At 67.9% G+C, this 56424-nt stretch carries 56 protein-coding genes (2 of these 56 cut by a window edge); 30 read left to right on the forward strand and 26 right to left on the reverse strand.

Annotation, left to right across the window (positions count from 1 at the left end):
* Positions 1-194: the final stretch of a VOC family protein gene (locus tag ACIA1L_RS13020; protein ID WP_396072852.1), read on the forward strand. Its footprint begins 244 nt before the window's first position; only the last 194 of its 438 coding nucleotides appear in the window; its start codon lies beyond the left edge, outside the window; it ends in the stop codon at positions 192-194.
* Between the two features lie 92 nt (positions 195-286).
* Positions 287-1729 (forward strand): cellulose binding domain-containing protein, encoded by a 1443-nt coding sequence (locus tag ACIA1L_RS13025; RefSeq protein WP_396072853.1) that lies wholly within the window; start codon positions 287-289, stop codon positions 1727-1729.
* Between the two features lie 64 nt (positions 1730-1793).
* On the opposite strand, the gene ACIA1L_RS13030 is transcribed toward ACIA1L_RS13025, so the two are convergent.
* Positions 1794-2408, reverse strand: a complete 615-nt coding sequence (locus ACIA1L_RS13030; protein ID WP_396072854.1) for a TetR/AcrR family transcriptional regulator — start codon at positions 2406-2408, stop codon at positions 1794-1796.
* 85 nt (positions 2409-2493) lie between these two features.
* Here ACIA1L_RS13030 and ACIA1L_RS13035 point away from each other — a divergent pair, with 85 nt between their 5' ends.
* The 3 genes from ACIA1L_RS13035 (at position 2494) to ACIA1L_RS13045 (ending at position 6619) form a co-directional block, all read left to right on the forward strand.
* Positions 2494-4077 carry an MDR family MFS transporter gene (locus ACIA1L_RS13035; RefSeq protein ID WP_396072855.1) on the forward strand — a complete coding sequence of 528 codons (1584 nt, stop codon included), beginning with the start codon at positions 2494-2496 and terminating at the stop codon, positions 4075-4077.
* A gap of 190 nt (positions 4078-4267) precedes the next feature.
* Positions 4268-5869, forward strand: a complete 1602-nt coding sequence (locus ACIA1L_RS13040; RefSeq protein ID WP_396072856.1) for a diguanylate cyclase — start codon at positions 4268-4270, stop codon at positions 5867-5869.
* 81 nt (positions 5870-5950) lie between these two features.
* A complete protein-coding gene (locus tag ACIA1L_RS13045; RefSeq protein WP_396072857.1) occupies positions 5951-6619 on the forward strand; it encodes a GNAT family N-acetyltransferase in 669 nt (222 codons plus the stop codon).
* Here the strand turns inward: ACIA1L_RS13045 and ACIA1L_RS13050 are convergent.
* From ACIA1L_RS13050 to ACIA1L_RS13060, 3 genes are all read right to left on the reverse strand, one after another.
* Positions 6594-7811, reverse strand: a complete 1218-nt coding sequence (locus ACIA1L_RS13050; RefSeq protein WP_396072858.1) for an MAB_1171c family putative transporter — start codon at positions 7809-7811, stop codon at positions 6594-6596. The genes ACIA1L_RS13045 and ACIA1L_RS13050 overlap by 26 nt on opposite strands.
* A 224-nt stretch (positions 7812-8035) precedes the next feature.
* The gene (locus tag ACIA1L_RS13055) at positions 8036-8542 is read right to left on the reverse strand and encodes a hypothetical protein (protein WP_396072859.1); all 507 of its coding nucleotides are present in this window, start codon (positions 8540-8542) and stop codon (positions 8036-8038) included.
* Between the two features lie 56 nt (positions 8543-8598).
* Positions 8599-9063, reverse strand: coding sequence for an XRE family transcriptional regulator (locus ACIA1L_RS13060; protein ID WP_396072860.1), 465 nt, complete (start codon positions 9061-9063; stop codon positions 8599-8601).
* Positions 9064-9459: 396 nt separating this feature from the next.
* Between ACIA1L_RS13060 and ACIA1L_RS13065 the strand changes: the two genes are divergently transcribed.
* The 6 genes from ACIA1L_RS13065 (at position 9460) to ACIA1L_RS13090 (ending at position 17740) form a co-directional block, all read left to right on the forward strand.
* Entirely contained in the window at positions 9460-9669 is a 210-nt protein-coding gene (locus ACIA1L_RS13065) for a hypothetical protein (RefSeq protein ID WP_396072861.1), read from the forward strand.
* Positions 9666-10625 carry a 3-oxoacyl-ACP synthase III family protein gene (locus ACIA1L_RS13070; protein ID WP_396072862.1) on the forward strand — a complete coding sequence of 320 codons (960 nt, stop codon included), beginning with the start codon at positions 9666-9668 and terminating at the stop codon, positions 10623-10625. The genes ACIA1L_RS13065 and ACIA1L_RS13070 overlap by 4 nt, the downstream gene beginning before the upstream one ends.
* Positions 10622-11809 (forward strand): acetyl-CoA carboxylase biotin carboxylase subunit family protein, encoded by a 1188-nt coding sequence (locus tag ACIA1L_RS13075; protein WP_396072863.1) that lies wholly within the window; start codon positions 10622-10624, stop codon positions 11807-11809. The genes ACIA1L_RS13070 and ACIA1L_RS13075 overlap by 4 nt, the downstream gene beginning before the upstream one ends.
* Positions 11806-13725 (forward strand): phenylacetate--CoA ligase family protein, encoded by a 1920-nt coding sequence (locus ACIA1L_RS13080; RefSeq protein WP_396072864.1) that lies wholly within the window; start codon positions 11806-11808, stop codon positions 13723-13725. The genes ACIA1L_RS13075 and ACIA1L_RS13080 overlap by 4 nt, the downstream gene beginning before the upstream one ends.
* Positions 13722-14990, forward strand: coding sequence for an MFS transporter (locus ACIA1L_RS13085; RefSeq protein WP_396072865.1), 1269 nt, complete (start codon positions 13722-13724; stop codon positions 14988-14990). Before ACIA1L_RS13080 ends, ACIA1L_RS13085 begins: the two co-directional genes overlap by 4 nt.
* A gap of 164 nt (positions 14991-15154) precedes the next feature.
* The gene (locus ACIA1L_RS13090; protein WP_396072866.1) at positions 15155-17740 is read left to right on the forward strand and encodes a BTAD domain-containing putative transcriptional regulator; all 2586 of its coding nucleotides are present in this window, start codon (positions 15155-15157) and stop codon (positions 17738-17740) included.
* Between the two features lie 28 nt (positions 17741-17768).
* Here ACIA1L_RS13090 and ACIA1L_RS13095 read toward each other — a convergent pair whose 3' ends face one another.
* The 3 genes from ACIA1L_RS13095 to hemA all read right to left on the reverse strand — a co-directional run bounded on the left by ACIA1L_RS13095 (position 17769) and on the right by hemA (position 21197).
* On the reverse strand, positions 17769-18791 hold the full coding sequence (locus ACIA1L_RS13095; RefSeq protein ID WP_396072867.1) for an MDR family NADP-dependent oxidoreductase: 1023 nt from the start codon (positions 18789-18791) through the stop codon (positions 17769-17771).
* Positions 18792-19062: 271 nt separating this feature from the next.
* The gene (locus tag ACIA1L_RS13100; protein WP_396072868.1) at positions 19063-19923 is read right to left on the reverse strand and encodes a TauD/TfdA dioxygenase family protein; all 861 of its coding nucleotides are present in this window, start codon (positions 19921-19923) and stop codon (positions 19063-19065) included.
* Positions 19920-21197, reverse strand: a complete 1278-nt coding sequence (gene hemA, locus ACIA1L_RS13105; protein WP_396072869.1) for a 5-aminolevulinate synthase — start codon at positions 21195-21197, stop codon at positions 19920-19922. The genes ACIA1L_RS13100 and hemA overlap by 4 nt, the downstream gene beginning before the upstream one ends.
* A gap of 605 nt (positions 21198-21802) precedes the next feature.
* On the opposite strand from hemA, the gene ACIA1L_RS13110 reads away from it, so the two are divergent.
* On the forward strand, positions 21803-22630 hold the full coding sequence (locus ACIA1L_RS13110) for an SAM-dependent methyltransferase (protein ID WP_396073059.1): 828 nt from the start codon (positions 21803-21805) through the stop codon (positions 22628-22630).
* Positions 22631-22832: 202 nt separating this feature from the next.
* Here the strand turns inward: ACIA1L_RS13110 and ACIA1L_RS13115 are convergent, their stop codons facing one another.
* Positions 22833-23075, reverse strand: coding sequence for a hypothetical protein (locus tag ACIA1L_RS13115; RefSeq protein WP_396072870.1), 243 nt, complete (start codon positions 23073-23075; stop codon positions 22833-22835).
* A 240-nt stretch (positions 23076-23315) separates the two neighbouring features.
* Between ACIA1L_RS13115 and ACIA1L_RS13120 the strand changes: the two genes are divergently transcribed.
* Positions 23316-23552: a DUF397 domain-containing protein gene (locus ACIA1L_RS13120; protein ID WP_396072871.1), complete on the forward strand. Its 237-nt coding sequence runs from the start codon at positions 23316-23318 to the stop codon at positions 23550-23552.
* A gap of 38 nt (positions 23553-23590) precedes the next feature.
* On the opposite strand, the gene ACIA1L_RS13125 is transcribed toward ACIA1L_RS13120, so the two are convergent.
* Positions 23591-24481, reverse strand: coding sequence for a helix-turn-helix domain-containing protein (locus ACIA1L_RS13125; RefSeq protein WP_396072872.1), 891 nt, complete (start codon positions 24479-24481; stop codon positions 23591-23593).
* A 299-nt stretch (positions 24482-24780) separates the two neighbouring features.
* On the opposite strand from ACIA1L_RS13125, the gene ACIA1L_RS13130 reads away from it, so the two are divergent.
* Genes ACIA1L_RS13130 through ACIA1L_RS13140 form a run of 3 tightly spaced genes read left to right on the forward strand, consistent with a single transcriptional unit; the run spans position 24781 to position 26448 of the window.
* The gene (locus ACIA1L_RS13130; protein ID WP_396072873.1) at positions 24781-25113 is read left to right on the forward strand and encodes a hypothetical protein; all 333 of its coding nucleotides are present in this window, start codon (positions 24781-24783) and stop codon (positions 25111-25113) included.
* The gene (locus tag ACIA1L_RS13135; RefSeq protein WP_396072874.1) at positions 25110-25304 is read left to right on the forward strand and encodes a hypothetical protein; all 195 of its coding nucleotides are present in this window, start codon (positions 25110-25112) and stop codon (positions 25302-25304) included. Before ACIA1L_RS13130 ends, ACIA1L_RS13135 begins: the two co-directional genes overlap by 4 nt.
* A 46-nt stretch (positions 25305-25350) precedes the next feature.
* Complete coding sequence (locus ACIA1L_RS13140; protein WP_396072875.1) at positions 25351-26448, forward strand: FxsB family cyclophane-forming radical SAM/SPASM peptide maturase; 1098 nt, start codon at positions 25351-25353, stop codon at positions 26446-26448.
* On the opposite strand, the gene ACIA1L_RS13145 is transcribed toward ACIA1L_RS13140, so the two are convergent.
* From ACIA1L_RS13145 to ACIA1L_RS13175, 7 genes are all read right to left on the reverse strand, one after another.
* Positions 26426-27259 (reverse strand): phosphoribosylaminoimidazolesuccinocarboxamide synthase, encoded by an 834-nt coding sequence (locus ACIA1L_RS13145; protein WP_396073060.1) that lies wholly within the window; start codon positions 27257-27259, stop codon positions 26426-26428. The two genes, ACIA1L_RS13140 and ACIA1L_RS13145, sit on opposite strands and share 23 nt — an antisense overlap.
* Before the next feature lie 73 nt (positions 27260-27332).
* Entirely contained in the window at positions 27333-28577 is a 1245-nt protein-coding gene (locus tag ACIA1L_RS13150; RefSeq protein ID WP_396072876.1) for an MFS transporter, read from the reverse strand.
* A 145-nt stretch (positions 28578-28722) separates the two neighbouring features.
* Positions 28723-29715, reverse strand: a complete 993-nt coding sequence (locus ACIA1L_RS13155) for a methyl-accepting chemotaxis protein (RefSeq protein ID WP_396072877.1) — start codon at positions 29713-29715, stop codon at positions 28723-28725.
* 69 nt (positions 29716-29784) lie between these two features.
* Positions 29785-30339, reverse strand: a complete 555-nt coding sequence (locus tag ACIA1L_RS13160) for a DUF305 domain-containing protein (RefSeq protein ID WP_396073061.1) — start codon at positions 30337-30339, stop codon at positions 29785-29787.
* A gap of 35 nt (positions 30340-30374) precedes the next feature.
* Positions 30375-31157, reverse strand: a complete 783-nt coding sequence (locus ACIA1L_RS13165; protein WP_396072878.1) for a lytic polysaccharide monooxygenase — start codon at positions 31155-31157, stop codon at positions 30375-30377.
* A gap of 89 nt (positions 31158-31246) precedes the next feature.
* Positions 31247-32518 carry a sensor histidine kinase gene (locus tag ACIA1L_RS13170; protein WP_396072879.1) on the reverse strand — a complete coding sequence of 424 codons (1272 nt, stop codon included), beginning with the start codon at positions 32516-32518 and terminating at the stop codon, positions 31247-31249.
* On the reverse strand, positions 32515-33201 hold the full coding sequence (locus ACIA1L_RS13175) for a response regulator transcription factor (RefSeq protein WP_396072880.1): 687 nt from the start codon (positions 33199-33201) through the stop codon (positions 32515-32517). Before ACIA1L_RS13175 ends, ACIA1L_RS13170 begins: the two co-directional genes overlap by 4 nt.
* Before the next feature lie 36 nt (positions 33202-33237).
* On the opposite strand from ACIA1L_RS13175, the gene ACIA1L_RS13180 reads away from it, so the two are divergent.
* From ACIA1L_RS13180 to ACIA1L_RS13205, 6 genes are all read left to right on the forward strand, one after another.
* Positions 33238-33831, forward strand: coding sequence for a DNA mismatch repair protein MutL (locus ACIA1L_RS13180; protein ID WP_396072881.1), 594 nt, complete (start codon positions 33238-33240; stop codon positions 33829-33831).
* A gap of 1 nt (position 33832) precedes the next feature.
* Entirely contained in the window at positions 33833-34603 is a 771-nt protein-coding gene (locus tag ACIA1L_RS13185; protein ID WP_396072882.1) for a CPBP family intramembrane glutamic endopeptidase, read from the forward strand.
* 85 nt (positions 34604-34688) lie between these two features.
* On the forward strand, positions 34689-35333 hold the full coding sequence (locus tag ACIA1L_RS13190) for a hypothetical protein (protein WP_396072883.1): 645 nt from the start codon (positions 34689-34691) through the stop codon (positions 35331-35333).
* A 109-nt stretch (positions 35334-35442) separates the two neighbouring features.
* Positions 35443-37659 (forward strand): MMPL family transporter, encoded by a 2217-nt coding sequence (locus ACIA1L_RS13195; RefSeq protein ID WP_396072884.1) that lies wholly within the window; start codon positions 35443-35445, stop codon positions 37657-37659.
* A gap of 64 nt (positions 37660-37723) precedes the next feature.
* Positions 37724-38089 (forward strand): nucleotide pyrophosphohydrolase, encoded by a 366-nt coding sequence (locus ACIA1L_RS13200; protein ID WP_396072885.1) that lies wholly within the window; start codon positions 37724-37726, stop codon positions 38087-38089.
* A gap of 118 nt (positions 38090-38207) precedes the next feature.
* Complete coding sequence (locus tag ACIA1L_RS13205) at positions 38208-40103, forward strand: DNA/RNA helicase domain-containing protein (RefSeq protein WP_396072886.1); 1896 nt, start codon at positions 38208-38210, stop codon at positions 40101-40103.
* 47 nt (positions 40104-40150) lie between these two features.
* On the opposite strand, the gene ACIA1L_RS13210 is transcribed toward ACIA1L_RS13205, so the two are convergent.
* On the reverse strand, positions 40151-40777 hold the full coding sequence (locus tag ACIA1L_RS13210; protein ID WP_396072887.1) for a LuxR C-terminal-related transcriptional regulator: 627 nt from the start codon (positions 40775-40777) through the stop codon (positions 40151-40153).
* Positions 40778-41148: 371 nt separating this feature from the next.
* Here ACIA1L_RS13210 and ACIA1L_RS13215 point away from each other — a divergent pair, with 371 nt between their 5' ends.
* Genes ACIA1L_RS13215 through ACIA1L_RS13225 form a run of 3 tightly spaced genes read left to right on the forward strand, consistent with a single transcriptional unit; the run spans position 41149 to position 45210 of the window.
* Positions 41149-44622 (forward strand): BTAD domain-containing putative transcriptional regulator, encoded by a 3474-nt coding sequence (locus tag ACIA1L_RS13215; protein WP_396072888.1) that lies wholly within the window; start codon positions 41149-41151, stop codon positions 44620-44622.
* Complete coding sequence (locus tag ACIA1L_RS13220) at positions 44598-44732, forward strand: PAAR domain-containing protein (protein ID WP_396072889.1); 135 nt, start codon at positions 44598-44600, stop codon at positions 44730-44732. Before ACIA1L_RS13215 ends, ACIA1L_RS13220 begins: the two co-directional genes overlap by 25 nt.
* Before the next feature lie 22 nt (positions 44733-44754).
* Positions 44755-45210: a hypothetical protein gene (locus ACIA1L_RS13225; RefSeq protein WP_396072890.1), complete on the forward strand. Its 456-nt coding sequence runs from the start codon at positions 44755-44757 to the stop codon at positions 45208-45210.
* A 177-nt stretch (positions 45211-45387) separates the two neighbouring features.
* Here ACIA1L_RS13225 and ACIA1L_RS13230 read toward each other — a convergent pair whose 3' ends face one another.
* Together ACIA1L_RS13230 and ACIA1L_RS13235 are read right to left on the reverse strand one after the other, a co-directional pair.
* Positions 45388-45621, reverse strand: a complete 234-nt coding sequence (locus ACIA1L_RS13230) for a hypothetical protein (RefSeq protein ID WP_396072891.1) — start codon at positions 45619-45621, stop codon at positions 45388-45390.
* A gap of 57 nt (positions 45622-45678) precedes the next feature.
* Positions 45679-46005 carry a hypothetical protein gene (locus ACIA1L_RS13235; protein ID WP_396072892.1) on the reverse strand — a complete coding sequence of 109 codons (327 nt, stop codon included), beginning with the start codon at positions 46003-46005 and terminating at the stop codon, positions 45679-45681.
* Between the two features lie 297 nt (positions 46006-46302).
* On the opposite strand from ACIA1L_RS13235, the gene ACIA1L_RS13240 reads away from it, so the two are divergent.
* Positions 46303-47097, forward strand: a complete 795-nt coding sequence (locus ACIA1L_RS13240) for an ABC transporter permease (protein ID WP_396072893.1) — start codon at positions 46303-46305, stop codon at positions 47095-47097.
* 2 nt (positions 47098-47099) lie between these two features.
* The gene (locus tag ACIA1L_RS13245) at positions 47100-47810 is read left to right on the forward strand and encodes an ABC transporter ATP-binding protein (protein ID WP_396072894.1); all 711 of its coding nucleotides are present in this window, start codon (positions 47100-47102) and stop codon (positions 47808-47810) included.
* A gap of 57 nt (positions 47811-47867) precedes the next feature.
* Here the strand turns inward: ACIA1L_RS13245 and ACIA1L_RS13250 are convergent, their stop codons facing one another.
* The 7 genes from ACIA1L_RS13250 to ACIA1L_RS13280 form a co-directional block, all read right to left on the reverse strand.
* Positions 47868-48353 (reverse strand): hypothetical protein, encoded by a 486-nt coding sequence (locus ACIA1L_RS13250; RefSeq protein ID WP_396072895.1) that lies wholly within the window; start codon positions 48351-48353, stop codon positions 47868-47870.
* Positions 48354-48647: 294 nt separating this feature from the next.
* Positions 48648-49010: a DUF2511 domain-containing protein gene (locus tag ACIA1L_RS13255; protein ID WP_396072896.1), complete on the reverse strand. Its 363-nt coding sequence runs from the start codon at positions 49008-49010 to the stop codon at positions 48648-48650.
* Positions 49010-49891, reverse strand: coding sequence for an ABC transporter ATP-binding protein (locus ACIA1L_RS13260; protein WP_396072897.1), 882 nt, complete (start codon positions 49889-49891; stop codon positions 49010-49012). Before ACIA1L_RS13260 ends, ACIA1L_RS13255 begins: the two co-directional genes overlap by 1 nt.
* Before the next feature lie 52 nt (positions 49892-49943).
* Positions 49944-50735, reverse strand: a complete 792-nt coding sequence (locus ACIA1L_RS13265; protein ID WP_396072898.1) for a hypothetical protein — start codon at positions 50733-50735, stop codon at positions 49944-49946.
* Position 50736: 1 nt separating this feature from the next.
* Positions 50737-51282, reverse strand: coding sequence for a hypothetical protein (locus tag ACIA1L_RS13270; protein ID WP_396072899.1), 546 nt, complete (start codon positions 51280-51282; stop codon positions 50737-50739).
* Positions 51283-51314: 32 nt separating this feature from the next.
* Positions 51315-52208, reverse strand: a complete 894-nt coding sequence (locus ACIA1L_RS13275; RefSeq protein WP_396072900.1) for a hypothetical protein — start codon at positions 52206-52208, stop codon at positions 51315-51317.
* Complete coding sequence (locus ACIA1L_RS13280) at positions 52205-52759, reverse strand: RNA polymerase sigma factor (protein WP_396072901.1); 555 nt, start codon at positions 52757-52759, stop codon at positions 52205-52207. Before ACIA1L_RS13280 ends, ACIA1L_RS13275 begins: the two co-directional genes overlap by 4 nt.
* A gap of 241 nt (positions 52760-53000) precedes the next feature.
* On the opposite strand from ACIA1L_RS13280, the gene ACIA1L_RS13285 reads away from it, so the two are divergent.
* From ACIA1L_RS13285 to ACIA1L_RS13295, 3 genes are all read left to right on the forward strand, one after another.
* The gene (locus tag ACIA1L_RS13285) at positions 53001-53180 is read left to right on the forward strand and encodes a gallidermin/nisin family lantibiotic (protein ID WP_396072902.1); all 180 of its coding nucleotides are present in this window, start codon (positions 53001-53003) and stop codon (positions 53178-53180) included.
* Positions 53181-53265: 85 nt separating this feature from the next.
* Positions 53266-56400, forward strand: coding sequence for a lantibiotic dehydratase (locus ACIA1L_RS13290; protein WP_396072903.1), 3135 nt, complete (start codon positions 53266-53268; stop codon positions 56398-56400).
* A protein-coding gene (locus ACIA1L_RS13295; protein WP_396072904.1) for a lanthionine synthetase C family protein crosses the window boundary here: on the forward strand, positions 56397-56424 show its 5' portion. Its footprint extends 1370 nt past the window's final position; only the first 28 of its 1398 coding nucleotides appear in the window; the start codon lies at positions 56397-56399; its stop codon lies beyond the right edge, outside the window. The genes ACIA1L_RS13290 and ACIA1L_RS13295 overlap by 4 nt, the downstream gene beginning before the upstream one ends.

Below are 56424 nucleotides of genomic sequence, written 5' to 3' on the forward strand. Positions count from 1 at the left end.
TCAACCATGTGCCGGAGCCGAAGACGGTGAAGGACCGCATTCACCTCGACATCTGGATCGGCGAGGAGCAGCGGCCGCAGGTGCGCGACGAGTTGGTGGCCCGCGGCGCGAAGTTCCTTTACGAGGAGAAGCAGGGGCCGTTCTCGTGGTTCACCATGCAGGACCCGGAAGGCAACGAGTTCTGCATCAGCTGACTTACGGAACTCTTAAGGTAATTGGCAGTCGGCGTTAAGCCCGTCCGCAGCACGATCAACTCCGTTCGTAGCAACCGCGAATCGGAGTTTCCATGGCACGCAAACTGCTCCGCCTGTCCATCTACGCTTCCGCCACGGCGCTCGCCGTCGGCGGCGGCGTGGTCGCCGCGCTGGCGGCGACGAGCCCGAGCACCAAGGCGGCCGGCGGACTCATCGCCACCTTCGCCAAGGACTCCGACTGGGGCACCGGCTACCAGGCCAGATACGTCATCAGGAACACCGGCGGCAGCGCCGTCACGGGCTGGAAGGTGGCGTTCGGCCTGCCGGCCAGCGCGAAGCTCGGCAGCACCTGGGACGCCTCGGTGACCACCGCGGGCGGCACCTCGACGGCGGCGAACCGGGCGTACAACGCGACGATCCCGGCCGGGGCCACCGCCGAGTTCGGCTTCATCGTGGCCGGCAGCGGCGACCCGACCAGCTGCACGATCAACGGCGCGCCGTGTGGCGGCGGCTCAGCACCCACCGCGGTGCCAACGACAGCACCCACCACCACGCCACCCACGACCGCCCCACCGGCGACCAAGCCCCCGACCACGATCGCCCCGCCCACGACACCGCCGACGACCACCGCGCCGCCGTCGAACGGTGGCGGCGGTGACGTGCGCGTCGCCCCGTACGTGGACATGGGTTTGCTCTCGAATGGCAGCACGACCCTCGCCCAGCTGGCCGCGAGCGGCAACGTGAAGTCCTACTCGCTGGCGTTCGTGACCGGGGCGGGCTGCAAGGCCAGCTGGTTCGGGGCGTTCGACCCGCGCAGCGGCAAGTTCCGCGACCAGATCGACGCCCTGCGTGCCGGCGGCGGTGACGTCAGGGTGTCCTTCGGCGGCGCGACCGGTGTCGAGCTTGCTCAGGCCTGCACCGACGTCAAGCAGCTCCAGGCCGAATACCAGGCCGTCGTGTCGGCCTACGACCTGAAGTACATCGACCTGGACGTCGAGGGCGCTGCCTCGGCCGATGCCGCGTCGATCGCCCGTCGCTCGACCGCGCTGGCCGCATTGCAGCGGGCCAACCCCGGCCTCAAGATCTCGCTGACCCTGCCGGTGTTGCCCGAGGGCCTGACCAATGACGGCCTGAACGTGGTGCGGTCGGCGAAGAACGCCGGCGTCGACCTCGATCTGGTCAACATCATGGCGATGGACTACGGCCGGGCCGGTCAGGACTACGGCGACCTGGCGATCCAGGCTGTGAGGTCGACAAAGGACCAGGTGAAGTCGATCTACGGCATCGGCGACGCGGCCGCTTTCCGCAAGGTCGGCGTCACGCCCATGCTGGGGAAGAACGACGACAACGGCACCTTCGACCAGAGCGACGCGAAGGACCTGCTGGCCGCCGCCAACCGTGACAAGCTCGGTTTCGTCTCCTTCTGGGAGGTCAACCGGGACCGGAACGCCTGCTCCGGGGCGCTGTTCCAGTGCACGAACGTGCCGCAGACGCCGTTCGAGTTCAGCAAGATCTTTGCCGGGTTCCGCGGCTGAGCTCCGACCACTCCTCCACCAGCGCGGCGCCGGGAAGCACCCCTCCCGGCGCCGCGTCCTGCCGTCAGCTAGCGAATCCCTTTCCCGCTTCGGCGAGGGAGCGCTGCACCAGTTCGCGCAGGGGGACCTCGTCCGGCGCTGCCAGCCACAGGTGCAGGGCGACGCGCATGGACGTCATGAAGGTGGCCGCGATGAGGCGCTCGCGAAGTCCGGGCGTAACCGCATCGGCGCTGGTCCGCGCCGCGACCGCCGCGGCCAGCTCGCGTTCCAGGGCGGCGAAGGTGCTGGCCTGTTGGGCGGCCAACGCGGGTTGGGTGCGCAGCAACCTGGTCTGCGCCACCCACTGCGGGTCCAACTCGCCGAACTGTTCGTAGAACTGCCGCGCCGCACGGGTCAGGGCCGTCCACGGATCCTCGTCGGCGGGCCGCTCCCACACGATGCCGACCAGCGCGCGGAGCCGCTGGTGGTCACCGTGCAGCAGCGCCTCCTCCTTGTTGGCGAAGTAGTTGGAGAACGTCCGCCGCGAGACCCCGGCGGCGTCGGCCACCGCCTCGACCGTGATCCGGTCCGCACCGTGCGCGATCGCGAGTCGCACCGCAGCTTCGTGCAGCGCCTGCCGGGTGGCTGCCTTCTTGCGCGCCCGCAAACCAGGCTCGGGTACGCGAGCATCAGCCGTCATGTGACCCAGCGTACCTAGCTTCTCATTGGGCAAACTTGCACACTGGGCAAGAGAACCGTTGAGTCCCCTGGCTGGAGGCCGTGCGATGAGCGCACCCGTCACCCCGCGCGCCGGGCAGAGCGCCATGAGCCACCGCGAGATCCTCGAGGCCCTCAGCGGCCTGATGCTCGTGCTCTTCGTCGCGATGGCGAGTGCGACAGTCGTTTCCACCGCCCTGCCCACGATCATGGGGGCGTTGAACGGCAGCCAGACTCAATACACCTGGGTCGTCACCGCCACCCTGCTCACCGCGACCGCCACCACACCCATCTGGGGCAAGCTGGCCGACCTGTTCAGCAAGAAGATGCTGCTCCAGCTCGCCATCGTCGTGTTCGTCCTCGGCTCGATCGTGGCCGGTTTCTCGCAGAGCGCGGGCCAGCTCATCGCCGCCCGGGCGTTCCAGGGCATCGGCATGGGCGGCGTGCAGGCACTCGTGCAGGTCGCGATCGCCGCGATGATCCCGCCCCGCGAACGCGGCCGCTACAACGGCTATCTCGGCGGTGTCCTCGCCCTGGCCACGGTCGGTGGCCCGCTGCTCGGCGGGCTGATCGTCGACACGTCCTGGCTGGGCTGGCGCTGGTGCTTCTTCATCGGCGCCCCGATCGCCGTGGTCGCCCTGGTGGTGCTGCACCGCACCCTGCACCTGCCGGTGCTCCGCCGGGACAACGTGCGGATCGACTACGCCGGGGCGGCGCTCATCGCGGCCGGGGTCAGCATCCTGCTGATCTGGGTCTCGTTCGTCGACCACCAGTTCGGCTGGGTTTCCTGGCAGACCTTCGCCATGGTCGGCGCCAGCCTGGCCCTGCTCGCGGTTGCCGTCCGCGTCGAGGCCCGCGCCGCCGAGCCGGTCGTCCCGCTCAAGATCGTCACCCAGCGCACCACCGCGCTCGCCATCCTGGGCAGCCTCGCCGTCGGCATGGCGATCTATGGCGGCTCGGTCTTCCTCGGGCAGTACTTCCAGGTCGGCCGGGGTTACAGCCCCACCACGGCCGGGCTGCTGACCATTCCACTGATGGCCGGCATGCTGCTCGCGTCGATGATCACGGGCCGCCGGGTCACCCGCAGCGGACGGGTCCGGCCCTCCATCGTGGCGGGCACGGTCGTGCTGGTTGCGGGCTTCGCCATGCTGTCTTTCGTCGACCACCGCACCCCGCTGGCCTACCTCGGCATCGGCATGGCCCTGGTCGGCATCGGCGTGGGCATGTCGATGCAGAACCTGGTGCTCGCGGTGCAGAACACGGTCGCGTTGCGCGACATCGGCGCCGCCAGCTCCACGGTTGCCTTCTTCCGGTCATTGGGTGGCACGATCGGCGTCTCGGTGCTCGGCGCCGTACTCGCCCATCGGGTCACCGACTCGATCAAGGCCCAGCTGCCCACGACTGGCGGCACTACCAGCAGCCTCAATCTCGCGGAGCTGCCCGGCACGGTCCAGCACATCATCCGGGACGCGTACGGCGACGCCACCGGACACATCTTCTTGATCTCGGCAGGCGTGGCCGTGGTGGGCGTGGTCGCGGCGTTGTTCCTCAAGCCGATCACCCTGCGGTCGACGATCGACCTGGCCGCCGCCCGCACCGCAGCCGCCATCCCTGGCAAATCTCCATTAACTGCCGATAACGCCCCGAAGTAGCCGTCTCGGCCCGCACCGGACTGCGCTGACGTACAGGCTGTGCGACCTTGGGCGACAGCGAGATGGATCACGCGCGCGGGGCTGTGACGGCACGCTCACTCACCGCTAACCTTCGGAACCGGGCCGCTGTTGTCCTTCAGTGGGACCGGCGCCGGTCGATGGGACGTGGCGAGTGGAAGGGGTGGGACCGATGGAGACGCGTACGCGTGACGCGGAACAGCTCTCGGCTGCCCTCACCCTGCTCGAAGACCAGTACCTCTTCGACGCCGAGGCCACGTACGACGCCGCTGTCGAATACGAGGCGGAAGCCCGCATCCTCGGCAACGAACACCTCATCACCCGCGCCCACCTCGTCCAGGCCAACATGCTGATGCGCCTCGGCGACGTCGCGGTGGCCGCCCGCGCCATGTGGAAGATCCACCAGTGGGCCACCGACCACCACGACGCCCTCGTGCAGGCGCGCACCCATCTGGTGTGGGGAAACATCCACCGACACCTCGGCGACGCCGCCCAGTCCCTCGAACACTCCGTCCTCGCCGTCGAACTGATGGACGAGACCGCCACCCCGCACATGCAGGTGTGGCACCGGGCCAAGCTCGCCGACGCCCTCGGCGCCTCCGGCTCCATCGACGCCGCCCGGGTGCAGTACGCCAAGTCCGAGGACCTCGCCGTCGAGTTCGACCTGCCCCACCTGCACATGGGCATCCTCAACAACTACGCGTACACGGAGTGGGCTGCCGGTGAGAACGCCCGCGCCCAGGCCGTCGCCCAGCGGCTCCAACGCATCGCCACCGAACACGGCTTCGTCATCGACCCCTCCACCCTCGACACCATCGGCGCCATCGAGATCGACAACGGCCGGTACGCCGAAGCCGAGGAAACCCTGCGGGAAGCCGTCCGCCGCTACCACAGCGGCGGATACGAAGACGCCGACTCCCTCGCCGAGTACATGCTCACCCTCGCCCGCGCCCAGCGCTTCCTTGGCGCCACCGACCGCGCCCAGGCCAGCCTCGACTCGTCCCGCAAGCTCTGCATCGCGCGCAACCTCGGCGACGTCCTCGTCCGGGTGCACCAGGAGCAGGCCGAGCTGCACGCCGCCCGGGGCGAGTTCGCGGAGGCTTTCGGCGTACACAAGGAGTTCTTCGAAGCCCACACCGCGCTGCACTCCTCGCAACGGGAGGCCCAAGCCCGCACCCGGCAGGCGATGTTCGAAACCAGTGAGGCCCGGCAGGAGGCCGAGCTGTTCCGCGAACAGGCCCGCCGCGACTCGCTGACCGGCCTGCGCAACCGCCGCTACCTCGACGAGCAGCTCCCCGAACTGGTGCAGGCCGGCGGCGACCTCGCCGTGGCGATCGTCGACCTCGACCACTTCAAGCTGGTCAACGACCAGCTCTCGCACGACATCGGCGACCAGGTGCTCATCCAGGTCGCCAAGCTGCTCGAAACGGAACTCGCCGCGGTCTCGCCGGACGGCTTCGTCGCCCGAATGGGTGGCGAAGAATTCCTCATCGCGATGCCCGGCTTCGTCGCCGCCCGCGCCGCCGACCACCTCGACGCGATCCGACACACGATCGGCTCCTACGACTGGGCCAGCCTCACCCACGGCCTACCCATCACCGTCAGCATCGGCGTCGCCTGCCTCGACACCACGACACCGACGCAGGCGGCGCTTCTGTCCACAGCAGATCACAATCTGTACGTCGCCAAGCACGCCGGACGAGACCAGGTGGTGTCCGGGCAGGCCCGAGGTGGGCGAACCCGGTCCTACCGGGAGAGTGCGACCGCGGCCTGAGCGGTTCCTCGCCGGCTTTCGTCACCCGACCGCAGCCTCTACTACCGGCGCACTCCGCTGGTCACGCATTCACTGCGCACCATGGACGGCCGCATCTACCAATCCCACCTCCCGACCGGCCTGCCGGGACCGGCACCCGCGAGTCGCGAGCATGCGCGTCAGATCGATAAGATCGGCCAGCCACAAGCCGAGGAGGAACTCATGCAAGGCGTGTCGCTCCGTCCGTTGACTCTCAGCGACGCGGACCAATTGGTGCACCTACTCAGCACCAATCGGAAATTCCTGCACGGCTGGATGCCGGCCGGTGACGAGGGAGCGTCGGACGAGAAGGACCGGGCGTCCGTTCCCGCGATCGTGGCGGAGTGTGCAGCAGGCGGCAAGTGGTTCGGATTCATCGAACTGGACGGGAAACCCGTCGGCGCGCTGAGCATGCGGATCCAGCGTGACCTCACCCAGACCGCGGCCATCGGCTATTGGGTCGCGGAGCAGGTCAATGGTCAGGGGGTCGCGAGTGCGGCGGTCGAAAAGGCCGTCGAAATGGCCTTTGGCGATTTCGGCCTGCACAAGGTGGAGGCTTTCGCTCGGGAGGACAATGTCGGCTCCTGCCGGGTACTGGAGAAGAACGGTTTCCAGCGGGTAGGAGTGTCCCGGAGTCATCAGCACATCGGCGGACGATGGTGGGACATGGCCTGCTTCCAGCGACTCGCGCCCTGGCATGACGGAGTCAGCCGGACTCCGCCTGCCCACTGACTCCCGCCCCTGATGTGTAGGTCGCACCTGACCGGCGTGCCGGTCGGATACGCGAATACTCGCGACCAACGGCGGACAGCCAAGCGATGTCTTCGTCCAGGTCCGCGACAGTCAGTCGCTCCAATTTGCTCGACGTCGGCTCACCATCAACGACTGCACCCTCGGCCTTCGCGTGGATGGCGTCGGACAATTGCACCGCCGCCGCGACAGCTAGCTGTCGCTCAGTATGCTGCGCCTCACCTGTGGGCGTATCAAGGTAGGGCCGCAGTGCCCGCCAAGCATCCCGGATCTCAATGATTCGACGATTGAGCAAGAAGCGCACCTCGGTGGGCTGGAGGTAAGCGCTCCAACGGGTCTTGGTGAACAGCGACACCTGCGGATACGCCTGGCAGAGGTCCCGCCACAGGTCCCCGAGCACGTGGTAGGACCGTAGATCGCGGACCCACCGGGCGACCACCGCCACGTCGACACGAAGCGACGGCAGCAACAATCCGATCACGAGTCCCAGTTCGCCGAGTCGGTTCGAGATCCCGCTGTAGACTTCCCAGTCCATCGGGTCGAGCCCGAAAAAGACAGTCGGCACCGACACAATTCGGTTCACCGAAACCAGCAGATAGAATACGGCCCCTATCGCGGTAAGGCGCAGCGAACGCCGGAGCCATTTGTCGTCGGTCCGGCCGGAATAGGACCAGCAAACATGAATCAAGGCCACCAGGCCGGCACCGAAACTCACCTCATACGCGAGCAGATAGGCGATGACGGCAGGCCGGTGCATGTTGGTCACCAGATAGAAACTGCCGTCCGACTGCACCGCGGCGATTCGCCAAAGTACGGTCATGAGTACGCCGACCACCGCGGCGCAGTACAGGACAAGTCGAACCTTACGTCGCGTGTTGCCTTTTGCGCTGACCCAGTGGATGACGGCAATCAGCAAGCACGGGCCGAACACGCACGCGGCGAGGAGATGCATGATAAGCGTGGAGAGGCTGGGCAACTGAAACCAACGGTTAATGGCCTGGCTAACCTCTCGTACCGCCAGGGTCCAACCGATCGCCTCCGAGGCGAATCCGGCAAGCAAAGCTATCGCTGCCACATTGCGCCGGCGCCGCCCCACCGCACTTGGCAGCTTGTAAAGAGCCGCAGCGAGACAGAGAGCGGCCAGCAGCGGCCGTGTTGCTACCAAGAACTCCATCACTTCTCCGCGCCGACGACCGAACGATTCTAATTTGTTGCGCGGCAATCATACGACACGGCGGCATTCAAGCGATGAGGGCCATTGCCTGACATAAAGCCGCTCGACGAGTGCGGCGGTGGCTTCCATGCACGCTGTGGATTCCTCAGCTCACTGGTGGGATCTCCGCTGAGTGGATGTTCACCAAGATCCTGGCAAATCGCTGCAAATGCGCCGACACTCGATCAGTGCAGCGACCGTTTGATGCGATCAAGAGTGTCATCACAATCACCTGGTCCATCGTCGCTGGCCACAGCTCGGCGGATGCGGTTCTGGATGACTGTCGCCATGGTCTCCGCCTCGAGCTCCTGCACGTCGCTATATCCAGACCGTTGCAAGATGTCGCGCACGAGTGAAGGATCGAGGTCCGGAAAGAGGAGACGCGAGCTTTCCGTGGCGATGCCGACCACGCCTCGGTGGCCATAGATTATGTGGCCGAGTTCATGCGCGATGATGTGGTCTTGGTGGTGCTTGCTCGCCTCGGCTTCATAGATGACAAAGTCAGCGGCCGCAGTGGCAAGCCACATTCCGCAGGGTTCCGACGGCCGCAATGTCATCGGCAAGAGGTGCAACGCAATGCCCCGCCTGCGGCTCAGGGCGGTGGCAAACTCCTGGACGCTGCGGGTGTCGGATATGTCGAGCGATGAAAGCAACGATTCACAGCGGCGACGCAACCGGCCCAGCACAGGCATATCAGGACCGAATCCCAGAGCGAATGCGGCGAAGGCTGCTATTGCTGTACGGATCTTTACTCGGCATCGCCATCAGGCAGGTCTCCTCGGGCGGGCGAGGCGGCCCTCCCGGGTTTGCCTCGTTGCAGACGACTAATCTCCGTCATAATACGTGCCATCGACTTGCGGCCGTCGTCGTCGAGGTCGAGAGCGCGGAGAGCAATATCCCGAATGTCGGCATTTCGCAGCGCGATGGCCAAAGCCAATTGGGAGTCGACCCGCTCGGCGAGGTCATCGTCGAAGAAGTAGGCAGCCGGCACACGAAAGAACGCCGCGAGCGCTTCGAGGTGCCGTTTCGTCGGGTTGTCTCGCTGACCTGAGCGCAGCTGCCATACATAAGTCTTGGAGAACGTGCCCAGCTCGAGTTCGCTGCAGCCCCGCGCCACCTCGTCGTAGGTGTACTCCCGCCCGAGCGGCTGCACTGTGTGGAACAGCCTGTCGAGCTTCTGGGCCAGAGTTGGCCCTTGTTCGCCGGTCGTCATGATGTCGCCTCGCGTCCGCTGTCGTGAACTGAGCTGCCTTCTGTTTACACTAGTTGACGTTCGAGTGGCGCCGCGTCTACTGTGGCATCTCTCGATGATGTTAGCTGCGGTGACCAGGCGACGAACTTGGACATCTGGGCTAACGAGAAGGGTTCACTCCAGGTGCCCGGACCTAGTGGCCAGCGATGACGCGGCCGCCTGACCGGCGTAAGGACCGAGGGACCCTTAGTGACTTCTGTTTGGGGGGAATAGATGTCAGTCCACGCTGCTCTCGGAGCAAGCATGATGCCGTGCTCGATGTCCTCGAGCACCGCATCGACCAGATCGAACGCTACCGGCCGTACCGCAAGCATGTTCCGCTCGAGTTTCTCGCGGTCGCTCCGGGATACGCCGCGAATGAACGCCGCCAGACAGCGGTCTGGTGCAACAAAAGCTTTCCCGATCTCCGCCGGCGTCCCGGGGCCAGCTACGTTCAGCTGGTATTTCATCGGCTTCGACACCCACGACAACGAGGCGCTTTTCCGCCGGGCGGACGGCCAGAGGTCAAACGGCCCGGCCGACTCCCCTGTGGTGCACCTCGCCGCCATCGAGGTGAACCGTCGGTGATCGGCATAGTCGAGTTCGAGGTTCGGCTACCCCGGTCGCAGGTCACCGTGGATCAGCTGTCCACGGCGTCCGGCCTGGGGCTCGCGGACATTCGGACGGTGACGCGCTGCGATAGCTTCCCCGTCCTGTCGCCCGAGGAACCAGTGTGGGAAGCGGCGTGCGATGCAGCCGCCGCGGTGTTGGGTCGTGTCGCAGTGCCGCGTACGGCGATCGACTGTGTCATCTATGCCGGGTCCGGTGTGTGGGATCGGCCGTTCTGGTCTCCCGCGGCCAAGGTTGCGCACGAGCTCGGCATCGATGATGCGCACTGCTTCGAGGTCACGAACTTCTGCAACTCCGGGGCCGCTGCGATCCAACTCGCCTGTGACAAAGTCGAACTCGGTCGAGCCGCGTACGTACTGGTTCTTCTCGGTGACCAACTCAGCCGCATGGTGGATCACCACGATCCGGAGTCCAAAGCACTGTTCAATTTCGGCGACGCGGGCGCCGCCGTCCTGATCGGCGCCAATGGCTGCACATTCGCACACCTGCGCTCGACGATGCGGACCGACCCCAGCTGGGTTGACTACTACTTCGGTGAACCCGGCGACGGACATGTCTTAATCCGCCGGGGAACGCATCGGGCGGGACTCGCGGACGCATATGTGGAGAACTTCGTGGCGCTCACGGACCGGACTTTGCGGGCAGTGCACAGAGGCCGTGACGAGATCGCTTACCTACTCGTCAACCACGGTGACGAGAAGATCCACCGGCGTCTCATGCGCGCACTCGACTTGCCTGACCAGCGCAGTGTCTTCAACTACGACCGACTAGGACACATGGGCGGCGCGGACACCCTCATCGCACTTCAGGACCTCGTGACGACGCGCAAGCTCCGCACCGGCGATCTCATCCTGCTAGCTACGAGTGCGATGGGATTCAGCTGGGGCGTCACCGCATTGGAGTACCAGAGATGAAGATTCTTGTCATACACCAGGTTCCCTACCGCAAGATTCAGTACCACCTAGGAATCGACCACGACCGCCATGACGTCACCTACGTAGGGATGCCGGACCGGATGGCAGACCTACCGGCAGACCTGCCCTGTCGGCGAATCGTCCTCGACGCCGACCAGGACATGGTCGAAGGCATCATCGGCCGGACCTCGCCGTCGGACGGGTACCGCGAGGTCCTAGCGCTGTCCGAATTCGGCATCCTCGAGGCATGGCACGTGCGCCGGCACCTGGGGCTCGACGGCCCCACGTGGGAGCAGTTGCAACTGGTGCGCGACAAGGTCCGGATGAAGCAGGCACTCGCGGCGTCCGATGTGCGCTATCCCAGGTTCGTGCCGGCTCCGGCCAGCATCGCCGACATCCATTGGGACGGCCGAACCGTCATCAAGCCTCGGCAGGGCGCCTCCAGCGAAGGCGTGACGATCCACGACACTGCCGCCGCCGCGTTCACCGCTTACCGGAAGCTCGACGACCGTCTCGACTTTCAGCTCGAGGAGTACATCGAGGGCGAAATTCTGCACGCTGACGGGCTGGTGAGCGACAGCGAGCTCGTCAACGTCGTAGTGAGTCAGTACGTTGGCAGGCCGGTCGACTTCGTGACCGGCGAACCGCTCGGCTCGCACCAGATTCAATGCACGGATCAGCATCGTGAGTTCATCGTCGCGGTGCTAGAGGCGCTGCAGATCGACAATGGCTGCCTGCACCTGGAGTTCTTCGAAACCCCGGACGGCGAGCTAGTTTTCCTCGAGGTGGCTAACCGGATGGGCGGCGCCGGCGTCGTTGACGCGCATCTAAGGCACACGGGAGTCCACCTGCCCACCCACGAGATCGCGATCCGGCTCGGCCTGCCGCGTCCCGAACCGGAGCAGCCCACCGGCCGCTTCCACGGCTGGATGGCTTTTCCCGGCCATCACCTGGACCGCAACCAACATCTGTCGATCGCCGTGCCGCCACATCTGCCCGCGGCTGACTGGGTGGACTTCCTGCACATCAGACAGGGCACTGAGAAGATGCCGGCGCACGTCAGCTACCAGGAGTGGGAGGTTCCCGTCTTCGTAGAGGGCTCCCATTTCGCCTCCGACCGGCTGCGCGCCCATCTAAAGCAGTTCGCGCAGGACGTCGCCGTTCGCATGGTGAGGAAAGCATGAGGACCTATCCGACCGATCTTCTTCTCGCGGTCGAGCACGCCGAGCGCGAACTCACCGATCCCGCCTCCGCGCTTTCGCGGCTGTTCACCCACGCCGGGATGGCGGGCCTATCCGGCCTTCTCCGTTCCAGCACGTTCATGGGTGCCTTGGACCGGCTGTTCGACGGACTGAGCCAATTCCCGTGGCAGCCGCAGGTCGACACCAATGACGTGGTCTGTATCACGCCGGTCGGCTCCATCGTGCTGACTGACCGACGTGCTGGCAACACCCTTCGCGGCCTGCTACTCGCCTGGGCCGTAGGTGACGACGTCATCATCAGGAGCGACCGGGAGGCGTTCTGGCGCCGGCTGGTGGAACTTCTGCGCCGACCCGGTCTGCCACTACCCGCCGCTACCGTGATGGCAGCGGATACCCAGCCCATCCGGGGGGTGCCGATCGTCGTACCAGACGTGGCGCTCGTCATCGACGGCCCGGCGCCCGGCTGGGCCGACGACAATCTGCACGTCATCGCCCGCGGCGTCGACGACGGCTCCTCGATCCGGATCAGAATGAGCGGCGCCGGCCAGCCCGACCTCCTGGCCGAAGACTGCCGCGCCTCCTGGGTACAGCAGCTGTACCGCCGTGAATACTTGCACGGAACCACGCTCGCCGAGGCTCGCTGCGCTGATGCGGAGGGCACCGCCGGTCGGCTCGACGCCAAGCTGCGCTTCCTGATCGAACGTGCCCGCCGCTCACCGTTCTATCGGGACCTGCCGGCAATCAGCGGCCGGGCCGAGCTGCACAGACTGCCGATCCTGGACAAGGCGGCCCTGGACGCACACTCACTGCCCGCTAGTCGCGACCTCAGTAGTGGTGACATGCCGACCGGCGAAGTTCTGCGAAGCGGTGCCTCCAGCGGTCAGCCGCGTTACATCGTCTACTCGCGTACCGACTGGTCCAACATGGTGCGTGAGGCGATCCCCCTGTTCTACGCACTCGGCCTTTCTCCTGGGGACCGCCTTGTCAACACTCTGTTCGGCGGGGGCATGTACGGCGGGCTCACCACCACCATCTCCGAACTGACCCGGATGCCGGTGGAGTGCTACAGCACCGGACAAATCGTCTCGGTCGACGACCTCGTGATGCTCAGCCGTAGTTTCTCGGCCAACGCGATTCTGGGCCAACCGGCTCTGCTGCTTCCGCTATTGCGCGACGCCAAGGCGAAGTTTCCGTCTCTACAATTTGAGAAAGTTATCTACGGCGGTACGCCGATGACCGAGTCCGACAAGGCTTGGTTGCGCGAAGAACTCGGAGCTCGCATCATCGCCAGCATCCTGGCCGCCAACGACGGTGCCCAACTCGGCTACCAGTGCACCGAACTGGGCGGAACCCAGCACCATATTTGCGATGATTACAACCTCATCGAGGTGGTGGACGAAGTCGGTCGGCCCGTCAACGGGGGCGAGCCCGGCCACTTGCTGATCACCGCCATGCAGAAATTCGAAGGACCCCTGATTCGGTACCGGATCGGTGACCGTGGCAGGATTTTCCCGCATCAGTGCCCGTGCGGCGTCAATGGCGATGTCCTCGAATATCTCGGCCGCTCAGACGGCCTGATCAAAGTAAAGGGACGCACATTCTTGCACAGCGAGATTCTCACGGAACTCGACGTGTTCGGTGTTTCTCGGCTGCAGGTGGAAATTCGCACGAAGAACAACCGTGAGGTGGTTACCGCGCACGTCGAGTCAGCGACGGATCTGGATGAGCAGCAGCTGCGAGAACATCTGATGGAGAGGATTGCACCCCTGCGCGAAGAGCCATTCGCGGTAGGTATCGAGGTGTTCGAGTTCTTAGTACGCTGCCATCCGGAAGGCGCATTGATCCGCGACTCCGTCAGTGGGAAGATCAAGACTGTCATCGACGGCCGGCTATCGTGAACGCAATCTTCGCGGACCGCAAGGCCCGCACTATGCTCGCCGCGATTGCATTGTACAGCGTCGGTTTCGGACTGCACCTGCTCGCTCTCGGCCTGCTGATGTACCAATTCACCGGCAGCGCTAAAGCGTTCGCGATGATACTCACTATGCAGGCCGTGGTGGCCGTCTGCGTGCTGCCATTCTGCGGCCCCCTTGTCGATGCGCTCGAATCCCGTCGGGTCTACCTCGTCTGCAGCATCGCGCGGGCCGCAATCGTGGCCCTGATCGCCGGAATTTCCGTCCTGCCGCTCCCGCACCGAGTTCCGCTGATTATTGCGGCCGTACTGGCACTGACCGTGACTGACAACCTGCAGCGAACAGCCCAATTCAAGTTCACCGCGCATCACATTCACGGCGCCAGCCTGGTTCGGTTGAACGGGCTGATCGGCGTGGCCTTTCAGGCCGGCGCGCTAGCCGGGATGGCCCTGCTGGGCGTGATTCTCCTCGTTTCGTCTCCGAGCGTGGCGCTGCTCGTAGACGTTGCGGCGGCGCTGCTCTGTGCGCTCCTGGTCTCCAGGATCCGGGTGCGGAATTCTTCGGAGAACAGCAGCGTCCTGACCTCGGCGCTGTTGTGGTCTGTGCTTACCGGTGCAGGCCAGCAGTGGCTGCAGATGCTCCGCAACTTTCGCAGCGACGCGGTCGTCTTCGGAGCGATTGTTTTGTGCGCCGGCGACTTCCTCTTCGCGAACAGCCTCAGCACTCTGGTGGTCCCGCTCGTCGAGGAATTCTATCAACGCCAAACCTGGTACATCTCGGCGCTGGAGGCGACCTTCGGTGTGGGCATGATCGTTGCCTCGTTCCTTGTCTCGCACACAGTCCGCCAACGCCTGCTGCCGCTATGGATCGGGGCGCAGGCCGCGGCGGCTCTGGTGCTGTCCTACGCCGAACGACCGGCGGTGCAATTCTTCGCTTTCGCGATTGGTGGATTCGCGAACCTCAACAGTTTGACTTGGTTGCTTACGGCACTGCAAAAAAGGGCAGCGGATTCCGACAAGGCCAAGATGGCCACCCTTCGCATGCTCGCTATCGGCTTGGGCACGGCGGCCCTGATGCCAGTTGTCGGGCACGCATCCGAGACGTCCCTGCACCACGGATTTACCGCCATCGCGGTCATCATGGCAGTGTTCGCGCTGGGCAGCTTCTGGGTTGCCCTAGCCTTCCGCACCCCACCCGTGGACGCCGGCGTCGCCGATGCCGACGACCTGGACGACGCGACCGTGAAGTAGGTGCGGTTCAGGCAGGACCACCAGCTGTCCCCCTGACGTAGCGCCATCCGCTGGCACACGGTGCACGCCATGATCGCCGGCGCTCCGAAGACCATCATCGAATCCCTAAGAATTCAAGTCGATTGCCTGATCCGTATCGTAGAAAATAGGCCGCGGGGGTCTGTATGGAAATTCGTATCCTAGGACCTATCGAACTCATACACGATGGCGTCAAGATCGCACTGCCGCGACGTCAGCAACGCCTTCTGCTTGCGCTTTTGGCCTTGGAGGCCAATCGCCCAGTCGATCGAGAGCGCCTGGTCGCCTTGCTATGGGGAATTGACCGTCCGGCCCGCGCCATCCCGACACTCCAGACGCGAATGTCCGAGCTCCGCTCGATCCTGACGAGCACCGGGGCACCGGTCAGGCTGGAGACTCTCGGTCAGCAGTACCTTCTAAGGGTCGACGAGGGACGGGTCGACTCTCGCCGCTTCACCCGCCTACTGGAGGAGTCAAGGGCCGCCGATGCGGCCAGCAAGACTCGGGCGCTCTGTCGCGAGGCGTTGGGACTGTGGCGAGGTGGAGTTTTGGGTGGATTCGCGTCGGACGATCCCCATGCCGCTGTTTGCGAAACTTTAGAAGCCGATCGGCTGGCCATTCTCGAGCTGCTATTCGCAGCCGAACTGGAGCTTGGCAATCATGCCGAGATCGCCGACGAGGTGGTCGCCGTGGTCAACGAGCATCCGACCCAGGAACGATTCGTGGTGCACTTGCTGTTCGCGCTGCATCGTGCCGGCCGAAAGCCGGAGGCACTGACGAGGTACGACCGTTGGCGCCGATGGTTGGCCGACGAACTAGGCGTGGATCCGGGAGCCGAGGTCGAGGCTGCCTACCGGGCAGTTCTCGCCGACGAACCGCCAGCGCCGCCTGCCCTCGACCACCGGGTAGCAGGCCCGTTCGTGCCGTGGATGCTGCCACCTGCGGTCGCGGATTTCACCGGGCGGGAAGACGATGTCCGTGAGCTGCAAGAAGCGGTGCTTTCCGGCCGGCATGCCGTGACAGTGGTGTCAGGCGCCGCAGGTCTCGGCAAGACAACGCTTGCTGTTCAAGTCGCCCACCAGATCGCCGAGCAATTCCCGCACGGGGTCCTCTATGTAAATCTCCGCGATTCGAGCGGGGGCGAGCCGATGGGCCCGGAGGCCCTCCTGGACCAGTGTCTGCGCGCGCTTGGTGTCGACGGGGCAGTCATCCCCGAGTCCGTGAGCGAGGGGGCCGCACTGTTTCGGACTCTGGTGGCCGATCGTCAGATCCTTCTCGTCCTGGACAACGCCGTTTCCGACCAGCAGATCGGCCCAGTACTGCCCAGCGGGCGCGACAATCGGGTGATCGTCACGAGCCGGCGCTCTGTCGGCATGCCCTTCGGGGCACGCACCTTGATGCTCAGCGAACTTCACGACGACGATGCCCTTGACCTCCTCTCGCGCATCGTCGGCTCAGCACGCGTGGCAGCCGAGCCGGAGGCCGCCGTCGGCATCTATCGCCACTGCGGCAACTCGCCGCTGGCCGTACGGATTGCCGCTGCCAAGTTGGCGTCACGACCGCACTGGCCGCTGCGCAAGATGCTCGACGACCTCACCGATGAGCGGAGACGACTCGACGTACTGAGCCACGAACCCCTCGACGTGCGGGAAAGCCTCGAGCTCAGCTACAAGGACCTCGACAGCCCTGCCAAGGTGTTGTTGGAACGCCTCGGCGGCCTCGACATCCCGTACGTGACCGTATGGCTGGCGGCTGCACTGCTGGATACGACGATGGCCCAGGCCGAGCAGCGCCTCGAACGGCTCCTCGATGCGCAACTGCTTTCCCCGGACGGTTTCGCGGGTGACTGGCCCCGCTACCGGCTGCACGACCTCGTTCGGCTGTTCGCCAGAGAAAAGGGCGTGCACACAGACGACGCCGTCCGCCATGAGTACTTGACACGCGGTTTCGGCGCGTGCCTCCGGCTGGCCGATGACTGGTGGCTGGACATCGCCGGCGGTAAACATCACGGTATTCACAGTGCTGCCCCGCGCTGGCCGTCCCCACCCGAACCAGCTTTGGAGCTTGGTTTGGCCCCGATACCGAGCTTCGACTGCGAGCGGGCGGTCGTCTCGGCTCTCATTCGCCGGGCGGTCCGAGCGGGCCACACCGCTGCCGCCTGGGACATCGCATGCAAGGTGTTCGACCCATTCCTCTTCCTGCGCCTCGACCTTGAGGCGGAACGGATTCTGACGTTAGCCCAGGCCCGGACCAGGCAGGACGACGACGAACTCGGCACCGCAAATATCTTGCTGCACCAGGCGGTGCTGGAAATGAACCGGAGTAGGCCCGTTCAGGCCCTTACCGATTACGAGCATGCCTGGATCATCTTCGATCGGCTCGGTGATCCGACCGGTCGCGCACTCGCGGTCTTCGGCCGCAGCATCATCCATCGTCAGCAAGGGAGGCTGGACAGGGCGCGACGGGACTGTGTGGCAGCGATCAGGTGGTTCAGGACAGCAGGCGACTTTGCTGGTGAGGCGCGAGCGATCCACCACCTCGCCCACATCGCGCTGACTGGCGAAAATGGCTTTGTAGCGAACATTGCTTCCGCACCGCTGCCGGCCCCGTCCTGCTCAATGGGTATCTGGGCCGGGCCACGCGAGCCGAAACGGATCCTCGCCGAGGCCCAAGCAAAGCTGTGCTCCCGCGCGTTTTCGGTATCCACGACAGACACCTCGAGGCTGCATTAAGAGCCGACTCACCGTGACCCCGTCTTCACTATGCCGCATGGACGGTGTAGCGAGGTGTGAGACAAACGATGGCCTTGCCGGTGTTCGACCCCTGCAGCAGGCCGACGAGGGCCGCGGGCACCTCGCTGAAGCCCTCGGAAACTGTCACCCGGTCCACAACTTCCCCGCTGCGAAGAAGCGGTACTAGGAAGTCTTCCGCTTCTTCCCGCAATTCTGCGTAATCACGCACCGCGTACCCGCGAACGGACAACGCCTTGAAGTGGATGTCCTGGAAGTTCCGCGGTGGGGCCCAGGGGGCGCTCGCGTCGTACTGGGAGATACCGCCGACGATCGCGATGCGCGCATGCCGGGCGCTGGCCTCGATGGCAGCTTCCAGCTGTTCGCCGCCCACACCATCGAGCGTCGCGGACAAATTGCCGCCGACGTGCTCCGACAGGAAGTCACGCACTGACGTCGTTTTCCAGTTGACGGCGGCATCGGCGCCGAGAACGTCCACCGCAAGCGCGCACTTAGCATCCGTACCGGCCGTTCCCACGATTTTCGCCGCCCCGAGCCGCCGGGCGATCTGGGCGGCGGCAACGCCCACTCCGCCGGCGATGGACGTGAGGAAGACGATGTCGTCGTCGGCGACGGCAAGCACCTTGGTCAGACCGACGTACGCGGTGAGACCCGTGCCACCAAGGATCGACAGATACGATTGCAGCTCCACCCCCTCGTGCACCACTAGGCGGCGGACGCCCGGTTCGTCAGCGTCGAGAACGACGTGTGTCTGCAAGCCGCCCGTGTGAAATACGAGGGTGCCCTCGGGCAAACGGAGCGACCGCGACTGCTCGACTACCCCAATGGCCCGCCCCATCCCCAGCGGGGCATTCAACGGCCACCCCTCACTCATCAACTGGCGCATATAGGGATCAACCGAAAGCAGCAGATTTCGCACCAAAGCCTGACCCTCGCCCACGGGTGCCAGTTCCAGTTCGACGATTCTGAACTGGTCGGTGGTAGCGGTGCCGATCGGCCGTTGAGTCATATGGACGGCGTGTCCTGTGAGCATTTGCGTATTCGTTTCCTTTTACTCGTGCCGTCCGGCGCGTTCCGCACCGGCGGCCCCAGATCAGCATGACCGTGACCGCCGTCCTCCATGAGGTAGTCGGTGTCGATCTTCCGCAAAGGTGAGCAGTTTGTCATTACCGCGCCGAATAGGCGGCCAAAGCGACGGCGCCTTCCGGCGGCCGTCCATGATGGCGCCCCAGGTCGGAGCGAGCGCCATCATGGACGACCTCATGCCACTTGCGTACCGATGCGCGCCCAATCGGCTTATTGCTCTACGAAGCGGCGCGGATGCTCACCCGATGCATGATGCGCTCGGCCGTGTCAGGCAAAGTTGTTGCGGAGTGGAACGCGATCGACGTCTTCCACATCACGATGTCGCCCATCGTCCATCGGTGCCGATAGACGTTATCCGGCTCGTTGAGGTAGGCGTCGATCGCTCCGAACCACCGGTCGTTGTCGTTCGCGTCGAATTCCAACACACGTTCCGTGTAGCCTGCGGACCCGTAGGCGAACCGCTTGCCGGTGTCCGGGTCGCGGGGTGTGAGTGGGTGAACTGCTGGCGGGTACTCCGCATCCACCGCGGCTCGGAATTCGGGCAGTGAAAGGCCGACGTGCTCGGGACGGAACCGGAATCTCCTGCTGTGCCGGTGGTCCGCGTAAGCCGAGGCTCCTCGTTCCGAGAGGTCCGACGGCTGCGCCTCGAGGACCTCGATCGCGCTGGCGAACAGCGTGTCACCGTGCCCTTCAGGGACCAGCACACCCTGCAGGAGCGTGTAGGCCGGCGGGTCGGGTAGATAGCTCGAGTCCTGGTGCCAGAAATTGCCGACTCGGGAAACTCCCACAGGCTTACCGTCGCGCATGACGTTGGAGGAAATCATGAGTTCCGGGTAGGTGGCATGCCGGTACCGGCTGATGTTGAACGGCACCGGTTCTCCGATATGCCGGGCAAGCGCGATTTGCCGCTCTGGACTCATCGCTGCCTCACGGACAACCACGAGGTGCGTGGTCGCCAGCGATTCTCGCACCTGGTCGATGACGGCCGGATCGGTCAGGTCATCGGCCGTCAGGCCTCGAAACTCCGTGCCGAACCCGGGCCTGATCGCGGTCTTCTCGAATTCCTTGGTGGTAGTCACGGGTGCCTTTCTTCGCGGAGAGAGCTGTCCAGGCCGTCAACCGGGTGACTTCGAAGGACGCCATCCAGATGATTGACGAACAAGTAGATTTCATCGGCGGTTCGGTACGGCCCGGGAGCAAGCCGGAATCTTTCCGTTCCGACCGGTACGGAAGGTGCGTTGATCGGCTGCACATAGACGTTGTGAGCACTCCTCAACACCTGAGCCACGGCCTTCACTCGACGAGCCCCCGAGACCAGCACCGGGACAAAGTGCGAGTCGTGATCGAGAAATGGAATTTCCCGCTCCGACAGCAGGCCTTTCAGGAGCGCGACGTTGCGCGAGAGTGAATTACGAAGCTGGTCGCCTTCGCCTCCTTGGACGATCGACAAGGCAGTGTCGGTGCCGGCGACCACCGCAGGTGGCAGCGCGGTGGTGAAGATGAAGCCTGGCGCGGTGCTACGTACGAAGTCGATCACGTCGCGCGGGCCGGCAACGTAGCCACCGACCGTGCCCAGCGCCTTACCTGCCACTCCCTGCACAAAGGTCGCGCGAGTCTCGCCGAGCTCGGCGAGCAGGCCAGCACCACCGGGCCCCCGAATGCCGATGGCGTGCGTCTCGTCGATATAGGTCAGCGCACCGAACTCCTCGGCCAGGTCGCACATTGCGGACACCGGCCCCAGATCCGCGTCCATCGAGTAGATGGATTCGAGAACGATAAGCTTGGGGCGGGCCGGGTCCTGCGCAAGCAGCAGCGAACGAAGATGCTCGACATCGTTGTGCCGGAAGACATGGGTCTCCCCGGGATGCCGGCGGATCCCCTCGATCAGCGAGCGGTGATTCAGACGGTCGGAGTAGACGACAAGTTCCGGAATAGCCCGCCGCAGGACGCTGATGGTCTCGAAGTTGGCGACATACCCGCTGCTGAACAGCAACGCTGCCTCCTTCTCGTGCCATTCGGCGAAACGCTTCTCCAGCAGCGCGTGCGCAACGGCCGTGCCGGAGATGTTTCGCGATCCCCCCGCACCCACACCCTGGGCTCGAAGCTCTGCTGCAGTCCGATCGACCACTGCTGGGTGCTGGCCCAGGCCGAGGTAGTCGTTGCTGCACCACACGGCGATCGTCTGGTCTTCGCAGCGGGCATAGCCCGGCCAGTCAGTGATGTTGTCACTCGCGATGAAGGTGCGGTATTGGCCTGACGCCCGCAACCCGTCCAGTTTCTCGCTCAATCGCGAGCGGACGAGTTCCCCCGAATAGCTGGCGCTGCCAGGACTTGCCAAAGTCGATGTCTCCACCTTGCTCCTCCCAGACCTGAACGCGGTACGGCGCTCAGGTCACTCCCCGTGTCGCGGAAGCCGGCGATGACTGCTTCCGCGGTAGACCGAAACGGCGGGTTGCGCGCAACGTCGATCTGTCGCCGCTGTCCACGTCGAGTGGTCTTCGGCCACCGCCTCGGCTGACGCCAAGGGGGCCTACGCATCGCACGGGTCTCCACCTCGATGGGGCCCTCAGTTCTGCGTTGTCCCAGAGCCTAGGAAGTGCGACTTACCGGATCCTCACCATGGGCACACCGTCATGGCAGCGATGTCGCACGAACTCCGCATGGCCGGAGAAGCGACCCATGTACCCCGCACTCGGCGTGATGCACACCTTGGCCCTGACCCGACTGCGCGAAGTGATCGCAAGTGGAGGCCCGACGTCGCATCATCCACTCTCCCGCGCAGCGCCGGCCCAACCCTCCCGACTTTCGTTCGAGCGACAGGGCTGAATTCCCGCACTTCGTGGGGCTAGGCTGACCCCTGTGAATGTCGTCGGAGCGGACGAGTTCACCCCGGTCCATCGTGGCCGGGTCCGGATGGCGGATTCCGGCCAGGGGTGGCCTGATCAGGAGGCGGTCGACGTGACGCAGGGCAGCGAATCTTCGACACCCGCCGAGGTGGCGCCGCCGGGGGTCAACCCGAACGTGCCGCACTCGGCCCGCATCTACGACTACTGGCTGGGCGGCAAGGACAATTTCGCCGCCGACCGGGCTGTGGGCGAGGCCATGATGCAGGCCATTCCCGGCATGCGGTACATGGCCGGCGAGAACCGCAAGTTTGTCCACCGTGCCGCCCGCGACCTGGTCGCCAAAGAGGGCATCCGCCAGTTCCTCGACATCGGCACCGGCATCCCCACCCGGCCCAACCTGCACGAGATCGCCCAGCAGATCGCTCCCGAGACCCGCGTGGTCTATGTGGACAATGACCCCATCGTGCTGGTCCACGCCCGAGCGTTGATGATCAGCAGCGAAGAGGGCCGCTCGGAGTACATCTCGGCGGACATTCGCCAGCCCGAGGCGATCCTCGACGAGCCGGTCCTGCGGGACACGCTCGACCTGTCCCGGCCGGTCGGCCTCACCCTCATCGCCATCCTCATGCTGCTGTCGGATGAGGACGACCCGTGGTCGCTGGTCGCCCGCCTGCGCGACCAGATGCCTTCCGGCAGCGTCCTCGCCATCACCCACCCGACCGCCGACTTCAACCCGGCCGAGGTCAACCAGGCAGTCGCCGCCGCCACCGGCGCTGGCATGACCCTGGTGGCCCGCACCAAAGAGCAGGTCGCCCGGTTCTTCGGCGACTGGGAGCTGCTGGAGCCGGGCCTGGTCCCGGTTTCCGGCTGGCGGCCGGACGCCCCGGTCGATAACCCCGAGGCTGCGTACTACTGGGCCGGGGTGGCCCGCAAACCCTGACCTACCCGTGAATGAGCGGTGCGGCGCCCCGGCTTGAGCCGGGGCGCCGCTGCGTGTGGGGCCCCGGCCACACGCCAGCAGGGTCGGTGAGGAAGGTCCGGCCGACCGAGCGATCCAGCACGGGGGAACCGGACCGCCCGGCCGGGATCCCGGGCACCGCGAGCGTGCGCGGCGGTGGGTGCTCTGTGTTGCCTCAGGGGGCTCAGCGGTTCGCCGCAGAGCCTGGGTCGGTAGCTGGTGGCGGGGGATCGTCGCGGCGGGTGAGGGCGTAGCGGACCCCGCCGAAGCGGGCGGAGACCGTCGTGGCGCGGGTGGTGGCTGCGGCCATGCCGTCCGGGGCGGCGTCGTCTCGGTAGATGAGGGCTGGGTTGCCGCGCCGCGGGGTGTCGGCGTGGGCTGGATCGCCGGGGTCGATGGGTTCGGGGCCGATGTTGGGTACCGACATGACTTACCTCCGCTCGGACGCTCCCGCCAGAGAGCCTCGCGTCGAGGGCCGCTGCGGCCGTTCCGCGACTGACCCGTCAGATGTCACCCTCCGTGACCCAGATGTGTGTGGGGTACGTGCGTTATCATGCTCACAATCACGTGAGAACGCAAGGCCGGATGCACGTGCATATGCACCACTGGTAACCGGCCCGACACGCACCGCCGGTCCCGTACCGGTCTCACCGTTAGGGAGCTTTCGATGACGCGCATTTACAACGGGATGCCTGCCGGGCAGCTGCAGGGCGTGACCTGGCGGAAGAGTGGCCGGAGCAACCCCAGCGGCAACTGCGTGGAGTGCGCCACGCTGCCGGACGGGAGTGTGGCGATGCGGAACTCGCGGGACCCGCAGGGGCCGGCGCTCGTTTACACGGCTGCCGAGATCGAGGCGTTCCTGGGTGGCGTCCGGGACGGAGACTTCGACCACCTGGTCGGGTGACCCGAGATCATCACGCAGAGTAAGAGCAAGACCGGGCTTTAGGTCAGCCGGCCGATCTCCTGCAACAGCTTCGTCAGGATTTCCTGGGTGCGGTCCGGCGGGTCGGCGTCGATGCACACGCGTTCCATGGCGATCGCATAGTGGTCGACGTCGTCCCGCTTATCCAGGTAAATGGCGCTGGTCAGCTGCTCGACGTAGACCACGTCGGGCAGCTCCGGCTCCGGGAACCGCAAGATTGCGAACGGGCCGCCGGCTGCGGCATGGCCGCCCGCGTGGAACGGAATGATCTGCAGGCGCACGTTGGGGCGCTTCGCCGCCTCGAGCAGAGCCTCGATCTGCGCGCGCATGACGTCCTGGCCCCCGATCGGCCGGCGCAGCACCGCTTCGTCGATGACCGCCCACAGCTGCGGCGGGTCGACGCGGTCGAGGAGCTGCTGGCGTTGCCGGCGCAGCTCCACCCGACGGTCGATCTCGGCCGGGGTGGCTCCCGCGTGGCCCAGCATGATGACCGCGCGCGCGTATTCCGGCGTTTGCAGCAAACCAGGCACAAACTGGATTTCGTACGTCCGGATCAGCGAAGCAGCCGCCTCGAGGCCCAGATAGGACTGGAACCACGGCGGCATGATGTCGCCGAAGTGGTGCCACCAGCCGGGGTTGTTCGCCTGGCGGGCGAGTCGCAGCAATGCTTCGCGTTCGGCCGGATCCACCACGCCGTAGAGGCTGAGCAGGTCGGCGACGTCGCGTTCCTTGAAGCTGACCCGGCCGAGCTCCATCCGGCTGATCTTCGAACCGGAGGCGCGGATCTCGTAGCCGGCATCCTCCCGGGTGATTCCCCGGGTCTCGCGCAGCCGGCGAAGCTGGGCACCGAGCAGGATGCGCAGCACGGTGGGGCCGCTGTTCGGCGCCTCCTCCTGCGAACCCGTGCTCACCTGGCTCCTTGTCCGTGCACCTGGGGAATCTGCAAGTTGCAAAATCCTTCGCGTCTGCATCCTACGGCCGGCGTCAGTACGCGGGAAACCGCATCTTCGGCCCGCTCGACTCAGCCGTACGTTGCGAATGCACGTGCATCCGGCCTTGCGAACGCACTTGATCCCGAGCATGATATCTGACAGTCGGGTGCTTTGCGCTGACGCAGCGTACGGAAAGTTGTCCTTTTCGACGCTCAGAGCAGGGCCGCCCGGCGGATGCGCACCGAGTCATTGCCGGGCCCGCCCCCAGGAGGCTCTCGATGTCGACTCCGACCACCGCCCCGCCGCAGCGAGATCCGGCGGACGTGGCGCCTGCCGACAGCTACCACAAGGCTGACCCCGTCTGGGTCTACCGCGACGGCTGGCGGGCCGGCGTGATCGAGTCCGCCTCACCCCGTGCGGTCACCGTCACCTACCGCCACGGCACCCACTTCGGTACGGGCGTCGACACCTTCACCGCCCCCTACGTGACCCCCCGCGCCGACGAAGACCCGGCGCTCGACCACCGCGAGGAGAACGCCCTCGCCTACCGCCGCCCCCGTCCCGGCACCGACGGCGCCACCCTCCGCACTGGACAAGGCGTGGACCGGTGACCGGCGCCGTGACGCTCTCCGCCCTCATCGGCCTGTGCAGCCTGCTCGCCGGCGTCGCACTCGGCTGGTACCTGCGCCGGACCAACGACTGGTGCCCACACTGCGGCGAACAGCTCGGCTGCGACTCCTGTGGCGCCAAGGCCGCCTGGCCTCGGCACCGCGAGCCCGAGCCGGCCCTCGACAACGGCTGATTCCGCGCGGACGAGCTCACCGTCCGCAGTGCGGCAGACTTGACCGGTGCTAGCCTTCCGCGAATTCGTCCTGAAGGTGCACCAGCGCTGCAATCTCGCCTGCGACTACTGCTACGTCTACGAACTCGCCGACCAGAGCTGGCGGGACCGGCCCGCCGCCATGGGCCGGCACGTGTGGCAGGCCACCGCCCAACGCATCCGCGACCACGTCCAGCGGCACGGACTCGACCGGGTCGACGTGATCCTGCACGGCGGTGAACCCCTGCTGGCCGGGCGTTCCGCCCTGATCTCGCTGATCACCGACATCCGGGCCGCGGTTCCCCAAGCCCGATTCCGTACGCAGACAAACGGCGCCCTGCTCACCGCCGGAATGCTCGCAGCGCTGGCCGCCCAGCAGGTGCGCATCGGCGTCAGCCTGGACGGGCCGCCCAGTCAGCACGACCGACACCGGCGGCACCGCGACGGCCGGGGCAGCCACTTGCTCGCCGACCGGGCGCTGCGCCTGCTCGCGGGGCATCCGGCGTACGCGGGAATTCTGTGCACAATCGATCCCGCCAGCGATCCGGTCGACGTCTACGAGTCCCTGCTGACCTACCGTCCACCGATGATCGACCTGCTGCTGCCGCACGCCAACTGGGCCACTCCCCCGGCCGCGGGCCACGCGGAATGGCTGATCGCCGTGTTCGACCGCTGGTACGACGCCCCGCGCCGAGAGACCCGGGTCCGGCTGTTCGAGGAGTTGATCAACCTGGTGCTGGGTGGGGCGAGCCGCTCCGACCAGGTCGGCCTCAGCCCCGTTGCCGTGGCGGTGATCGAGTCCGACGGCGCGATCGAGCAGGTGGACTCGCTGAAATCGGCGTACCCGGGCGCGGCGGCCACCGGCCTCACCGTCTTCGACCACGACTTCGACGCGGCCGCAGCCCACCCGGGCGTCCTCGCGCGACAGTCCGGCCGCGCCGCCCTGGCCGAACTGTGCCAGTCCTGCCCGGTGCGCGACATCTGCGGCGGCGGGCACTACGCCCATCGGTGGCGGCCCGGCGGCGACTTCCGCAACCCGTCGGTCTACTGCGCCGAGCTACGCCGCCTGATCGACCACATCACCAGCCGGGTCGCTGCCGACCTCAGCGCCAGCGGTTGCCGGTGAGTCGCTCGTAGACCTCGACGTATCGGCTGCGGGTGGCGTCGACGACGTCGTCGGGAATTTCCGGGCCCGGAGCCGTACGGTCCCAGTCGGACTGCGCCGACCAGTCCCGCAGGAACTGCTTGTCGAGATAGCGCTGGGTGCCGCCGGGCTGCCATTCGTCCGCGGCCCAGAACCGCGAGGAGTCGGGTGTGAGCAGCTCGTCGCCCAGCATCAACCGGCCGTTGGCGAAGCCGAGCTCGATCTTGGTGTCGGCGATGAGGCTGCCGTTGCGGGCGGCGATCTCCGACCCCCGGCGATAGATCTCCAGCGTGATCCGGCGCAGCTCAACCGCCACGTCGGCGCCCACGGCCCGCTCCACGTCCGCGTACGTGATGGACTCGTCGTGTCCCTCGCCCGGAGCCACCTTCGTGGTCGGGGTGAAGATCGGCTCGGGCAGCTGAGAACCCTCGATCAGGCCGGGCGGCAGCGGCACACCGGAGACGGCGCCGGTCTTCTCGTATTCCTTGAGGCCGGAGCCGGCGAGGTAGCCGCGGGCGATGCACTCGACCATGACCATGTCGAGCCGCTGGCAGCGCACCGCACGACCGGCCCACTCGGCGGGGACGTCGGTCGCGGAGATGACGTGGTTCGGCACCAGGTCGGCCAGCTGGTCGAACCACCACAGGGACAGCTGGGTGAGGATCTTGCCCTTGTCCGGGATCGCCGTGGGCAGTACCACGTCATAGATGGAGACCCGGTCCGACGCGACGAGCAAAATGTCGTCCCCGTCGGCGTAGACGTCTCTGACCTTGCCCGAGTGCAACAGCTCCACGCGTTCCCCCAGCACCGAGTCCACCGCGAACGCGCACACGGTATCCGACCGCGGGCCCGGGCCGACCGGGTGGTCAGGCCAGCTGGTCGGCCGGGCGTCGGCCGATCGGTAGCAGCGTGAGCACGGTACGCAACGCCAGGCTCCGGCCCTTGAGGCGAGCAAGCGCCATGCCACCCGCGAGCGCCGCGAGGGCAGTGATCGCGCCGGCGAGGACGAGAGCACCGCGGGCGCCCAGGGCGTCGCACAGCCAGCCGATCGTCGGAGCGCCGACGATGCCGGAGAGGGCGGAGACCACGCCGAGGGTGGCTAGCATGCGACCGCGCATGTCCTCGCGGGTGTCGAGCTGGACGCGGGTGGCGATGACCGTGTCGAAGACGACCGCGCCCGCCGCGATGGGCAGGATCAGGGCGGCGAAGCCCAGGATCGTCGGCGCGAGACCGGCGGCGAGCTGGAGCAGGCTGATCAGGAGACCGGCGGCGAGCAGCACGCGCAGGGTGGAGCGGCCGGTGCCGGCCAGCAGCAGACCGCCGGTTACCGCGCCGACCGCGAAGACCGTCGAGAGCATTCCGTACGCCGCGGAGCCCCCGTGCAGCGGTCCGGCGACCATCGCGGCCATCGTGACCTGGTAGTTGCGGCCGAGGGAGCCAAGGATGAAGGACAGCGCGAGGATCACCAGAACTACCGGCTGACCGGCGAGGTAGCGCAGGCCGGCCCGGACACCACCCTGTCCCGGGGCCGGGGCGGCGAGGGTGTGGATCGAGCCCGTACGCATGAGGCCCAGCGCCGCGATGACCACCAGGTAGGTGGCCGCGTTGAGGGCGAAGAGTGCGGCCGGACCGGTGCTGCCGACGAGGATGCCGCCCAGCGCCATACCGAGGATGCGGCCGGTTGAGCTGAGCACCGAGCCGAGGGCCAGGGCGGAGGCCAGGGAAGCCGGCGGGACCAGGGCCGAACCGAAGCGGCCGAGGCAGGGGCTTTCGACGGAGCTGAGCACGCCGGAAGCGAGCGCCACCGCGTAGATGGGCCACAGCTTGCCGGGCTCGACGACCAGGGCAAGGGCGAGGAGGGCTCGGACAGCCTGGAAGGCGATCAGGGCCGGGCGGGCCGGGATGCGGTCGGCGAGGGCGCCGCCCCAGCTGCCCAGCAGCAGGACGGGCAGGGCTTGCAGCATGACGACGACGCCCATGGTGGCCGCCGAGCCGGTCGCCGTGAGGATCAGCCAGTTGAGGCCCAGCACCTGCATCCAGGTGCCGGCCACCGAAACGAGGTCAGCGGCGGCCCAGAGGCGGAAGTTGCGCTCTCGCAACGGTGCGAACATGCCAGGCACGGTGGCGGTACCCCATCAACGCAGAAGAGTGGCGCCGGACTTCGGCGCCACTCGACCTATCGGGCTTTTCTGCGATCTTGCTTCGGGGGTTCGGACCGGAACACCTCAACCGCAACCCAGCGGGTTGCTGTCGGGGTCAGACCCGCAGGGCGCGCAGTGCGGTGGCGAGCTCGCCGCCGGTCGTCCGCAGCTCGCGGGTGAGCTCCTCGGCCTGCTCGACGGCGTCGCGGGCCTGCTCGCGGGTCTCGTTGACGCGGGTCATGGTCTCGGCGATCTGGGCCGCCTGGGCGCCCGCGGCGGAGATGCTGCGGGTCATCATGTCGGCGGTGGCGTGCTGCTCCTCGACCGCGGAGGCGATCGTCGTCTGGTAGCCGTTGACCTTGCCGATGACCTCGCCGATCTGGGTGATCGAGTCGACGACGCCGGTGGTGTCGGCCTGGATGGTGCCGACCTGGGTGGTGATCGAGTCGGTGGCCTTGGCGGTCTCCTGGGCGAGGTCCTTGACCTCGCTGGCGACGACGGCGAAGCCCTTGCCCATCTCGCCGGCCCGGGCCGCCTCGATGGTGGCGTTCAGGGCGAGCAGGTTGGTCTGCTCCGCGATCGCGGTGATGACCCGGACCACGTCGCCGATCTGGGCGGACGAGTCACCGAGCTTGGTCATCGTGCGGCTGGCGTCGGAGGAGGCCTCCATCGCGTCGTTGGCGACGGTGACCGCCTCGGTGGCGCTGCGCGAGATCTCCTGGATGCTGGCACCCATCTCCTGGGCGCCGGCGGCCAGCGTCGCGATGTACTCGGACACCTCCTGCGAGGCGTGCAGCACCTCGGCGGAAGCGGCGACCGAGCTGTTCGCGCCGGTAGCCATGGTGGCGACCAGTGAGCCCAGGCGCTCGGTGGCGCCGGTGAGCTTGCTGTTGGCGCCGTCCGCCAGCTTCACGACCTCGGTGAACCGGTCGAGGACGCGGTTCAGGTTCTCGCCCGCCGGGGTCAGGTCCTTTTCTTCCACGCGTACGGTCAGGTCACCGCCCGCGGCGCGCTCGATCACCGCGACCATCGGGTCCGGGCGCCGGCGCCGGCCGACGAAGAAACCGACGACAATGCCTACCAGCGCGGCTACGACGCCAACGACCATGAGATTCTCCCCCGGAGTTCCGCTTGAGCCCCCTTATTCGGCACTCCAGACGGCCTCTTGAGGTTCGCGTCACCTGTTCATGAGGTTCAGCATCTGCTTGATCTGGTCGGCGCGGCTCTCGCGGACCCGGTTGGCGAACGCCTTGGTCTCGGCGTTGGCACCGCCGGACTTTTCCATCGCCGCCATTTCGACCGCGTTGTGCTGATGCGCCACGAACAGGTTGAGGAACGCCGTCTCGAACGTCTCGCCCTTCATCGTGCGCAGCGCGTCGATCTCCTTCGCGCTGGTGGCGGGCAGGCCACCGTGGTCGGCGTGGGCGCTGGGCGCGTGGTCGACCGTGCTGGGCTGCTGCCACTCGGTCAGCCAGGACTTCATCATCGCGACCTCGTCCGTCTGGGTCGCGTCGACCGCCTTGGCGAGGATCTTGATGTCGTCGCGCTGCGCGCCCTGCTCGGCGAGTCGGACCATTTCGAGGCCCTGCTCGTGGTGCGCGACCATCATCTGCAGGTACATCACGTCGGTGTCGTTGTGCTTGCCTTCCGCCTTGACCTCGGCCTTGGCTTGGGTCACGGCGGCGGGCGTCTGGGCGGCCGGGGTCTCGGGGGCGGTGCCGCACGCGCTCAGCAGGAGCGCGGCGGACACCGCTACGACAACGCGCTTCACAGCGGCAGCCAGAGGGCGAGCGTGTAGACAGACGGCTCCCAGCTGCGGATCGAGGAGTGCGACTGCCGGCACTGGTACTTCTTGCCCTCGAAGGTCACCACGTCGTTGATCTTGTAGGCCACGTTCGGCGCCCAGTCACCCTTGGCCGGGGTGGTGGAGGTGGGTGACGTGGTCGGCGGAGTCGTGCCGGGTGCGGTCGGCGGCGTGGTCTGGGTCGGCGGCGTCGTCTGGGTCGGCTTCGGGTCCGGCTTGCCCGGGTCGTCCGAGGCGCCGCCGATGTTCATGTCGACGCAGTTGTAGAAGGCGTTGACGGTGTCGCCGATGTTCCAGACGGCGAGGACGGTCTGCCGGCCCGGGAACGCACTGAGGTCGATGTCGTGCTTCACGACCGCGTCCGGCTGCTGGTTGCCCCCGTCGACGGTGGCGACCTTCTTGCCACCGACGAAATACTCCCAGTTGCTGGTGCGGTGCCGAGCCGTCATCACCCAGGTGAACGTGACCTTCGTGCCGACGGCCTTGGCGGGCCAGGCGCGGCTCTCGTCGGCGAGGACCGACCACTGCGCTACCCCGCCGTCGCAGGAGTTCCGGCCCTTGGGGGCCTCGACACTCTGCGGCTCGAACTGGACCTGGCCGCAGTCCTTGACCGCGCCGGAGGCGCACAGTGCTTGGCGGCTGGCGGGCGCTGAGACGTACCCGTGGGCCGACGCCGGCGACGTGACCACGAGCGTCGACCCGACCGCCCCGAGTGCCACCAGCGGATAAGCGATGGACCTGCGCATATTCGGCTCCTGAACGTGTCGTCGGGTTGATTACGGCGAGGACCGTAACGACGCGTTCCATAACGGAGCCTTAAAGGCACCGGAAAGGATCATGAAGGCGGCGGCAGGACCATCTGGATCCGTGCCCCGCCCAGCGGCCCCCGAGAAATCTCCAGCCGGCCACCCGCCGCCTCGGCCACCCGCCGCACGATGTCCAGCCCGAGCCCGGTCGACCCGGCCCCGCTGATCCCGCGCCGTACGGCGGCGGCCGGGTCGGCGATCCCCGGCCCGGCGTCGTCGACCAGCAGCCCGGCCGGCGACACCGTCACCCGAAACGCTACGCCTTCCGGGGTGTGCGCGAAGACGTTGCCGAGCAGGGAATCCACGGCAAGGATCAGCTCGCTGCGCGGCAACGGCACGGGTACGGGCGCATTCCCACCGATCACCTCCCACGGCCGGAACTGGTCCTCGGCCAGCGCCGACCAGAACGCCAGCCGGTCGGCGAGCACCTCCACGAGGTCGGTCTGCTGACTGCTGCGGGCCTCCACGCCGAGTCGGGCGCCCGCAATGATCGCTTCAAGCTCCTCGTCGAGCATGTCACAGGCCTGCCGCATCCGGTCTGCGATCGGGCCGGGCGGCATGGTGTCGGCGTCCAGCCGCAGCGCGGTGAGCGGGGTCCGAAGCCGGTGCGACAGGTCCGCGGCCAGTTCCCGTTCGGCGTCGAGCAGGCTGCGCAGGTCGGCGGCCATCCCGTTGAACGCGGTCGCCGCATCGCGCAGTTCGGGCGGCCCGGACGGCTCGACCCGGACGGCCAGGTCACCGGCGCCGAGCCGGCGGCTGGACGAGGCAAGATCGCGGGTGGCCCGGACCAGACGCCCGGCCAGGCGGTCGGCGAACAGCACGGACCCGGCGACCAGCACGATCGCGAGCGCACCGAGGGCCAGCCAGGCGGGCCACACCCCCTCGCGCATGTCCGCGTCCGGCACGAACACCTCGATGACCACCGCCCGGCCGTCGCTGAGCACGCTGGGCTGCAGGTAGACCAGCCCGCCGGCGGCGTCCGCGGTCACCGGTCGCCGGTACTGCCCGGCCTGCCCGATCTCGGTGCCGGTGGTGTGCGAGGTGCCGATCGGAGCGAGTCCGGGCAGGTGCACGGCGAGCCGCCCGGCGCTGCCCGCGACCGTGCTGGCGACCGCGCTGGTCAATAGCTGGGGGTCGGCGTCGACGGCCAGGGCCGCCACGATCGCGGAGGCCTGCTGGCGGGCGTCGCCGATCGCCCGGTCGTGGGCGATCTTCTGCGTGGCGTAGATCAGGGGCACCAGGAAGGCCAGGGCCACCATCGAGGTGATCGCCAGGGCCAGCCGGTTGAGCTGCCACCTCACCGCGGTTCGACCATCATCACGCCGACCCCGCGTACGGTATGCAGAAATCGTGGGGCCGCAGCCGTCTCCCCCAGCTTGCGCCGCAGCCAGGAGATGTGCACGTCGATGGTCTGTTCCTCGCCGATCCGCGACTGGTTCCACACCTCGGTCAGCAGCTCCCGGCGGCTGACCACCTGCCCGACCCGCTCGGCCAGGTAGGTGAGCACGTCGAACTCGCGCCGGGTGAGCTGCAACGCCTCGCCGCGCAGCTCGGCCCGCCGCTGCCGCGGATCGATCTGCAACTCGCCGACGGTGATCACGCTGGGCCCGGTGTCGACGGCGGCCCGGGTGCGCCGCAGCACCGCCGCGATCCGCGCCAGGATGTGCCCGCTCGAGAACGGCTTCGTGACGTAGTCGTCAGCGCCGGCGCTGAGCAGGGTGATGATGTCTGCCTCCGCGCGCCGGGCGGTGGCGACGATGACCGGCACCTGGGAGATGGCCCGCATCATCCGCAATGCGTCGGTGCCGTCGATGTCGGGCAGCCCGAGGTCGAGGATCACCAGATCGGGCTGGTCCTCGGCGAGAATCTTCAACGCCTCGGTCGCCTGGCCGACCGGCCGCACAACGTGCCCGGCGTCGGTCAGCGCCCGGGTCAGCGCCAGAGTGATGTTGCGATCGTCCTCGACCAGCAGGATCAACGCCATGGGCACCACCCTAGGTGTAGGTGAGACGATGGCCCGGTGCGATCACCCCGGAGCCTGCTGCCGCTGCTCGGCTGGTGCGCCGCGACGCTGACCAGCGTGGCGCTGGCCTCCGTGGCGATGCTGCCGGTGCTGCGGACGGCGACCGCGGACGAGGGCACGCTGGTGTCGGTAGATCAGCTTCGCGGCCCGGTGGATCTCCCGTCGGCTGCGCCCCCCACGCCGAGCAGGCCGGCGACGGTCAGCCCGGCACCGCCTACTGCGACGCCCACCAGCACGTCCAGCCCGTCGCGCACCCGGACGCCGACGCAAGAGCCGAAACCCCCGGCGGAGGCCACGGCACCCGCGACCGTCACCAAGGAAGACGGCTGGACGGTCACCACCGCGGCCAACGGAGACCGTACGTATGTGCGCGCCTTCCGGGTCGAGGGCGGGCAGACGGTGATCAGGGCGACCGACGGGGTGATCAAGCTGGTGACGGCGACGCCCAGCGACGGCTTCGCGGTGGCGACGGTCCAGAACACCCCGGACAACCTCGCGGTGTACTTCAACGAGGTCAACCACAGCTTCATCGTGCACGTGGTGTGGCAGAACGATAAGCCGTTCGCCGAGGTCAGCGAGATCGGAACGTGACGTGACGACGGTGGAACGGCCGCCCGCAACCCGGCGCGAACTCAAGGCTGAAGTCGGCGTCGTCCTGCTGCTGTCGCTCGCCCAGTCAGCCGTGTACGCCGTCGTGTCCCTGATCGCGAAGCTCACCGCCGGGAAGCCGCTGTCGCAGCAGACCGCCACGTTGAACCCGTCGCAGTCGCCGCGGCCGTACCTCGATCTGACGTACCAGATGCTCGGGATTTTCTTTGCTCTGATCCCGGTCCTACTGGCGCTGTATCTGCTCAGTCGGGACCGGCTGGCGCCGGTGCGGACGCTCGGGCTGGATTTTCGGCGACCCGGCCCCGACCTGGGCTGGGGCACCGCGCTGGCCGCCTGCATCGGACTTCCCGGGCTGTTGCTGGTTTTCGTGGCGGCTCAGCTCGGGCTGAACGCGCAGATCATCCCGGCGGCGTTGCAACCGGTGTGGTGGGCGGTGCCGGTGCTGATCCTGGCCGCGCTGCAGAACGCGATCCTCGAAGAGGTCATCGTCGTCGGCTACCTGATGACCCGCCTGCGCGAGTTCGGCTGGCGGCTGTGGTGGGTGGTCGGCACCAGCGCGGTCCTGCGCGGGTCCTACCACCTGTACCAGGGCTTCGGCGCGTTCGTCGGCAACGCGGTGATGGGTGTGGTCTTCGCGCTGTTCTTCCTGCGTAAGGGCCGGGTGATGCCGCTGATCGTGGCGCACGGCATCCTCGACATCGCCGCGTTCGTCGGCTACACACTGCTGCCCAAGGAGTGGCTCGACTGGCTCTGACGCGTTCTGCCAACCTTCCCACCCGGCCCGGTACCGGCCGATAGCCTGACCGAAAGCGGCGTAACCGGGCACCGGGAGGCGTGCGATGACCAACTTCCGGCCCGCGCTGGTGCACGCGCAGTCGTGGTGGTTCGCCGCCCTGCTCGCCCGGCGCCACCCGGACCTGATGGTCCTGGAGACGCACTCCCGCGCCGGCGCGTACGACTGCCTCGACCTGCACGACTCGGCCACGACCGACGAGCGGCAGGCGTACCTCAGCATCAACCGGGCCGGAAATCTGCAGTTCCCGCGGACCGGTGCGAACCCGTGGCCGCTCGACCGGCTCTTCACCGAACAGCCGGAGGGCCTGGTCGAACAGGCGGAAAGCGCCGCCGGCCTCCCATCGCCCGCCGACGTCGAAGAACCGACGCCGCGCACGCTCGTCTACCGGACCATCGCTGCGCTGACCTCCATCACCGCCAACGATCGCCGACCGTGGGAGGTCCGGGACCCGTCGCTGCTGCCGGACAGCCGCGACGACCTCTACGCGAAGTTCCCGCTCGCCGCGGAGCGAGCCCGCGAGCATCTGCTGTACGTCGTCCAACGCGCGGGCGAGACGATCGGCGCCCTGGACACCGACGGGTACGCGTACGTCGGCCGCGGCTGCCACTACCTCCCCGAGGTCCATCAGCTGCACGCCCGACACCTGTACCGCACGGTGACCTCGGTGTTCGGCGGCCTCCTCCAGTGAAAACCCCTACCCGGGCATCGGGGACGAACGCGGGGCGATCCCCGATGTGATCGGCCGCCGCAGTTCCTAGGTTCAACAGCGACCTAGGAATCGAGCGGGGGGACCCTCAATGAACAGGCGACCGGTCACAGTCCGGCTGGCCCGATGGAGTGCCGAACATCCCTGGCGCGCGGTGGCGCTGTGGGTGGTGTTCGTCGCGGTGTGCTTCTTCGGTGGCAACGCCGCCGGCCTGAACGAAGCCACGATGAAGGACATGGCGGTCGGCGAGGCCGGCCGCGCCGGGGTCATGATCGAGGAAGGCAAGTTCGCCGACGAGCCCGCCGTCGACAATGTCCTCATCACCGCCCGCGCCGGCACCCTCGACCGACAAGCCGCGGACAACGCCGCCAGGGCCGCCGAGACCGAGCTGCGGTCCGTCGCCGGAGTGGCGAGCGTCGGCAACCCGATCCCCGCGCGCGACGGCTCCGCGCTGCTCGTGCCGATCACCATGAGCGGCGACCCGGCAACCGCCTCCGACCGGGTGGAGCCACTGCGCGCCGCCACCGCCAAGGTGCAGGACCGCTTCCCCGGCCTGCGGGTCGAACAGGTCGGCGGACCGTCCATCGGCAAGGCCCTCGACGACACCCTCGGCGCCGACTTCAAGCGGGCCGAGTTCCTCAGTCTGCCGGTCACCCTCGCCATCCTGATCATCGCCTTCGGTGCGCTCATCGCCGCCGGCATCCCGGTCCTGCTCGCCCTGTCGTCGGTGGCCGCGGCGATGGGCCTCTCCGCCCTCGCGTCGCACCTCATTCCAGCGAACGACAACACCTCCAGCGTGATCCTGCTGATCGGCATGGCGGTCGGCGTCGACTACTCGCTTTTCTACGTACGCCGGGAGCGCGAAGAACGCGCCAAGGGCCGAGGCCACGTCGACGCGGTGGAGATCGCCGCCGAAACCTCCGGACACGCGGTAGTGGTCTCCGGCATGGCCGTCGTCATCGCCATGGCCGGCCTGTTCCTGGCCCAGGACGCCATCTTCTCCTCGCTGGCCGTCGGCTCCATCCTGGTGGTGGCGGTCGCCGTCATCGGCTCGCTGACCGTGCTGCCCGCCTTGCTCGCCAAGCTGGGGCGCTGGGTGGACCGCCCGCGGGTGCCGCTGCTGTGGCGACTCGCCGCCCGGCGTACCACCGCGGACGGCGAGGTGCGGCCCAGCAAGTTCTGGTCGGTCATCCTGCGCCCGTCACTGCGCCGACCACTGCCCACACTGGTCATCAGCGTCGGCCTGCTGCTCGCCCTGGCGCTGCCCGCGCTGGGCATGCAGCTCAAGTTCGCGGGCACCGACGACCTGCCCCGGACGACGCCCGCGATGCAGGCCTACGACCGGCTGACCGCGGCGTACCCGAGCAACGGCACCCACCACACCGTCGTCGTCCAAGCCGCGGCCGACCAGGCACCGGCGGTGCAGGCGGCGCTCACCAAGCTGGCAGCCAGCACCACCGGCAACCCGCTGTTCGCTGCCGGAGAATCCGCCGGACCGAAGATCGAAGTCTCCCCGGACCGGACCGTGACGATCCTGTCCCTGTCCACCACGTTCAGCTCCAGCAGCACCGAAGCGGCCGACTCACTCCACCAGCTCCGCGACACCCTCGCCCCCGCTGCCCTGGGCAGCTACACGTACGCGATCGGCGGCGGCGTCGCAGACAGCGAAGACTACGCGGCGCACATCTGGAAGAAGCTTCCCATCGTCGTCGGCTTCGTCCTGCTCCTCACCTTCCTGGTGATGGCGTGGACGTTCCGCTCCGTAGTGGTGGCCCTGACCTCGATCCTGCTGAACCTGCTCTCCGCCGGGGCGGCGTACGGATTCCTGGTCCTGGTCTTCCAGAACACCTGGGCGGAAGACATCCTGGGCTTCACCTCGATGGGCGCCATCGTCACCTGGCTGCCGCTGTTCCTGTTCGTCGTGCTCTTCGGCCTCTCGATGGACTACCACGTCTTCGTCGTCAGCCGCATCCGCGAAGCCGTCCTGCGCGGCGTCCCCCACCGCGAGGCGGTCGCCCAGGGCATCACCGGCTCGGCGGGCGTCGTCACCAGCGCCGCCATCGTGATGGTCGCCGTCTTCTCCATCTTCGGCACCCTGTCCACTATCGACATGAAGCAGCTCGGCGTGGGCCTGGCAGCCGCCATCCTGCTCGACGCGACGCTCATTCGCGCGGTCGTTCTGCCCTCCCTGATGACGTTGCTCGGCCCGGCCAACTGGTGGGCGCCCCGCATCCTGCGCGGCCCGGGTAAGCACTCCGCCCCCGCCCCGGCAGCCGAACCGGCCCCTGAGCTCGTCGGCGCCAAGTAGCCGTCACCCACCAGCGCCGGCCGGTTCCCGACGGGACCCGGCCGGCGCTTCTAGCATGGGGCACATGTCGATCGCGGAACTGACGGAAAGCGTGCGGGCCTTCGCGCAGGAACGGGACTGGGAACAGTTCCACACCCCCAAGAACCTGGCGATGGCGCTGGCCGGCGAAGTAGGCGAGCTCCTCGCAGAACTGCAGTGGCTCACCCCGGAACAGTCGGCCACGGTCATGGCGGACGCCGAGCTTGGTGCACGGGTCCGCGCCGAGATCGGCGACGTCACCATCTACCTCGTCCGGCTCTGCGACGTGCTCGGCATCGACCCGGTGCATGCTGCAAGGGAGAAGCTCGCCGACTCCGCCCGCCGGTACACCGTCGAGGCCGCCCGCGGCACCGCCGCGAAGATCAGCGCTGACCACCCGCCCGCGTCATAGCGAGCCCTCGCCGCTATCGCTACAGTCGACAATGTCATAAGCGGTCCGACAGGCTTCCTGCACCTGGATATGCCTCCCATCCGCACGATCGATTCGTGCTGCTCGGGGGCAATTCCTTATGTCGGCGTTCCGCGTGTCCGCGGCCGGTCTACTCCGCCTCGCCACCGAGGGCAGCCTGCCCGACCGGCTCGCCGAGCACTTGCGGATGAACGGCCACGGAGTGCATCCCGCGGAACGCACCTCTTGGTCGCGCAGCCTGCTCATCCTGGCCCAAGATCTAGCCGATGCGGGCCTTTCCCGCGTCGAGGTACTGGTGGAGTACCAACTCCCCCTCACGAGTCGACGCATCGACGTGGTGCTCGCCGGGGTCCACCCCCAGACGGGCGATGATTCCTTCGTCGTCATCGAGCTCAAGCAGTGGAGTTACGCCACCCGCTACGAAGACTCCGACACTCTGGTTGACGTCGAGCACGCCAGGGGACCGCGGTTGCATCCCGGCATCCAGGTCGGCGACTACTGCCAGTACCTCATCGACTTCCTCGGTCTGCTCGCCGATCGCAAGAACCTCGTGCGCGGAGCGGCCTACCTGCACAATGCCGTCGACCGCAACGTGGCCGAGCTGCTGGACCGGCCGGCAACCGAGCTGAGTCGCATATTCACCAAGGAACGTCGCGGTGACTTTCTCTCCTACCTGCGCGCATCGCTCGATGCGACACAGCCCGGCGCCGACGCGGCGGACCGGTTCCTGAAAAGCACCGTACGGCCGAGCCGGCACCTGCTCACCTACGCGGCTCGAGAACTCAAAGAGAGGTCCCACTTCACGCTGCTGGACGAACAGCGGGTGGCGTACGAGCTGGTGCTGCGAGCGGTCGAACGCGCCCGCGCACATGATCATAAGAGCGTCGTGGTGGTGTCCGGTGGTCCCGGCAGCGGTAAGAGTGTCATCGCGCTCAGCCTGCTCGGTGAGTTGGCCCGACAAGGCCGCACCGTGTTGCATGCCACCGGATCCAAGTCCTTCACCCAGACGCTGCGCCGATACGCGGGCAAAGGTTCCACCCGATTGAAGAACATGTTCCTCTACTTCAACAGCTTCATGACCGCTGAACGCAACGGCGTCGACGTTCTCATCTGCGACGAAGCCCATCGGATCCGCGAGAACTCGGTCAACCGGTTCACCCGCGCCGCGCAGCGCGACAATGCTCGCGCCCAACTCGAGGAGCTGCTGGCCGCGGCCCGGGTGCCCGTGTTCCTGCTCGACGAGCATCAGGTGGTCAAGCCGGGCGAGCTCGGCAACGTCGACATCATCACCGCGTACGCGCGGAAGCTGGACCTCGGCATCGATCTTGTGTCCCTGCACGACCAGTTCCGCTGCGGCGGGAGTGCGGCGTACGAACAATGGGTGCTCGACCTGCTCGGGCTGACCTCGACTGGTCCCACGGCCTGGCCCGGTGACGATCGCTTCGAGCTGCGGGTCGCGGAGACACCGGAGGAGCTGGAGGCCTTCCTGGCGGCCAAGCAGGAAGCCGGCGAGACAGCCCGGATGACGGCCGGATACTGCTGGCCGTGGAGCGACCCGCTGCCAGGCGGCACCCTCGTGCCCGACGTCCGCATCGGCACCTGGTCGCGACCCTGGAACGTCAAGAACGACCGCGCTGTTGGCGACGCCCCGGGCAGCCCCTTCTGGGCAACCGATCCTGGCGGCTTCGGCCAGGTCGGGTGCGTTTACACCGCCCAAGGCTTCGAATACGAATGGTCCGGTGTGATCATCGGTCCCGACCTGGTGGCCCGCGACGGTCGACTCGTCACTGATCGCACCGCATGCAAGGACCCTAATTTCCGCAGCCGCACGAGTGTCAGCGACGAACGAGCGGACGCCCTCATCCGCAACACCTACAAGGTGCTGATGACCCGCGGCATGCGCGGCACCGTCCTCTACGCGACCGACGCCGAAACCCGCGCCTTTCTCGCCGGCCTGGCTGCCACTCACGTTGGTCGAACACGGCCGGCGCGATAGTTCATCAGTCGCGCTCGCCGGCGGCCCGGCGCACCGGCCACTTCGTATCAGATCAATCCTTCTCGCACCGCGTACGCGACCGCGTGCGTGCGGTTGCGCAGCTGGAATCGGCTGGTGATGTCGTGCAGGACGTTCTTGACCGTGCGTTCCGAATAGCTCAGGCGCAGCGCCACCTCGCGGGTGTCCATCCCGTCGGCCACCAGGCGCAGAATCTCGCTCTCCCGGGCGGAGAGCCCGTTGGCGTCGATGCCGCGTGGCGTCAACACCCGCTGCTGGAGCCGGGTGACCTGCTTGACGAGGCGCCCGAGCACCTCGGGAGGCATCGCGGCTCCGCCGGTCGCGGTGCTGACGACGAGCTGGGCCAGGCGGTGGCCGGTCGCCTCGGCGCGCGAGGCCAGTGCCCGTACGCCCAGCTCGACGGCCGGGATCAGGGCCGAGTCCAGTTCGACCTCGGCGATGAGCACAAATCGGCGGCAGCCCAGTCGACGCACGGCCTTGAGCGCGTCGAGAGTGGAGAGGTCGAGTGTCCCGGCGGCGACCACGCCGACGGTCTCGGCGGTGATCATGGCCTCCGGCACGACCACGATGTCGCTCCGGCCGCGCAGGGCCGCGGTGATCCCGGCGGTGGAGATCGGATCGGCGGTACTGATGTAGGCCTGCGCCCGTCCCATCATGGCGGTTCCTTCGTTGGTGCAGATACTCCGACGCGGGCCGAGGTGGCGGGTTTCGCCGTCCATCCGGGCGGTCCGGCGAAGGGTGGCAGCCGGACCGGATGCCTATGGTACGGATCACAAAGGGCGCCGGACTGGAGCCGAACTGGATCGTGGTCCATCGACCATCTTCTAAGATAAATAGGCCTGAACTCAGCGAACGCTGCGACAGGATCCGGCAGTTGGGCCAGCGCACCGGCAGAACCGGCAGAACCGGCGACCCCGCCGCAACCCGGCGACCCGGCATTGAAGATCATGGTCTCCCTCCGGCGTCGCCGGCAGAACTTTGCTGGCAGCGAGGGCGGGAGACCGCCCAGCCTTGACGGGAGACGCCGGTGGCCGACCACGGCGAACGCATCCGGCTTTCCCGGCTGCGCGCGGCGCTGACCCAGGAACAGCTGGCTACTCGGGCCGGCATCAGCGTCCGGGCGGTCCGCGACATCGAGCAGGGCCGGGTTCGCAACCCCCGCACGGAATCGCTACGGCGCATCGCCACAGCGCTCGGGCCGCCCGACGGGGAAACACCGAACCGGCGACAGCCGTCCCCACTCGACTCGGACGTGCTGCGCATCGACATCCTCGGCCCGCTGCGGATCCGGGCCGGCAGCGAGCCGGTCGCGCTCGGCTCGAGGCTGCAACGGATGCTGCTCGGACTGCTCGCCCTGCACCCGGGAGCGATCGTGCCGCGGCATGAGATCGTCGACGTGCTCTGGGGCCACAACCCGCCGGACAGTTGCCTGAACCTTGTGCATACCCACGTCGCGCGGCTGCGCCGGGTGCTGGCCCGGTCGGGTGACGGTGGCGCCACCATCACCCATGTCGGTAACGGTTACCGGCTGCGCATCGAGCCCGACCGCCTGGACCTGAGCCGGGTCGCAGCCCTGCTCAGCCTCGCGGAGGACAGCGCGGGCGGCGAATCGGCAACCCTCGACCGGCTGAGCGGTGCCCTCGCTCTCTGGCGCGGTCCGGCATTGGCCGACCTGTCGCCACGGCTCAGCCAGCACCCGGCCGCGGCCGCCCTGAACCGGCGGCGGATCGCCACCGCCATCAGCTACGCCGGGCTGGCCGTCACCCTGGGCCGGCCCGACCGGGCAGTCCGCGAGCTGCACGCGGTGACCGGCCACGAACCCCTCCACGAGCAGCTCCACGCGCGGCTGATGCTGGCCCTCGCCGCCTGCGGCCAACAAGCCGAGGCGCTGGCGCTCTACCAGCAACTCCGCGACCGGCTCGCGGACCAGCTCGGTGTGGAACCCGGCGGCGAACTGCGCGACGCACAGCTGCGCATCCTGCGCCAGGACCTGCCCACCGCGACCGGCACACCCCCGGTGCACGGTGCCGTACGGCCGGCGCCACCCGCATCCCTGCCCGGCCAACGCCGACCCGCCCAGCTACCGGCCGACGTCGCCTACTTCACCGGGCGGCCCGGCGAACTGGACCTGCTCGACCGGACGCTCGAGGAGTCGACCGCGGCCGGCGGACCGGTCATCATCGTCTCCGTCACCGGCATGGCCGGCGTGGGCAAGACCGCGCTGACCGTGCACTGGGCCCACCGGGTCCGCAGCCACTTCCCCGACGGTCAGCTCTACCTCGATCTGCGCGGATACGCGACCGCCAGCCCGATCCGGGCGAGCGAAGCCCTGGCTGGCTTCCTCCGCTCACTCGGCGTCCCCGCCGAACAGGTCCCGGTCGACCCCGGTCAGGCCGCCGCCCTGTTCCGGACGATGCTCGACGGACGCCGGATGCTCATCATCCTCGACAACGCCGCCACCGCCGTGCAGGTCCGCCCGCTACTCCCCGGCACCCCCGGTTGCCTCGTCCTCGTCACCAGCCGAGACCGGCTCAGCGGGCTCGTCGCCGTCGACGGCGCCCGCCGGATCGACCTGGACGTCCTCACCGAGGACGAGGCCAGCACCCTGCTCACCCGGATCATCCCCACCGACCGGGTCGCCGCGGCCAGCGACATCGCCGACCTTGCCACGGTCTGTGCCCGCCTGCCGCTGGCACTGCGGATCGCCGCCGCCAACCTCATCGACCACCCCGGTCGGGAGATCCGATCACACACCGCCCGGCTCAGCGCCGGGAACAGACTCGCCGGTTTGCGCGTCGAAGGCGACGACCAAGCCGCCGTACGCGTCGAATTCGACCTCTCTTACGCCGCCCTGCCACCCGCAGTCCGCAGCCTCTTCCGCCTGCTCGGCCCCGCACCCTGGACAGACTTCACCGTTCCCGCCGCGGCGGCGCTCGCCGGCATCGACGAGACCACCGCCGGGCACGCACTGGACCGGCTCGCCGCCGCCCACCTCCTGCAGCAAGCGGGCACCGGCCGATACACGTTCCACGACCTGCTGCGGATCTATGCCGTCGAGCGGTCGACAGTGGAGGATCAACACACCGACCGGCACACCGCGACCCGTCGCCTGTACGCGTGGTGCCAGCAACGCGCCACCGCCGCCGGGACCGCCATCTACCCCCACATGGTGCGGCTGCCTCCCGAGCCCGGCACACCCCCGCCCACCACGTTCCCCGGCGCCACCGCGGCAATGGCCTGGCTGGAAGCCGAACACACCAACCTGCTCCGAGTCATCGCGCACGCCGCCGACGACGACGCCGATCCCGCCGCCTGGCAGATCTCCGACGCCCTCCGCGGCTACTACCAGTTCCGGCCGGACAGCGACGGATTCGCCGCCGCCACCAGTGCGCTCCGCGCTGCCCAGCTCGCCGGTGACCCCGCCGGCGAGGCCTCGGCCCGACTCGGGCTGTCCAGCCTGCACCTGCGCCGCAGCGAATACGAGGTGGCGCTCGCCCACGCCACCGAAATGATCGACGCGGCGATCCGCGCCGACTGGACCGAAGGGCTGGCGGCCGCGTACGGCACCTGCGGGCTCGCGCATCTCAAGGCCGGCCGGCTGACCGAAGCGGCGCAGCTGACCCGCCAGGCAGCCGGCATCCAGGAACACCTCGACACCCCCGTCTGCCTCAGCACCAGCCTGGCGAACCTCGGCGTCATCTATCGCGAGATGGGCCGACTCCTCGCCGCCGAACAGGTGTTCCGCCAGGGCCTGACGCTCACCCGCAGCACCGGCATGCGGATGAGCACCGGCGTCATTCTGAGCAACCTCGGCGAGGTCCAGTTCGCCCTGGGACGGCACGAACCGGCCCGGCGCAGCCTGCGGGAAGCACTGGACATCAGCCGACAGAACTGCCATCGGATGAACGAGCTGGAGACGTTGCGGCGGCTCGCGGCGGTGTGCGTACACGAAGAGGATCTGACCGCGGCGGCCGAGCTGGCCGGCACCGCACTGGAATTGGCCGAACAGGTCCGCGACCCTGCGCAGCAGGCCGCCGCCCGCAACGTCCTCGGCGCCGTCCACCTGCAGCGCGGCGACGACCGGGCTGCGGCCCGCCAGCACCGCCGGGCGCTCGATCTCGCCCGCACGACCGCCGCCAGCGCCGAGGAAGCGGCTTCGCTGATCGGACTGTCCGAGGCGCAGCGCCGGCAGGACCCCGCGGAGGCCGTCGCCCTGGCCGTGCAGGCCCGCGCAGTTGCGCGCATCGTCGGCTACCGGGTCTGGGAAGGGCACGCACTGATCGCGGCGGCCGACTCCCTGCGCGACATCGACCCGGAAGCCGCGACCCGCGCAGCCGCGGAAGCAATCTCGATCCACCGGGAGACCGGCCACAAAATCGGTCGAATCCGCGCGCTGCGCCTGCTCACCGAGAACGGCGGCGCCCGTCAGGAAAGAGCGACCCCGGCGTCTCCCCACCGAACAAGCAGGGCACGATCATGGCCGGCAGCCCCACCGTCCTGATCAACGGCAAACCGGCCGCCCGCACCGGCGACAAGGTCCCGACCTGCAACGACCCCGCTCCGGTCCCCACCAGCACGATCATCGCCGTCGACCAGGTTCTGATCGGCTGAGCCCGGCTGGGACGATGGGCCGATGATCTGGCCGGTCCTGCTCACCTCCTTTCCGCGCGACTCCGACTGGGCGGTGGGTGAGCGGGTCTCGGCCCGGGTGCGCTGGCTCGACGCCTCCGACCTGCCTGACGATGTCACGCCGGAGGGGCGGCTTGGCGAGGCCCACTTCATGGCCGTCCTGGGCACCTCGCCGGTCACGGAAGGCGTGGTTCGGCGGGTTCGGCTGGTCCAGGACCTGCATGACCGCGGCACCGAGGAGTGGGTGCGCCGGCCCGGTGAGACGCGCTTGATCGACCTGCCCGACGCCGGCCCCGGCGGACTCCGCGACGACCCGCAGCTGGACGAGGATCCGGACCTGGACTCGCTGGAGATCTTCAGTCCCGAGGAATACTTCCGGCTGGTCCGTGACCGGCTGCCCGAGCAGCAGTGGCAGGCCCGGGGCTTCCTGATCGACCTGGAGGTCAGCGCCGGCGGGTGAGGGGGCCGGGTTGGGCGGTGGGGGTTGGGTCACCCCCAGCGCCCTGCGCTGCTGACCCGCTGCGAAGAGGCCCGAACCGCGATCTGCGGTTCGGGCCACTCACGCATCCCCGTTGAAGTGGGCGTCCGCCGGCACGGGGGGAACCGGCGGACGCTGTCTGGCGTCGGAAGCGCGGACCTAAGGACGGCGGCGGCGCTCCAACTCTGCCTGCTCGACCAGCTCGGAGTAGGAATCCGCCTCGTCCAGCGCGGACCGGGCGAGCAGCTGGACGGTCCAGGGCACCGGGCAGGGGGGCGCATGGTCGGGGTCCGGGCAGAGGATTCTGGTCACCTGTTCCTTGATGGCCGCCGCCTGCTCCTCGGTGGCGTAGATGCCCAGTCGCACTTCCCAGATGTCTACGTCTTCCGGCATGCCGGGTCTCCTGCCTAGGGGGAAGGCTTCAACCGCCTTCCGGATGTCACGGGTGCGTCACCACATCCGCTTCACGTCACAGTGGCGCTTGTAGTGCCCCTGCGGGACGGGGATGTTGCGCTCGGCGTCCTGCTTGGCCGCTTCCTTGGTGTTGCCGCTGCCATCCGCGCGGTCGTAGCGAATCACATTGTTGTCGCTGATCCGGACGATCTGGCACTGCACAGTGGCATGCCAGGTCCGGAGGATGCTCAGGTCGGCGGACGCGGCCGCGTCCGAAACAGCCCCGGTCGACGCGGTGGCCGGTGCGGCCATGGCGGCCGGTGCGCTGAGGCCGGTGAATGCGAATGCGGCAACGGCGACGATGGCTGCGCGGCGCATCTTCATTTTTCCTCCTGATGTGGACGGCGTCGGATCGACTTGTTCGACGCCGCTGACGATGACAGATCCGGCCACCTATTCGCATCCGTTGGCAGGGTGACTGGCAGTTTCGTGTCAGGGGTCAGCTCTATCGTTTTCCGTACCCACCTCTGCCGTTTCCCATATTTCGAACATCGGTGGTGCCGGAGTCGGCGGCAGTCTTCTGCCACCAACTTATTCGTCTGAGAGTTGCGTGAACCTACGGCCCGCGGCCGGCTACGTACCTACCGACACCTTTCTGCGTACCGGAAAGCGAGTTCCGTGATGACCGCTGATGCAGCCCCGCACGGACGGCGGGACAATCCGTCGATCTGGACGGTGACGAGCACCGAACTGACGCGGCTACGCCGCGGCTTCATCGCCTGGTATGCGCTCCTCGCGCCGGTCGTGACCACCGTTCCGCTGTTCATGGGATCGCTGTTCGCGCCGAACGGACCTGGCGAACACACCTGGAAGATCTTCAGCACCTCCACGCTCAACCTGTGGGGAATGCTGGTGCCGATGAGTGCCGGGCTCCTGGCCGCGCTGTCCATCCGATCCGACCAGGACTCGTGGCGGCTGATGCTGTCGTACGCCGTCCCGCGTCGGCGCTACTTCACCGGCAAGGTGGCCGCGTTGTCGCTGCTCGGCTTGGTCTCCAGCACCGTGCTGTTCATCATGCTGCTGGTCGCCGCCGCAATCAACGGTCAGCTGACGCAGGCGGTGGGCCTGGCGGCCGGTGCGGCGTTCCTGCCCTGGTTGGTGGGCCTGGCGACCACCGGAATCGCGGTGCTGGTCGCGGCGGCATGGGGACTCGGCCCGAGCATTGCGGTGGGGGTGGTCGGCATGTTCGGCGGCCTGATCGTCGCGGACAAGTCGTACTGGTACGCCGTGCCGTTCAGCTGGCCCATGCGCGCCCTGCAGGCGGTGGCCGGGGTCGGCACGAACGGTATCCCCCTGTCGGCAGGCAACTCGTTCGCCGGCGGCCACACCATCCCCATGGCGGTGGCGCTCTCTGTCGTGGTCCTCGCACTGGTGCTGCTGGTCGGTGGCCGTCTGATGACTCGTAAGGAGGTCTGACCGTGCTCGCGTTGGACATCAAGAACCTGCACAAGCACTACGGTGCGCACCACGCCCTCGACGGCGTCGATCTGTCGGTGCGCGAGGGTGAGATCTACGGCCTGCTGGGCCCTAACGGCGCCGGGAAGACGACCCTGATGAAGGCGGTGCTGGGGCTGCAGCGGCCGACAAGCGGCTCCATCACCTTGTTCGGCGAACCGCACAGCCGGGAGCTGCTGGCCGGGGTCGGCGCGCTGATCGAGATGCCCGGCCTGTGGTCGCACCTGGACGCGATGACCCACCTTCGCCTACACGCGAAGCTGCGGGGCGTACCGCTGGAGCGCATCGAGACAGTCATCGAGCAGGTCCAGCTCGGTGAGGTGCGGCACCGGCGGGTGGCGAAGTACTCGCTGGGCATGCGCTGGCGGCTGGGCATCGCCATCGCGCTGCTCGCCGAGCCCCGCCTGCTGATCCTCGACGAGCCCACCAACGGTCTCGACCCGATCGGGGTACGGGAGATGCGCGGCATCATCCGCGATCTGTCCACGGCCGGCACGACGGTCCTGATCTCCAGCCACCAGTTGTCCGAGATCGCGCAGGTCTGCGACCGGGTCGGTGTCGTCGTGGCCGGCCGTACCCGGTACGAGGGCGCTCTGGCCGGGCTGGCCCTCGGCGGCGACCTGGAGGCGGGGTTCTTCCAGCTCGTCGAGACGACCGGCGCCGGAGTTCGCTGACCTCGGCAAACAACGGGCGGCGTTCAGCTGATGCTGAGCGCCGCCCGTTGTCGAGGGTCACGCTGCGGCGCGTTCCCGGCGTACGGTGCCGGCCAGGATCAGCCGAAGCTCGGTGCGCCCAATGACTCCGAAGCGGTCGTAGAGCTGGCGGACCCGGCGGTAGATGGAGCGTTCCGAGCAGTAGAAGCTCTTGGCGATCACCGACATGGTCTCGGTGCCGCACAGGAGCTTGAGCAGCGCCCGCTCCTGGGGGTCGAGGTTGTCCACCAAAGACTGGGGTCGGCTGTCCAGCGCCGGGAGCGGCTCGTTCCGCGGGTGCGGCACACGGGAGAAGGAGTGCCGTCCCGCGGTGCTGAGCACGGACCGCAGCGAATCGGCTTGTTTGTCGGCCGGCACCATGATGTTGAATACGCAGGTGGCACCATATTTGATTGCCAGGTAGGTCTGGTATCCGTTGACGTCGCTGACAATGGCGATGATCGGTGTCATACAGGCGCCCTGGCGAATCGTGTGCACGAATTCGGCCTGGAACTCGTTGGTCACCGGCACGAAGATTGGTGCGGGTGCGTCGCCGGATTCAGACAGGGACAACGGGTCAACGAATTCGAAAGCCACTTCGAGGCCGGCGAACGGTTCCTGTCCCTCGCTGATAATTCCGCGGAGCCCGTTGTGTACACGCGCCCGAACTGAGCCAGTCAACAAAACTTCCCCCGTTTTGCCAATAGTCAACCTGGAGGATCCGCGATCCTCGCACGCTTTCTTGCCAGATCCTATCGCAGATTATGAATATTTACCGGGACAAAGTCGGTGCAATGTGTGGAATCTCGCCTACCGATGTCAGCACAGTTTCATGGTCCTGGTCAGCAGCGCACCGATGCTGACGTCGCTGGCACTGCTGCCCTGCGCACGGATGTCGTCCACGCTGCGGATGCCCGCCTGTTCGGCCTTACCGTTCAACGCGTACTCCGTGCCGTCCTCGGCGACGAAGACCGCTTGAGTACCCGGGCGGCATTCGATGGTGCCGTGATCCACCGACAGCGGCCAGAGGTGGCCGAAGTTCTCCGCGGAGACCTGTTGCGCCGTGGAGCTCGGTGCCGGCAGCGGCACTGCGGGGGCGGCATCGCGCGTCCCCGCTCCGCAGCCCGTCGCCGCGAGCAATACGGCGGCGGCAACTCCGGACGCCATGATCGACCTGTTCATCAGTGGGTCTCCTGGATCTCGCGGTGGGTCTGCAGCAGCGCCACGTACCCGTCCTCCAATGTGGGTTGCACCCGGCGCGCGCCCTCTTGGGGCGGGTCGCCGACGATGCGGTACTCGGTGCCCGCGGCAGTGGTGGTGGCATTGACCACAGTGCAACCCTCGGGCGCCGGGCCGTCGGAGTGCACCAGATAGGTGCGGTCCTCGGCGGCACCGGTCAGCCCGCCGGTGCTGCCGAAGTAGACCAGCCGACCGGAGTTCAGCACCGCCACCTGAGGGCAGCTCTGCGCGACGTCGGCGAGAATGTGGGTCGACAGCAGGACGGTGCGGTCGCCGCCGAGACTGGCTAGCAGGGCCCGAAAGCGCATGCGTTCCTCGGGGTCGAGGCCACTGGTGGGCTCGTCCACGATGATCAGGCGCGGGTCGCCGAGCATCGTCTGGGCAATCCCGATCCGGCGCTTCATGCCGCCGGAATAGCGGGCGATGCGCCGATCCGCCTCGTCACCGAGCCCGACGCGGTCCAGCAGCTGGTCGATCTGCCGCCGGCGAGCACCCTTGTCGTCGATGCCCTTGAGCAGGCCGATGTAGTCGAGGAACTCTCGACCGGTCAGCCCGGCGTACAGGGGTAATTCCTGCGGCAGATAGCCGAGCATCCGCTTGACGGACGCCCGCCCGGCGGCGGCCGCGAGATCATGGCCGCCGACCGTGATTCGCCCCGTGGTGGGACGCAGGACACCGGCAAGGATTCGCATCAGCGTCGTCTTGCCAGCACCGTTGGCGCCCAGCAGGCCGATCATCCCGGTGCCGACTTCCAGGTCGACGGCGTCAAGGGCCCGGTAACCGCCCTTGTAGACCTTCGTCAGGTTCTCGATTGTGACGTTCAACGGTGTGCTCCGATCCCGGAAGTGCCGGATGTGGCCGGTCGTTGCTGACAGGTCATGACCGCCTGCCGACCAGCTGCCGGGAGAGGGCGAAGAAGATCGCCGCCAGCAGCAGAACCAGGACGATGTTGGACAGAATCGCCGGGGTGGTCACGGCCGGACCCAGCGGATCGGTACGGAACCGATGGGCCCACACCGGATCGACGTGCAGCCACCCGGCGGCCGGGTAACCGCCGGCCGGAGAGAACAACGTGCCGGTGATGGTCGGTACGGGAACCAACGACGGGGTGGCCACGGTCGCCCAGAACCAGGTGACGACCACGACGATGCGAGCGACGACGCTGGGCAGGAGCACGCCGAGCAGCGCGGCGAAGCTGGTCAGGGCAAGCGCGCCGGGCACGATCACGGTCAGCGCGGCAATCGCGGCACCGAACAGCGGTTCGAGTTCGAGAGCAGCGACACTCCACCAGGCGCTCAGAACGAACAGCAGCGCCAAGACGGGAGTGAGTACCACCAGCAGCGGCCCGATCAAGGTGCCGAGCATCCTCGTGGTGCCCCCTGCCGGGGTGGCGTCCAGCAGATCCGCAATGCCGGGCCGGCGCGCGGCAGCGAACTGATCGGTGAGGATGACGGCCACCCCGGGCGTGCCGAAGATGCTGAGCAAGAGTGCGGTGTTACCGACCCGGGCCACCGGGTCGGCGAGCCCGGACACCTTCTCTGACGACAGGATCAGGAGAAGCATCAGCAATGTCAGCGGAATCAGGGACAACCACAGTCCCTTACGGCGCAGCACCAGGCGGGTTTCGTAGCGCAGGGTGCCGGCCACCGCGGGCGGGAGCAGCGTCATGTCATTCGCCTTCCTGGTGGACGAGTGCATCACCGTCACGCAGCCGTAGCACGGTGAGAAGAACCAGACCTCCGGCGGCGATCAGCAGCGGCACCAGTTGCAGGCTTCCCGGCAGCATCCGGTCGACGATCAGCAGATGGCCCAGCCAGACCCCGAGCACCGCCGTCGAGGCGGCACTCACCGAGCGGGTCGCCGCACCCACGTACGCCGCGGTGGCGATCAGCATGACGGCAGCGGCCCACCCGTTCAGGCGCACCGACAGCAAGGCGTTGCCCGCGAGCAGCAGCGCGGCCACCAAAACCAGCCGACGCCCGACCGTGCGGACGAGCGAAACCGGCAGGCTCAGATGCAGCTCGACCAGGCGCTCGCGAGCGACGATCGCAGCCGCACACAACGCCCCAGCGAGGGGCACCAGGGCCGCACCGAGCCAGGAGATCCCCTGCGCGAGCTGGGCCGCGCACCACAGCGCGGCGGTGACCGCCAGCATGCCCATCAGCTGCCGGCTGCACCGCCGCGCGTCGTACCACCAGAGCAACCACCCGTCCATGACTGGTAGGTAGCAGCCACGGTGGAGAAGGTTCACGACTCGGCGGAATCGAGTTCCGGGAATTTCATCGCCCGCAGCGCCACCCCGATCAAGGCGACCGATGCCGCCAGTGTCCACGGTGTCGTTCCCCAGATCTGGGAGACCACCGGCTGCAGACGTTCGGCCAAGACACTGCCGGGCAGGGTGAGCACCGAGCCGGTCAGCCACATCGCCGCACCGGTCACCGCACCCCATGCAGCCGACCGCCACACCGTCACCGCTACTGCGGCCGCGCTGGCCAGCAGCGCCTGACCGAGCCAGCCGGAGACCACACCGGCCATGCCCGTGCCAGCGCCGGCGGCGGCCGCGCCGATGGAGGCGGCCACCGCCATGGCCAGGCTGCTGAGCAACGCCAGGACCAGCCGGGCGCCGAACACCGCGCTCGGGGAGACCGGGAGTGTGAACGGCAGTTCCATGCGCGGGTCACTGCGCCGGGAACACGCCACGGTGACGCTGAGCAGAATCACCAAGGTGACGACCGAAGCGAACAGCCGGTTGGCAGTCTCCGGCACGCGAGTGGCCGCGGCGATCGCCACCGCGGCGCCGAGCCCGGCAGCGGTCAGCGGCAGCAGGCTGCGCGGGATGAGCCGCCACTGCGCGGCCACCAGCGCACCGGCCAAGCGCCAGGACGTGCCGAAACTGGGTCGCACCACGGGAACCGGCTGCGCGGGCTGCCGGACCGGCAGCACCCCGCCGAGCAGGACGTCGAACGAGGGAACGCGAACCGGTCCGGTCATCTCGGCGGCGGCGGTCCGGCTGGCGACGGCCACACCGGCCCAGGCCGCGGCCTGCTGCCGGCACTGAGTGCAAGTCCGCAGATGGTCGGCAGTCACCGCGTCCGTTGCCTGACCGGGCGTTGTGAGCTGCTCAAAGGCGAGGTGAGTCATCGTTCGCCAACTCTCTCCGAGACGGTCGTCAGGGCGGCGGCCAGCCGCTTACGGGCGTGCGACATACGGCTCTTCACGGTGCCGACCGGGATGTCCAGCGCGGCACCGACCTCCTGATAGGGCAGTTCTTCGACCAGTACGAGCACCAGCACCTCCCGTAGGTGTTCGGGTAGGCCGCGGACGGCCTTGGCGAGTTGCTCGGACCGTGCCTGAGCCAGAACCTGCTCCTCCACGCCGGGCGCGGTGTCCACGGCGTCCGTGGTGTCATTGAGTTCCACTGTGGTGAGGCTGGCCTTGCGCAGCCGGTTGTGCGCCTGCCGCCGGGCAACGCCCAGGAGCCAGCTGCGCACCGGTGCGTCGCCGCGGAAGGTGGCAGCCGACTGCCACACCGCCAGCCAGCTCTCCTGCAGACACTCCTCGGCGACACCCCGGTTCTGGGTGAGTCGGCGGATGAGTCGCAGCATCACCGCGGCGTGGCGCTCGTACAGCACCCGCAGGGCGTCCTGATCGCCGCCGGCGACCGCGCTCATCAGCATCTCGTCTTGCTCCACACGATTGTGTGTAGCAGCCGGGCGCGCCGAGGTTCACGGCAGACCGGACCGACTTTCGCCGGCCTGCCCCGAAACCACCGCCGCGGCTGTCACGGGCTCTGCCGTTCCTGCCACAGTTGCGCCCGTCGATTGCCTCGGCGGCGCGATAGCTGGTCTGGTTGATCTCGACCGGGGAGCACGACGATCCGCCGGTCCCCACCACCATCCGGCCCCGCTCGGGGCCCGACCAAGGAGGACCACCTTGTCCATCGACCTGATCACCCAGCCGCAGACCGACGTCACCGTCGACGACCTGTTCGACCTGGACGTCGACGTCAACATCGAGATGACCACGGCGTCGCCGATGGTCACCAGCTGGTCGCTGTGCACCCCGGGGTGCACCAGCGAGGGCGGCGGCTCGCAGTGCAGCTTCTGCTGCTGACACACCCTTGCCGGGGGGACGGGGCCTGCCAGCCCCGGCCCCCGGCACCACCTTGTCTCTGTTCAGGTTACCGGGGGAGTGAGCTGTGTCTACCCGAGCGCTGCGTGCGTGGGACTACTTTTTGGTACGGGCGCCGCTGGCGGCGACGTCCGCCGGAACCGGCCTGGCACAGGGCACCGACCCAGCCGACGGTCGCCCGGCGTACCTGGCCGTGCTCCAGGCCGCGCATTGCGACGCCCGGCTGGTCGAGGCGCTGACCCTGGCGACTCCCACGCTGACCGCGGTGCTGGACCGGGTCGCCACCGGGCGCGCCGATTCGCTCAAGCTCACCCAGCTGCGCCGCGCGGCGCTGGCGGTGCTGCGCTACGACATCCGGATGCGCACCCGGCCCACCCCGTTCGGGCTGTTCGCCGGCGTCACCAGCGGGCGTTTCGACACGGCCGCGAAGGCCGAGTGGCGCGACGGGCACCGCTCCCGTACGCACGCCGACATGGGCTGGCTGCTGAAGCTGGTCCGGCGCTTCGAGACCGACCCGGCGATCCTGCCGCGCCTGCCGCTCCAGGCGCACCAAGCGCTGGTCCGCCGCGGTGACCGGCTCATCCTGGACATTCCGTCGACCCCGGGAGCGCTGCCCGGTGAGAGCAGCCGCACCTCGGTCTCGATCCGCAACTCGGCGGTGGTCGAGGCGGCCGTGCGTCACGCGCGGCGGCTCGTCCCGTTCACCGAACTGTCCGCCGCACTGACCGCGCAATTCCCCACCGCGCCCGCGGACCGGATCGATTCGCTCCTCATGACCTTGGTGGAGCAGGAAGTGCTGATGACCGGGCTGCGCCCGCCGATGGACGGCGGAGATCCGCTGGAACATGTCATCGCCGTGCTCGCGGATGCCGTCCCAGCCGAGCTGCGCGCGTTCAACGAACGCCGCCACGCGTACGACGCGCTTCCGGTCGGTGCCGGCCGGGCCGCGCTCCAGGAGCTGCTCGACGCCGCCGGGCGCCTGCAGGAGCACACCAATCCGCTACACATCGACCTCGCTGTCGACGCCGACGTCCGACTACCCGAGGCTGTCCGCGCCGAGGTGGAGTCCGCCGCCGGCCTGCTCTGGCGCATGTCGGCGCCACGGCTCGGTATGCGCCCACTGCGGGCGTACCACCTGCGGTTTCTCGAACGGTATGGCGCCGACCGGGTGGTTCCCCTGCTCGAGCTGCTGGACGGCAACCGATCCCTGGGCGCACCAGCGGGGTATGAGTGGCCGGCCAGTGAGGCACCCGCGGATCTGCCGGACGAACCGAACTCGGCCGCCCGCAAACGCCGGATCACCCTGTTGGCCACGGAGGCGATGCGGGAGCGTCGCCGCGAGATCGTCCTCGACCAGGACGACATCCGTGACCTGGTGTACGACGACGCCGACCCCGCGGACCTGCCGAACTCCTGCGAGCTGTACGTCCACGTGGTGGCCGCGTCCCAGGACACGTTGACCGACTCGGACTTCCGGGTCGTCCTGTCGCCCAGCCCTGGTTCGCACCACGCCGGAGCGACCATGGCGCGGTTCGCCGACCTGCTGCCCGACCGTGACCACCTGCACGGAGAGCAGCGGAACCGGCCGCAGCACATCAGCGGCGCGATCACCGCCGACTTGGCGTTCACCGCGCGGTCCAGTCGCGCGGCGAACCTGGCACATACGGCAGCGCACACCGGCCGGCGCATCGGTGTCGGGCTCCCGGACGCACCGGGGGTGCAGGAGATCGCGCTCGACGAGATCGGCATCGCCGCGACCCTCGAGCGGATGTGTGCGATCCATCTGCCGACCGGCCGGGAGATCATCCCCCAGTTGTCCAATATGGTCAGCCCGGCGGTGCAAGCGCCGAATGTCACCCGTCTGCTCTACGAGATCGGCATGGAGGGACAACGGCTATGGGAGCCGTGGAACTGGGGACCGATGGCCGACGCGCCCTACCTACCCCGGGTACGCCACGGGCGCACGGTCATCGCGGCCGCGACCTGGCGGGTCGATGCCCTGCGCGCTGCCCTCGAGGATCCGGCCCGTTGGACCGCGGCCGTGCGGGATTGGCGGCAAGCCTGGGACGTGCCGCGACGAGTCATGGTGGTCAGCACCGATCAGCGACTCGTGCTCGACCTGGCCGATCCCTGGCATGTCGAACTGTTGCGCGACGAGGTGCGCAAGGACGCCGGCCTGGTGGCGCAGGAGATCGCCGGTGAGTACGAGGGCTGGCTCGACGAGGGCATCGGCGGGCACACCGTCGAGATCGTCGTTCCGTTGTCGCGGCGTAGCGTCCCGCCAGCGCGCGCCGGCCATGTGGCAAACCTGGACCGCGATCGCACCCCGGACCCGGCCACCGGAGAATGGCTCTACTTCCAACTTTACGGATCTCGCCGCACCCAGGACGACCTGCTGCGCGAACAGATTCCGGCGCTGGTGCGGCGCGCCGCCGAACACGGCGCCGACCGGTGGTTCTTCATCCGGTACACCGATGGTCAGGGCCATCACCTGCGCATCCGGTTCCACGGCAGTCCTTCCGTACGGTGGGCGCAAGCCGGCGCCGCTGTCGGAGGTCTGCTGACGCAATGGCAGCGCGCCGGGATCGTCGGCGGCCACCGCCTCGACCAGTTCGATCCGGAACTGGAGCGCTACGGCGGCGCGCAGGCTCGGAACACCGCTGAGTTGATCTTCCAGCACGACAGCGCCGCGGCGATCGACCTGCTCCGGCTGGCAAAGGACCCGCAGTGCCCTTACACCTTGGATGAACTGGCAGTGTTCTCCACCGCCGCGTTGGCCGGGGCATTCGGTCTGCCCGCGCCCGGCGCCCGCTGGGTGCCGGAACAGTACGCCGATGATGCTGCCGCCGCGTGGCTGTCGATCACCGGATCCCGGCGGGAGCTGCCCGATTCCTTCCGCAGACGAGCCGCGTGGTGGCGGCAGCGGGTCGATCCTGCCGGCCGGTTCGCCGCGCTGACGGACGAGCCGGCTGGGCGCACCGTCCTCGAGGTTCTGCGGCAACGCGACGAAGCGGTTCGCGCCTTCGCGCAACGGCTGGACACCACCGGATCACGCACCCCGCAGGCTCGCGTCGTAGGCAGCCTGCTGCACATGACCTGCAACCGGCTGATCGGCGGGGACTCCGCTCGCGAACAGGAGATCCTCGGCATCGCCCGGGGAGCTGTGCAGGACAACCACGCCCGCAGGAGGCACACCCGATGACCGTCACCCCGCTCGACCCCACAC

It is taken from the genome of Actinoplanes sp. NPDC051859, assembly GCF_044452725.1.
In the GTDB taxonomy this organism is placed as follows: Bacteria; Actinomycetota; Actinomycetes; order Mycobacteriales; family Micromonosporaceae; genus Actinoplanes.

Coding starts and splice junctions, on each gene's coding strand:
- ACIA1L_RS13200 (WP_396072885.1), top strand. CDS start 37,724: ATGTCGATCGCGGAACTGACGGAAAGCGTGCGGGCCTTCGCGCAGGAA.
- ACIA1L_RS13115 (WP_396072870.1), bottom strand. CDS start 23,075: ATGTCGGTACCCAACATCGGCCCCGAACCCATCGACCCCGGCGATCCA.
- ACIA1L_RS13265 (WP_396072898.1), bottom strand. CDS start 50,735: ATGACGCTGCTCCCGCCCGCGGTGGCCGGCACCCTGCGCTACGAAACC.
- ACIA1L_RS13050 (WP_396072858.1), bottom strand. CDS start 7,811: ATGGAGTTCTTGGTAGCAACACGGCCGCTGCTGGCCGCTCTCTGTCTC.
- ACIA1L_RS13225 (WP_396072890.1), top strand. CDS start 44,755: ATGATCTGGCCGGTCCTGCTCACCTCCTTTCCGCGCGACTCCGACTGG.
- ACIA1L_RS13060 (WP_396072860.1), bottom strand. CDS start 9,063: ATGACGACCGGCGAACAAGGGCCAACTCTGGCCCAGAAGCTCGACAGG.
- ACIA1L_RS13255 (WP_396072896.1), bottom strand. CDS start 49,010: ATGAACAGGTCGATCATGGCGTCCGGAGTTGCCGCCGCCGTATTGCTC.
- ACIA1L_RS13210 (WP_396072887.1), bottom strand. CDS start 40,777: ATGATGGGACGGGCGCAGGCCTACATCAGTACCGCCGATCCGATCTCC.
- ACIA1L_RS13155 (WP_396072877.1), bottom strand. CDS start 29,715: ATGGTCGTTGGCGTCGTAGCCGCGCTGGTAGGCATTGTCGTCGGTTTC.
- ACIA1L_RS13045 (WP_396072857.1), top strand. CDS start 5,951: ATGGACGGCCGCATCTACCAATCCCACCTCCCGACCGGCCTGCCGGGA.
- ACIA1L_RS13090 (WP_396072866.1), top strand. CDS start 15,155: ATGGAAATTCGTATCCTAGGACCTATCGAACTCATACACGATGGCGTC.
- ACIA1L_RS13095 (WP_396072867.1), bottom strand. CDS start 18,791: ATGCTCACAGGACACGCCGTCCATATGACTCAACGGCCGATCGGCACC.
- ACIA1L_RS13205 (WP_396072886.1), top strand. CDS start 38,208: ATGTCGGCGTTCCGCGTGTCCGCGGCCGGTCTACTCCGCCTCGCCACC.
- ACIA1L_RS13080 (WP_396072864.1), top strand. CDS start 11,806: ATGAGGACCTATCCGACCGATCTTCTTCTCGCGGTCGAGCACGCCGAG.
- ACIA1L_RS13230 (WP_396072891.1), bottom strand. CDS start 45,621: ATGCCGGAAGACGTAGACATCTGGGAAGTGCGACTGGGCATCTACGCC.
- ACIA1L_RS13120 (WP_396072871.1), top strand. CDS start 23,316: ATGACGCGCATTTACAACGGGATGCCTGCCGGGCAGCTGCAGGGCGTG.
- ACIA1L_RS13030 (WP_396072854.1), bottom strand. CDS start 2,408: ATGACGGCTGATGCTCGCGTACCCGAGCCTGGTTTGCGGGCGCGCAAG.
- ACIA1L_RS13065 (WP_396072861.1), top strand. CDS start 9,460: ATGAACGCCGCCAGACAGCGGTCTGGTGCAACAAAAGCTTTCCCGATC.
- ACIA1L_RS13270 (WP_396072899.1), bottom strand. CDS start 51,282: ATGGACGGGTGGTTGCTCTGGTGGTACGACGCGCGGCGGTGCAGCCGG.
- ACIA1L_RS13190 (WP_396072883.1), top strand. CDS start 34,689: ATGACCAACTTCCGGCCCGCGCTGGTGCACGCGCAGTCGTGGTGGTTC.
- ACIA1L_RS13130 (WP_396072873.1), top strand. CDS start 24,781: ATGTCGACTCCGACCACCGCCCCGCCGCAGCGAGATCCGGCGGACGTG.
- ACIA1L_RS13240 (WP_396072893.1), top strand. CDS start 46,303: ATGACCGCTGATGCAGCCCCGCACGGACGGCGGGACAATCCGTCGATC.
- ACIA1L_RS13035 (WP_396072855.1), top strand. CDS start 2,494: ATGAGCGCACCCGTCACCCCGCGCGCCGGGCAGAGCGCCATGAGCCAC.
- ACIA1L_RS13150 (WP_396072876.1), bottom strand. CDS start 28,577: ATGTTCGCACCGTTGCGAGAGCGCAACTTCCGCCTCTGGGCCGCCGCT.
- ACIA1L_RS13195 (WP_396072884.1), top strand. CDS start 35,443: ATGAACAGGCGACCGGTCACAGTCCGGCTGGCCCGATGGAGTGCCGAA.
- ACIA1L_RS13040 (WP_396072856.1), top strand. CDS start 4,268: ATGGAGACGCGTACGCGTGACGCGGAACAGCTCTCGGCTGCCCTCACC.
- ACIA1L_RS13165 (WP_396072878.1), bottom strand. CDS start 31,157: ATGCGCAGGTCCATCGCTTATCCGCTGGTGGCACTCGGGGCGGTCGGG.
- ACIA1L_RS13075 (WP_396072863.1), top strand. CDS start 10,622: ATGAAGATTCTTGTCATACACCAGGTTCCCTACCGCAAGATTCAGTAC.
- ACIA1L_RS13175 (WP_396072880.1), bottom strand. CDS start 33,201: ATGGCGTTGATCCTGCTGGTCGAGGACGATCGCAACATCACTCTGGCG.
- ACIA1L_RS13235 (WP_396072892.1), bottom strand. CDS start 46,005: ATGAAGATGCGCCGCGCAGCCATCGTCGCCGTTGCCGCATTCGCATTC.
- ACIA1L_RS13055 (WP_396072859.1), bottom strand. CDS start 8,542: ATGCCTGTGCTGGGCCGGTTGCGTCGCCGCTGTGAATCGTTGCTTTCA.
- ACIA1L_RS13220 (WP_396072889.1), top strand. CDS start 44,598: ATGGCCGGCAGCCCCACCGTCCTGATCAACGGCAAACCGGCCGCCCGC.
- ACIA1L_RS13275 (WP_396072900.1), bottom strand. CDS start 52,208: ATGACTCACCTCGCCTTTGAGCAGCTCACAACGCCCGGTCAGGCAACG.
- ACIA1L_RS13025 (WP_396072853.1), top strand. CDS start 287: ATGGCACGCAAACTGCTCCGCCTGTCCATCTACGCTTCCGCCACGGCG.